Origin of the sequence: Tumidithrix elongata BACA0141, assembly GCF_036349135.1 — a bacterium.
Classification (GTDB): domain Bacteria; phylum Cyanobacteriota; class Cyanobacteriia; order Pseudanabaenales; family Pseudanabaenaceae; genus Tumidithrix; species Tumidithrix elongata.
In genome coordinates this window covers 1-41985 of the sequence record NZ_JAZBJZ010000043.1, presented here as the reverse complement: position 1 = coordinate 41985, position 41985 = coordinate 1, and the positions used below count along the sequence as shown (strand labels likewise).

The window sequence follows — 41985 nt, the reverse complement described above, 5'->3', positions numbered from 1 at the left end:
CTCTCTTTTTATTTTCGTTTTTCGTCTCTGACTGATTTTTAGAGGTGCCCTTAAGCTATCGCACGCAAGAATACCCGTATAACTACCCAAAAGCACAACGCGATCGCCGCTATACAGAGTCTTTGCAAAAAACTGCAGCGTGATTTTTTGAAAAATCGTATTTAACGTCAGTCTCCAACGGAGGCGCACCTGCGGGAAGAGTGAAAGAAACAAAAGTATTGAATTTGTTAGGTTTCAGCTTTTACGAAAAAGTTTGTTTCTTAGGAGTTCGGGATAAGAAAAGCTGAAACCCTTTATAGGAATGTAAACCTTGAATTCGCGCTTCTTCCCAAGCAATCCGAGCCGCATAGGCATTCAAGTCCTGAGAGAGTAGGGAATGAATCACCTGTTGCATCGAAGGGTATTCAACCATGAGGGCTTGAAAAGCTGCCTGTGGGAGAAACCAAATTTCGCTGGTAGTGAGGGCGATCGCACTAGTTTGATAGGTATCTGCCTTCGTTACCAATGTATAGCCAAACAAATCTCCTGCATTTCGATAGCAAATTAGCGATTTACCAATGGGCGATCGCCGAAAGATTTCTACTGTTCCAGATTTGAGTAAGTAAACCCCTGTTGGGGTTTGTCCCTCTTGGTAGATCGGCGTTTTGGGCTCTACGCAAAAGTAATGAAAAGACTGGGCGATCGCTTACAATATTTCTGCTGGTAATTTTCCCCATACTTGGTGCTCGCTCAGCCAAAGATAACACTCGGAACTCTGGCGATCGCTTAATGGCTCAGCATGAAAGCAATCTGCTTGGAGTGGCAATGGCTGCTCTAGAACTGTAGCGATCGGCTCAGACTGACGATCTTGGGTAAATCTAGTAGTAGAGTTCATATTTTGATTGTAACTGCTACTGGGGCAGGTCTAGAGGCCGTTCAAGGCAACTGTTGTTCCAATGAGGCTTAGATTACCGCTAATCGAAGTCTTATTGAGGAGAAGGAAAGCTTCGTAATTTGTGGAAATGCCTGGATTAGCATCAAAGGTAACTAGCGTGGCATTGGGAGTTGCTGCCCCGAACGTGAAAACCCCAGACGAGCTATTGTAGCTACCCGTAAACTCTGCTATTGAGTTGTTCCCGAGAGAAGACTGAATTATGCTATTTAACTGATTGGCAGAGGTTCCAAGCCCTGTATAGCCAGTGCCAGTAAATTGAATCTGTTCCATTCCAGTTAGAACATCAATATTAGCGCTTCTGATATTAATCGTTCCAGTAGCAGAAGAAATCTGTCCCGTCTTTGCAATAGAGATTCCATCAGCAGCGATCGCATATTGCGCTGTGTCTAACGTTCCACTACCGCCAACCAATAGGTCGCTGGCGTTGCCCCCAGAACCGATGAAGGTGTCATTGCCCGAAGTACCCATCACGAGCCTTTGACTGCTGGCTGTACTCAAATTGCCAGCAGCATCTTGGGAATAGAGATAGTAGGTCTTTCCATTTGTAGAGCCAGCCAAACTAGATATTGGGATTGTGAAATTACCATTAGCATCTGCGATCGCTGTGGGTGTGGCGAAACTGGTTGGGGAACTGGAACTCGTGGAGAGCTGAATTTTTGCACCAGCCTCTGTACTTCCAATTATGCTTGTTGAGGTATAACCGCTAATTTTGGGCGCGAGTGGAGCCGTTATATCACCAAGGACAAGAGAAATAGAACCAATATTGACATTGGCTCGGGCAGAGGTGGTGTCATCTCCCAGAAAGATCAAATTTGGTGTTTCATAGGGATCGATCGTGCCTACAAAAGGAGTATAGTCTCTCACCCTACCTGAAAGCGTAGCCGTTGCGTTGGTTACAGCATTTGTAGCCTTGAGAATATAGGTATTACCCTGAATGGAAAGCTGATAGTTAACTGGATTGACGCTGGTGTTAAAAGCAACCGATTCGGCTTGGGTGAAAAGGTTAGCACCATCATTCTGCGCCCAAACACTATTACTAAAAAAGCCAAGTTCAATGCCTTTTTTGTCACTACTCAGAACAATTACGCTAAAACCTGCGCGATCGTCCTTCCCATCGTTATTTTTATTGGCAGAAGCTTCGCGGGCTTCGGCTAAGACTTGAGCGGTAAAGTTGAGGGTGTAGCCAATGGTGCGATCTAGAACCTGGTCAGCCCGAGCAAAGCCTGCGTAGGAAAGTGAATTTGCAAATGTATTAAGGTTTGTCACTCCATTGGCAGCCGTGGGAGTTATGCCGCTAGGAAGGCTACTAAATAACCATCCTTGCGTTGTGGGTAAGGTGTTAAGGGAAGCATTGTAAAGAGTGATGGTTTGAGAGGCGGCGGCGATCGCGAAGGATTGAGTTAAAGACTGGGATGCTGGAACAGGGTTACTATTACTGCTGTTGACACTAGAAGTAAAGTTATTCCCTTGGATAAGCGTGCGAATTCGGATGCTGCTATGATTTTCGAGTTTCTCCTCGAATACAGCGATCGCTTTACGTTCGCCGTCATGCATTGTAGATAAACCTTTATTCATGATCGCCTGCTCCAGTTACTATAGCGGTTTGCAAACCTTCCAGCCCTTGCAGGCAAGATGCCTACGCTACAAATTAATAACAGCTCATTTAGGAATGCTATATGTCCCTGAGTTGTTTTGGATCTTTCAAGATGCTGAAAAATTAATAATTTCATTAAAGCATCTCATCCAACTCCAGTCACCCTTTTGTAACATAGTTTGCTTCTTCCGTTAGGCTGGAAATCGCGTTCTCTTAACGGAAAGGCATGGAGTAGAGTAAACCTCCCTGCTTCCAATTTTGATTAATGCCGCGTGGAAGTCCTAATGTGGTGAGATTGCGGTTGTAGATATCTTCGTAATTACCTACGGCTTTAAGAACTTGCGTTGTCCAATCGGGATCTAATCCCAATTCAATTCCTAAAGATTCAGATGTACCGAGAAACCTCGATACATCAGGATTTTTTGTATCCTTAAAAACCGTATAATTTTTCTGATTGATGCCCAACTCCTCGGCATAGAAAGTGGCATAGACGACCCAAGTGACGATATCTTGCCAACGTTTGTCTGTACTCAGCACAGCGTAACTAAGTGGTTCTTTAGAAAAACTGGCATCTAAAATTTTGTGATCGCTTGGTTTAGGAAATTTGCTGCGCCATGCCGCCAGTTGAGATTTTTCCAAGGATACTGCAACACAATTCCCTTTGACATAGCTGTTATAGATACTATCGAGATCGGCTAATGTTACGAGATCGGCTTGGACATTCGCTTCTTTGAGTGCCTCTTTAAGATTTGATTCGCTGTTGCCTGTCTCAACACAAATGGTTTTACCTGCTAAATCTTTTAAGGTCGGTAAATCCTTACTAGCAGAATCATCCGACTTATCGGTTGATTTCTCGGTCGTTTTTTCTGTGGATTGCGTATCTTCGGTGCTGGATTTTTCGCTGCTAGGTTTACTGCTTGTAGGCTTGGGCGTAGCATTATTCGGAGCAGTTCCCACTCTCAGCATAATTCCTTGTCCATCAAAAAACACAGTGGGGGCAAATGCAATGTTTTTGGTAGCATCGCGGCTCAAGGTGCGGGCAGTGTTGCGAAGCAGCACATCAATATCGCCTGCCTTTAAAGCTGTAAACCGATCTTTCGCCGCGATCGTCTTGTATTCGATCGCTTTGTCATTGCCTAAAACTGCCGCTGCGATCGCGCGACAATAGTCCACGTCTAGGCCACTCCATTCTCCTTTTTCGTTGACATAGCTAAATCCTGGGAGTTTACCGTTTACGCCACAGATGAGTTTACCTCGGGCTTTTACCCTTTCTAACGTACCTTGTGCTTCTTTGGGTGTAGCAGTGGGGCTGGCAGAGGTCGTTGGTTTATCTGAAGCGATCGGGGCGGTCTTTGGCTCAGGGGGCTTATCTTGACAGCTTGACAAAAGGCATAGGCAAGAGAGAAAAAGACCAGTTGGAATTAGTTTTGCAAGGTTCTTCCCATGTTGTTTTGGGTCAAGTTTTCGGGCTGGGTTTACATTCATACGACTCTTATACCTATGCGCTTTAGCATCTGAATTTGCCAATTCCCCACCAACCAATCGTAGGTTAATAATGGCTTAAGATTAGGACTGGTAGATCGCCAAACAAGCAAGATATTATAGGCTAATTGCCTTTTTGTGCCGCGATTTTATGCCAAACTCCAGTCCAGACCCAATCAACCTCAAACCATTAGGCAAATCATCGCAACGATTTACTTCAAAACAATATGCCAAATTAAAGGCAGAAGCTACATCCCCCTATCGTGGCTTAAGAAAATTTATCTACGCTACTTGTGGGGCATCGGGAGCGATCGGGGCATTCGTGTTTTTTGCCCAGTTACTTGCAGGCAGAGGAGAATTTGAGACTACTTTAGGCAACTTGGCATTACAGATTGGCATCGTCGCGCTTATGGTGGGATTATTTCGATTAGAACGGAAGGATTAGTGGTTCGATTTCAGTTTTCAGTTTTCATTTAAAAGAAGGTTAGCTTTTGAGTGTGGTAATGGGTAGCTGCTCCTTGGTCACTTTAGAGCAGATACAAGAGCAGATACAATCTATAAACCGATAACCGATCACCAAATAACCAATAACTTTTTTCCCATTATTTGTCTTCATTTCCCTCTTTCCTCCATGCTAACAGCAAGCTCCGATCTAGTAACGATCGCGCGATCGCAAATTGCTTTACTGACCCAGAGTTTAGGGGCAGGAGCCAGTGCTGTTTATCTTACCGAAGAGACCTCCGACGGAATGCCACCTAATCTGATTCAAGTTGTGGCATATCCTGATGATAATGTGCCAACCCTTCCCCCTGAGACCTTTCCCATGTTACCCACCAGCGAAAAGGGAGACTTGGTGAGGCAAAGGCGCATGGTATTGCCCTTGATCTACCAAGAAGCGATTTTGGGATTTTTGATGACAGGACGAGACGATCGCGACTGGACAGAACCAGAGCAAACTCAAATTCAACAGGTCGCTAATACCCTAGCTGTTGCCTGTGCTTTAGACCGCCGCTGCCAATGGCTAGAAGAAAATCAGCGTCGTGTTTACGAGCAGCAAAATCACTTTCTCTCGAGTCTGTTACACCAGTTACGAAATCCTCTCACAGCGATTAGAACTTTCTCTCAACTATTGCTCCGTCGAATCATGCCCGAAGACCCCAACCACAAATTTGTGTCGGGGATTTTACGGGAGGCACGACATATTCAAGACTTGTTGGCAGAAGCCGAACATCCTACCCCTTTGTTATTGGCTCAGTCTAAGACAGGGTTGGCATTGTTGCCAGCGGCTGAATTAGAGATTCTTCCTACCGATCTAAGAGAGATTTTAGATGCTATATCTACGGCAGCAAGTGCGATCGCCCAAGAACGCAACCTACACTTCATGGCAGTATTCCCTGAATATATTCCCTTGGTGTTGGCAAATGCCGCAGCTTTACGAGAGGTGCTGGGAAACCTCGTTGATAATGCCTTAAAATATACGCCTGAAGAGGGATGCGTGGGTTTGAGTGTTAGCGTGCTAGATGGCGGCTATGTTTCTGTGATTGTGCAGGATACAGGTGTGGGAATTCCAGCATCGGATATGACGCATTTATTTGAGCGCAGTTTTCGCGGACGGCAGGCAGACGGAAATATTTCAGGGACGGGTTTAGGGCTTGCGATCGCCAATGACTTGATTAAGAAAATGCATGGAAATATTCAAGTGAGCAGCCAGCCCGATCTGGGAAGCATTTTCACAGTTAACCTCAAAATGAACCTCGAATCTTGATTGAATTGTCAAGTAATTCTATAGAACCCATTTGGTATCTTTTCCTGTGATACTTAGCTTTGCAGCAAGCCGTCATTCAGCGATCTACGATAGAGGCAGCTAAAGAAAGCCGTTTTCTGCCAGAAAACAGAGAAACCCAGCTAGCTACAAGGCTTCTGTCTCCTAGATTAGATCTCAAATGGGTTCTATACAGCGATTAGTTGGGAATTCTCTAACTAGAAATCTAAGATAATCGTTGTTTGAGCCAAAATAGCAACATTGGTAGTGCGATCTGATAGCCATATTCAGCACCGTAAACTAATCCCTTTTGTTCTAAACTCTCTAGCGCACCTTGCAAACTTCCACCCTTGGATAGTTGATGTTTTTGAATATATTCGCGTCGATGGGGGCTAACCGTGGGGTCAAGGGCAAGGCTTTCGAGTACGCGTACTTGACTGGGCGGAAGCAGCATGATGAGGGATTCAAAGGTGGGAGACAAATCTTCAATGAGTGCCAACATGCTGCGGTGGACGTGATGGGGCTGAATCAGAAACTCGGTTTTGGATGCTTTGGTATGGAACAGAGCCTGACAATCTAACCAAATTCGCCGAATTAGGGCGATCGCATCGCCAAAATTTCCCTGAACATAGCTGGCAAATAATTCCAAAGCTGGCGTATTCGCATCAAACAACAAGCCCTCGGCTGCCATTGTCGGTTCTAGCCAAGTACTGAGTTCGCGATCGCTGAGGGGAGCCAAGACAACGGTATGTAAGCTTAAATCCTGCATCCAAGGTTCAGTCACCGTGGCAATCAGGGCATAACTCACGCGACTTTGCCGCTGGATCTCTTGGCGCAAATAGGCTTCCCATGTACCTTTGCGATCCCAAGATCGAATGTGCGTAAAGTTTTGCAGGACAATTACAACGCGGCAATCCAGCCCTTCTGCCATTTTTTGTGGCAAACTCAGTAAAGCTTGAAATATTTCCCACAATTCGGTTTGCGGTAGTATGCCTCCCGATCGCGAAGCGTTTCCAAAGGAAATAGGGAATTGATGCCACACCAGACGAAATTTGTCGTTCGTGGCTTTCTCTAAAATCAGAGGCAGGTCCTTAATCCATCCTTGGATCATGGTCACTTCCTTAGGGGCAGTAAACACAGCCATCAGGCTTTCTGCCAATAATTGCAAAAACCTTTCCCCATCTGTTGTTCTGAGACAATCGATCGTAAGCACTCTTGCGCCCACCTGATGCGCAGCCCAGCGTACAAGGGTTTGTCGTCCGCTCCCCGCCACCCCAGCAATCAGCAAATCGCCATCATCTTTTAAAATTTGACTGACTTTAGCAAGCTCTGTTTGCCGCCCAACCAAATGTTGAGGTAAGAAGGGATTATTGACCATTTTGAATTTCAATGATTTGTTGCAACAAATCGAAGTAGGACTGAAATGAATTACGATTGACTAAGATTTTAGCTTAGCTCTATGAATTAGTGTCATATAAATTTAATTGGCACTATTTTTTAGTATTTTTCTAGTAATATATTTTTAACATCCTTACCTCCTTGAATACTCATGGCTTTAGAAACCTTGCCATCCCCAGCCACCGCTTGGCATACCCTAGAAGCTGATAAGTCTGTGCTTTTACTGGAAAGCGATCGCGATTCAGGACTTACCACCAAACAGGTAGAAGAACGTCTACAAACCTATGGTGCTAACGAACTTGTCGAAAAAGCAGGTCGTACCTCTCTGGGGATTTTTATCGATCAGTTTAAAAACATCATGTTGGTGATGCTGATCGCCGTGGCATTGGTTTCAGGAGCGATAGATATTCGCAAGGGCGACTTTCCGAAAGATGCGATCGCCATCTTTGTGATCGTTTTGCTTAACGGCATTTTGGGATATGTACAGGAAAGCCGCGCCGAGCAAGCACTGGCAGCTCTCAAACGTATGGCTACGCCCAAAGTAAGGGTGATTCGTAACGGTACGGTCATGGAAGTGGCGGGGCGGCAGATCGTACCAGGGGATGTGATGCTGCTTGAAGCTGGGGTACAAGTAGCTGCCGATGGTCGATTGCTAGAGGCACAAAACCTGCAAGTGAGAGAATCAGCGCTTACAGGGGAAGCCGAAGGAGTGATCAAGCACGCAGAACTAGAATTAGAAAAAGATGCGAGTCTAGGCGATCGCTTAAATCTGGTATTTCATGGCACAGAGGTCATTCAAGGCAGAGCAAAGGTGCTAGTGACTTCGACAGGCATGCAAACTGAACTCGGTAAGATCGCCACCCTCATCCAAGGGATTGAGTCTGAAGATACGCCCCTCCAGCGACGTATGGGGCAACTGGGGAACGTTCTAGTCACAGGTTCTCTGATTTTGGTAGCGATCGTGGTTGCGTTTGGCGTGATTACCACAGGTTGGAGCAAATTTGAGGAACTGCTTGAAGTCTCTCTGAGTATGGCAGTTGCAGTCGTGCCCGAAGGTTTGCCAGCGGTCATTACTGTGACCCTTGCTCTCGGTACGCAACGCATGGTCAAGCGCAATGCCCTCATTCGCAAGTTACCTGCCGTAGAAACCCTCGGGTCGGTTACCACGATTTGCTCCGATAAAACGGGTACGCTCACCCAAAACAAAATGGTGGTGCAGGTAGTCAGCACCGCTAGCGACACCTTACAGGTGACAGGAGAGGGTTATGCTCCAAACGGAGCATTCAAACGAAATGCTAGCTCGGATTCTATGATTCAAGTGAGCGAATATGGAGAATTACAGAAGCTGCTGCTTGCCTGTACCCTATGTAATGATGCCCTATTGCAGCAAAAAAAAGGGGAATGGATTATCATCGGCGATCCTACAGAGGGCGCACTTTTATCTTTGGCTGGTAAAGGGAATTACGATCAGGCAGAATGGACGCATAAGCTCCCTCGTATTGCCGAAGTTCCCTTTTCATCGGAACGCAAACGTATGAGTGTTGTCTGTGAAGTCACTCAAAATGCGAAAGAATCCGATCTTGATGGGGTAAACCATCTCCAAGAATCTGGCTATCTGATGTTTACCAAAGGTTCCCCTGAGTTGACATTGGAATGTTGTACTAGTATCCAGATTGGTAAAGACATTCAGTCCCTAGATGACGAACAACGCGATCGCATTTTACAAGAGAATAATCGCCTTGCTGGTCAAGGTTTGCGCGTGTTGGGCTTCGCCTATCGTCCTACCCTAAGCCTACCTGAAGGCGATTTCAACGAAAGCGAAGAACAGCATTTAATTTGGATTGGTCTGGTGGGAATGCTCGATGCGCCGCGCCCAGAAGTGCGTCAAGCCGTACAACGCTGTCGTGAAGCGGGAATTCGGGCTGTAATGATTACGGGCGATCACCAACTGACTGCCAAAGCGATCGCTGAGAATTTAGGTATTTCTAAAGAAGGCGATCGGGTGTTAATTGGCAGAGAGCTAGAGGAACTGACCCAGCCTGAGTTAGAGCAGGAAGTTGACCATGTTAGTGTCTATGCCCGTGTCTCGCCCGAGCACAAACTGAGAATCGTTCAAGCGCTGCAAGCTAAAGGTCATTTTGTGGCGATGACAGGTGATGGCGTCAACGATGCCCCCGCATTAAAGCAAGCCGACATTGGCATTGCCATGGGAATCACAGGTACAGATGTCAGTAAAGAAGCCAGCGATATGATTTTGCTGGATGATAATTTTGCCACGATTGTCGCAGCCACTGAAGAGGGGCGCGTCGTTTATACAAATATTCGGCGATTTATTAAATATATTTTGGGTAGCAATATTGGAGAAGTCCTGACGATCGCAGCAGCTCCGCTACTGGGTCTAGGTGGAGTTCCCCTCACACCCTTACAGATTTTGTGGATGAACCTCGTCACCGATGGCTTGCCAGCACTGGCTTTGGCAGTGGAACCCGCCGAGCCCAATGTCATGCGCCGTCCTCCCTACGATCCGCGTGAGAGTATCTTTGCCCGTGGCTTGGGTTCCTATATGATTCGCGTGGGCATCGTCCTAGCTATTTTCACGATCGCGCTGATGGGCTGGGCCTATGGTTACACCACAAATTTCCATCCCGAAGGTCTCGATGCCGATCGATGGAAAACGATGGTATTTACGACCTTGTGTTTGGCACAGATGGGTCATGCCTTGGCAATTCGCTCAAACACGCAGTTGACGATCGAACTCAATCCCTTCTCTAACCCCTTTGTCCTTGCATCCATCTCGCTCACCACAGTTCTACAACTGATGCTGATTTATGTTCCACCTTTACAAAGATTTTTTGGTACGCATATTCTTAGTTTCACAGAAATTATGGTGTGCTTAGGCTTTAGTACATTAATGTTTGTGTGGATAGAATTGGAAAAATTATTTATTCGTTGGCGAGCATCCAAAGCTTTAGCTTTACGTTAAATCCAGAGCTATAGGAATCCTATTTGATTTGTATGCAGGGGCAATTCATGAATTGCCCCTATGCTTGCCAAATCCCTTCAGTACGGGGGTGATTTGCCTGAAGCCACAACCGCCACTCCGCCCGGGTCTTGGGATGAATTGAGTTATCTGGTGCATCCTGCATATAGAAGTATTACTGGCATCCGAAATGACTCATCAATAAGCTTAAACAAGAAGCTTAAACAAGAAGCTTAAACAAGCTGTCATACATACAGACATAGGGAAAGCTTAAGCTAGATTTGAGGAATTCAGCCGTTTAGTATGTAGATTTATGAAGCGATGGCTGATTGTAGTTACTGCCAAAAACTGGGGTGGGGTCAAGTCCTGTAATTTGGCGAAATTGGGAAGGTGTAATTTTGGGAGCGATCGCACCATATTCCCAAGATTTTAATTGTTCGTGAACCTTTTCGATAAAGGCAATGCCTTTAATTAAGGGGATTTGAAGCCAACTCTGCACCAAGATTTCAATCAGCGCTAATTCAATTAAGGGGGGAGCATAGGCGATTAACAAGTCTTCTAAATAGTCGCTAAAATCATCAAAAACATCACCATATAACTGGTAACTTTCGATAATATGCTGCACCCGTTGGCGACTAATTTGCTCCCATATTTCCATAACTTGCCTTAATTAAGGAGTAGGTTATTCTATAGCAAAGTAATGCGATATATCCTATTAGTATAATCTTTGATTAACACTTGTAATGATTCCTCAGAAATTAAGAATTAAAAATTTCCTGAGCTATCAACAACTGACCCTCGACTTTAGTGGATTGCATACTGCCTGTATATGTGGTGCTAATGGTTCTGGCAAGTCGTCGTTGTTAGAGGCGATCGCATGGGCAATTTGGGGAGAAAGTCGCGCCGAAACTGAAGACGACATTATTCACATTGGGACAAAAGAGACACAAGTTGATTTTGTATTTACCTCTAGCGGTGAAACCTATCGCGTCATTCGGACAAGAGCTAGGGGAAGTGCCAGTGTTTTAGAGTTTCAAATTAAAAGTGAAGGGCAATTTAAATCCTTAACTGAAAGGGGGCTGAGAGCAACGCAGCAGGTGGTTTTGTCCCATCTCAAAATGGACTATGACACCTTCATTAACTCCGCCTATTTACGACAGGGGCGAGCCGATGAATTTATGCTGAAACGCCCAAGCGATCGCAAGCAAATCTTGGCAGAAATGCTGTGTTTGTCGCAATATGATTACTTAGCCGAACGCGCAAAAGATATTTCTCGGACATGCAAAGGTGAGGCAACGGCTTTAGAGAGTTATCTAGCACACATCAAACAGCAAATTTTGCTAGGAGAAGCGATCGCGCCGCAGTTAGAAACCCTCAAAATCCAATTGGCAAATTGGCAATTATCTTACGAACAAGATCGCGACCAATTACAATTGCTTGAAACGCAGCAGCAACAGCAGCAAAATTTATCCCAACAATGTCATTGGAAACGGCAACAAAAGGCACAAATACAGACAGAGATCGAGCGACTACAACAACAAATTGCCACACAACAACAGCAACTTAAAACGCTCACTGCCCTATTAGATCGACAAGAAGCGATCGCCCAAGCCTATGCCAACTATCAGCAGCTCTGCCAACAAGAGACCCTGCTCAATCAAAAACTACAGCAACATCAAAAGGCACTCAGTCAGCAAACAACCCTCAATCATCAACTCACGAATCAAAAAAGCGAGCTCAAAGGGCAATTACGCCACCACCAAGCGCAATTAGAATCTCTGTTGCAACAGCAGCAGGAGTTACAGAATATTCTCAATCGAGCCGCAGATATTGAAGCTGCCCATGCGCAACTGTTAGAAGCGAGAACAAACCTACAACGCATTGAAAAATTACAGGCGGAATCATCGCCTCTGTTACAACGCCGCCAAGTCTTACAGCGCAAAATCGATCAAGATGCCGCGAAGCTGACCGCCAGAGTCGAAGAATTTAAGCGCAGCCGCCAACAGTTTCAAGCCCAACACCAGCAATCGCTTCAGATTGCCGAGACTGCCCAAAAGCTAGAGCAGCAGATTGTGGCGCTGCAAAAAAAACAGGTCTATCAGCAGAGAGTTCACGATAAGGGGCTGGAACGGCGTGATTTTTTAGAAAGACTCAAAACCCGCTTGGCGGACTGCGAACAAAAATTTGAGCGACTGCATTCTAAAATGTCACAATTGGCAGAACCCAATGCGCCTTGTCCTCTATGCGATCGCCCCCTCGATGAAGCCAACTGGACATTGGTACAGCGCCGACATAGCCAAGAGTCCAAAGAGATTCAAGCCGAAATGTGGTTGATTAAAGAACAGCAGTCAGCTTCAGATTGGGAAATTAAGGTCTTGCGCGAAGAATATCGTCAACTGAATGTTGAACTAAGTCCCCTACCACAGCTTTTGCAACAAAAGGGAACGCTACAAGCTCAATTACAAGCTGGTTTAGAGGCGCAACAAAAGGGACTACACCTCGAACAAGAAATTGCTAAACTCAAGCAAAGGCTGGAAACAAACGATTATTGCCGAGAGAGTCAAAAGGAACTAGAGATTGTCGAACACAGTTTAGTGCGGCTCAACTACGATGAAAAGAATCTTGCCCTTGCCAGAGGCGAAGCCGATCGCTGGCGATGGGCAGACGTGAAGATGGCAGAGCTAAAAAATGCCCGACGGCAAGCCGAAAACCTCGCTCAAAAAATTCCAGAATTACAAACCAGCATTCAGCAACTTCAGGATCGCTTAGATCGCAACCTGATCGATCTGGAATTGCAGCATCAAGTGGAACAATGCGATCGCACCCTCGCCCAGATTGCCTACGATCCCAACCACCATCAACAGATTCGCGCTCAAAAGGAAGAATCTACCCCCGCTTTGCTGCGGTATCAAGAACTCACCCAAGCTCAGCAGCAATATCCCACCCTACAACAGCAATTCCAACAGTTCCTCAAATTAGAAAGCGATCGCCGCCAAGAGCTACAACAGCTTCACTTAGAAATTGGCGAATTGGAGCACCAACTCAGCCAGTTTAGCGATCGCTACGACATGGAAATTCCAGAACTGAAAGCGAAACTGCAACAAGCGCGATCGCAAATGGACGATCTGATTGGGCAGATTGGTAGTCTCCAACAGGCGCAGCAGCAGGTGATTCAACTGATCGAGCAAGAGAAGGAAACGATCGCCAAACTCGAAAAAATTCGCTATCGCCAACGACTGCACCAGGAACTGCAACAGGCCTTTGGTAAAAATGGAATTCAGGCTTTGATGCTCGAAACGGTATTGCCTCAGATTGAAGCGGAAGCAAATCAGATTTTGGCACAACTAAGCGACCATCAATTGAACGTGCGGTTTATTACCCAGAAAGCAGGGAAAAAAGCGGATAAGGTGATCGAAACCCTAGAAATTGAAATTGCCGATAGTCGCGGTACACGACCCTATGAAACCTATTCGGGTGGGGAATCCTTTCGGATTAATTTCTCAATCAGGCTGGCACTGTCGCGGGTCTTGGCACAACGTAAAGGCAGTTCGCTACAAACATTAATTATCGACGAAGGGTTTGGTAGCCAAGATCAAGATGGCTGCGATCGCCTCGTGGCGGCAATTAATGCGATCGCTCCAGATTTTGAGTGCATTCTCGTAATCACCCATATGCCACAGCTAAAAGAGGCATTTAACACCCTGATCGAAGTCACCAAAACCGAATCAGGCTCAGTAATTACTTTAGTTGGGTGAGACACTATATTGAGTCAATCTCATTCCGTTTTTGAGCCTTCTCTTGCTCCTTCTCTTGTTCTCTCTCTTGACATAGTTGACGAATTCGCAAACCAACCCCCAATGTCACCTGCTTCATAATCCAATAAAGCACAGCGATCGAGATGAAGATCACAACCATAATCACCAAGGGAAGCTTTGCTGTGACTGAATTAAACGATTCAATCAATAAGGTTTTGGGTTTGGTGACTAAATCCCAACTGTTAAAGCGCAGAAATCTGCCCAAATAGACGCCGATGGTACAGATTGCATGAATGAAAAGTTCTGTCCTGATCACAAACTGCTTACTTGCACCTTGACGCCTGAGATAGTCACCCAAATTAATCAGCGAAATTACATAGGCTTCAAGCCCACTGATAATTGCAAAAAAATGGATAGGAATGAGAACGACCATCAGCACTCCGACTGGGTAGTCATCCTGAATTGCTCTGATCAGATGGACTAGATCTGTAATTAAGTAGGGAGCGTTAGGAAGGAAAGCAATAAAAACAAGACAGCCTAGCCACCATAACCAAGAACGCTCTTGAGCAGTTTTGCGACGAAAAAGCCAAAAGCTAAGTGCCAGAGGAATAAATGCCAAAAATAGATTTAACGCGATCCAGTCGGTATGTTTGTCTAACGCTTCTAGAGCTTCGCCGATCATTGATGCAATCATTATTTATTCTCATCACCATCTTCATTATTGTAATCAAAGGAAATTTCAGTCCTATTTTTTCCTTTGAGGATCATCGACCACGCCGCAGAGGGTTTGCCCCAAAGCCATTTGCGAATGGTTTCCCACCAGTCCTAGTCCCACCAAAGCGGAAGGATGAATCTACACCTTAATCAAGGCGTAGATTTTGTAAGGGTTGATTTGGTTTATACCTGAAATATTTATGACAGTTCCGTATATATCAATAAATAAATTAAAACTACGACGAGAATCTTTGACTAAAGGTTTGACGGAATGTTTCAGGATTAGCTGTGATATCTGTAAGGGCGATCGCTTGCTGCTCGCCCGTTGCCAACCACTTCAGTTGTAGCTGACCTGATGCCACCTCAGATTCCCCAAGGATCAGTGCTGCTTTTGCCCCCGCACTGCTGGCGCGTTTGAGCTGCTTGTCAAATTTTGCCCCACTCAGATCGAGTTCGGTGATAAACCCCGCACGTCGCAAGCTTTGCGCCACAAATAATGCCTTTGCCTCGGCGAGTTCGCCCCTAGATACGAGATAAAAGTCAGCCGTAGGAGCAGTCCTTTGGGATAGTTTTTGCAGTAATAGTACCAAACGTTCCAAGCCGATCGCCCAACCTACCGCAGGTGTATCTGCCCCACCTAACTCCGCCACAAGGCGATCGTAACGACCGCCGCCGCAGACAGCAGACTGCGCCCCTAACAGCGTCGATTGAATTTCAAAAGCCGTGTGGGTATAGTAGTCTAGCCCTCTGACTAGACGGGGATTGAGCCGAAAAGCAATGCCTAAATCCTGTAAGAGCGATCGCACGCGCTCGAAATGCTTTTGCGATTCAGCTCCCAAATAATCGAGAATGCTAGGAGCCGCCTGCACGATTTCTTGGGTGCGTTTGTCCTTGCTATCGAGAATTCTTAAGGGGTTACGGGTCAAGCGATCGCGAGAATCAGCATCGAGTTCTGCTTCGTAGGGAGTGAAATAGTCCACCAGAGCCCCACGATAGGCAAGCCGATCCTCAGCATTTCCCACGGAATTTAAATCCACGACCAGATCGGTAAGTCCTAACTCCGTTAAGAAATCGCTGGCGATCGCAATTACCTCAGCATCCGCACGGGGATCTTTACTCCCTAAAACCTCAACCCCCAACTGATGAAACTGGCGCTGCCTACCCGCTTGAGGGCGTTCGTAGCGAAACATTGCCCCTGTATACCAAAGTCGTTGTACGCCGCCTTGGGCAAATAATTTATGCTCGATAAAGGCGCGTACCGCGCCCGCAGTGCCTTCGGGTCGGAGCGTTAAAGAGCGATCGCCTTTATCGACAAAGGTATACATTTCTTTGCCAACAATATCTGTTGTTTCCCCAATGCCGCGGGCAAATAATTCCGTTGCCTCAAAACTTGGCGTGCGAATTTCGGTATAGGCAGCTTGGGCAAGTATGCGCCGTGCTAAGGCTTCGAGGTGCTGCCAGTCATAAATTTCTGGAGCCAAAATATCCCGCGTACCGCGTGAAGCTTGAATGGAAGACATAAAAGATAGGAACGCTATACGGAATCTTTAAAAGTTACTTTCTTGGAACTTACTGACCAATAACTCAGACAGCGCAGGATCGAAAAGTTTGGGTTCGGCAGTCCAATTACCGTAATGGCTCAAAATTTCCTGTACAAGATGATACAAACTTTGAGATAGCGCTCTTGGATAATGTAACCACATCCCTGAAATCTGACTGGCAGCATAGTCAAACGTCGGACTATCTTGCCAAATCAATTCAGCAGATACGCGATCGATCTGCGCTAGATGTGCGGCTAACTCCCGATACATCGCTAAAGAAATATCGGGATTGTAAATCACTTTACATTTCTGATCGATATCAGGCACTCTCTAATCCTTCCATGATCAAAGATGAAGTCACAGAAGGCACGGCAGCCTGTGGCTTTGCTGATTGAGATTTTATGTTTTGAGGTCTGGAAATGCTACAACAATTTACTTCATCAAGGCAAACCTTGCCCCACTGCAAAGCCCAGCGTACTAGTGCCACGCGGTTATCTGTTTGGGTTTTGTTTAAAATATTGCTGATATGGTTATCTACCGTGCGTTTGCTAATTGCCAATTCCACGGCAATATCTTGGTTTGACATCCCTGCTGCTACCAACTCAATCACCTGAAGTTCGCGCTCAGATAGGGCGATCGGGCTGTTACTTTGTGGCTGATGGAGTTCGATAGTGTTGGTCATGGTAGCGACTATTAAAAATTAGGTTTTCCGTAACTAACTGTTAAGTATTATCCATTAAATTCTGACAATTGATGAAAATAAGTTATAGGACTTGTCCTATAAAACTTGTGAGATCGGACAAAACATGTCTAACTTCAAAAGTACCTGCCCCCTTAAAGCTTGAGCCAGATTTTTCTCAAAATTGTCAGAATTGAAAACACGGTCATAACTGACCGCCGTTAATGATTTCATTGGGATCTTGTAATGAGTATAATTTCTTATCTCCAAGGATGTCAATGCGTTGGGATCGTGATATTTCTAGGCTAAAAGGCTTTCTAACCATTTGGGTGGAGATGGAATGGGATTTCCCAAGCGATCGAGCAAAACCCATGCCACAAGATGTACCAGTAATTGATACATCAGATTGCTAAAAACGATCCCACCAACCGCAAAAGCTTGAATTACAGCGAGCTCTGGTTGATCGAGCGAGCCAAAGAGTTGCATCAACCAACTAATTAAGCCCGTCATTTGGACGGTAGTATAGTTCCAAAGATTTTCGCTGACAAGTAATGACAAAAATAAGAACTGAAAGACTGTACCCAATGCCCCAAGCATAGTACCGAGCGGTAGCGAAATCGCCCAAGGCACCTTATGCCGCCACAGATATCCCAGTAAGACTCCGACTAGCCCATATTGAACTGCGTACTGAATGCTGCGAATTGGTCCCATCAGCACGGATAGTAAAAGTGTGGTCACAATCATCGACATCCAAGCGGCTCGCTTTCCCCAACGCAAATATGCCAAGGCGATCGGGATTGGAAAAAACATCCGCAAAAATGGGCCTAAAGGAAAGTAGGAATTGATCAAAAACAACATGGCAGTTGTACTGGCAAGAAATGCAGTTTCTACCATGACCAGAGAACTCGAAGGCTTGGGCTTAGGCATAGGGTTGATCTAATCGACTACGAGTCCGTGGATTCTGGGGTGGAGTGTTGTACAGGTTTTCGGATCGTATCCCAAAATTCTCGATGAGCCCCGTAGAGCCACCATAGACCAAATATGCCAAAGGCGATCGCTGCCAAACTAATCACCTGTGCAATCCGCAAAGGTCCCAACATCAAACTATCGGTACGCAGCCCCTCAATCCACAATCTACCCGCGCTATAGGCAATTAAGTAAACCATGACCATTGTGCCTGGTTTGGCTTTGGGAAAGCGGTTAAATACCACAGCCAGCAAAGAAAAAACCAGTAGATTCCATACCGATTCATACAAAAAGGTGGGGTGATAGTAGGCTTCGGTAAAAGATCCGGGCGGACGGCGATCGGGAGGGATCAGCAGTTTCCAAGGTAAATCTGTGGGCGTACCAAAGGCTTCGGAATTAAAGAAATTACCCCAACGTCCGATCGCCTGTCCCAAAATTAGAGCAGGCATCACTAAGTCAGCAAGCTTCCATACAGAGAGATGATTGCGCTTGGCAAAAATTATGGCAGCAATCACACCACCAATGATTGCACCGTGAATGGCAATACCACCTTCCCAGATCGCAAAAACCTTATACCAAGGTTGATATTGAAATCGCTCAGACCAAGCGAATAAGACATAATAGATCCTAGCGCCAGGAATTGCACCAATTACTAGCCAAATCACCAAATCTCCCATGATATTGGGGTCAATACCCCGCTTTTCTGCAAGTTTTTGGGCTAAGAGCGTACCGAGAATCACAGCAGAAGCAATGAGTACGCCATACCAGCGAATTGTCAGAGGTCCAAGGTTAAGTAGAACTGGTCCCGGTGAAGTGAACTCAAAGGCAAGAGGCAGGGTATTTAGCATATGCATGAGTCAGTCCTAAACTCGTTGGACTTATAGTCAGAGAATCTAAACATTTTAACTATGAGATCGTAACAGAGCTTGCATTGATGCTTACAAGAAAACCCAGATCTAAAAAACTAAATCAAGAGCTTGGGTGGGATCAGTAAAAATAGCAGACAATTCGCGGCGATCGCTTCTTGTTCGGGGACGGCTAGACCGATAACACCAGCTTTTTTGAGCACTAAGGTACCTTTTGCCTCGCCCCAGATCAATAACTCTGCCCAAGCGCTCAGATCGGGTTCGTGCCCTATGAGCCCCAAAGAGGAACGGGAAGAACCATGCTGCTGACACCAAGTTTGAAACCAGCTCAGCCACTGCTCAAAATCACCACTAGGTGCAAGTAGCTCTGAAGTTAAAGGATCGGTGTTAAACACATCGCCGAAAATATCAGCCGTTTGTCGCGCTCTCACTAAAGGACTCGTTTGCATCAAATCGAAATGCAATCCTAAACTATGGAGACGTTTGGCAACTTGTCGCGATTTTTTTTTGCCTTCGTCCGTTAAAGGGCGATCGTCGTCATTAGGATATGTGCCCCGTTCCTCGGCAATCCCATGACGAATTAGATAAAGACTGGTCATATGATTTGGTTATTCGATTATCAGTTATTCAGTTATTCAGTTATCGGTATTCAGTTATCAGTTATTAGTATTCAGGTATAAAAAGACGGCTGGTCATGGATTTTGGCATCAATACTCTTTAAATTCATCGCAAAATTCATCGCAGCTCATCTACTACCTGTTTTACCTATGCCTATACAGAGACGGGTAATTTGGCAAGCAGGCTATCAAAAAGTCCTTTGCCATCGGTATTGCCGAGCACGATATCCGCCGCACGTTCGGGGTGGGGCATCATACCTAAAACATTGCCTTCACGATTGCAGATGCCTGCAATATTGTTCAAGGAACCGTTAGGATTACCCGCTTCGTTGACATTGCCTTGGGCATCGCAATATCGCCAGACAATTTGATTATTGGCTTCTAAAGATTTCAGCGTGGCTGGGTCGGCATAGTAGCAACCTTCACCATGAGCGATCGGGAGGCTAATCACTTGATGGGGCTGATAGGCATTTGTCCAAGCCAGATCGTTACGTTCTACACGCAAAGGTACGCGATCGCAAATGAAATGCAAATCTCTGTTTCTCACCAATGCCCCAGGCAGCAACCCTGACTCAGTCAGAATTTGAAATCCGTTGCAGATCCCTAAAACATATTTACCCTGTGCGGCATGCTGTTTGACCGCTTGCATCACTGGGGCAAAACGAGCGATCGCACCACAGCGAAGATAATCACCATAACTAAAGCCACCCGGAACGACGATCGTATCAATGTCGCTGATATCCGTTTCTTCATGCCAGATCATGCGCGTCGGCTGCTGCATAATGCCACTTGTAACCGTGACGATATCGCGATCGCAGTTAGAGCCAGGAAACACTAAAACACCAAATTTCATGATTTGTTTTTTGCTAGTTTTGTTGTTGTTCGTTATTTTTTAAAGATACGCCCAATGAATCTTCTTGGGTTAATCTAGTAATTTAGCCAGAAAGTATGATTTCGTAGCTAAAATTTCGATCTCAGCAATCGCTTTGCTCTAATGTGTAATCTGCAAATGCATTCAATAGCCCCAAATCTTGGTATCTCATCTGTTCTTATTTTCTCATCGTGTTTACATATCGTGTTTACATAGTGCTTCTCTGACATTATGACCCTTAATTTATTCGGAAATCTTAAACAAGCGCTTCAGTGGGTACAAAAAACACCAGAACGATCTGTTGCCGAAGCCTACCAAGCCGCAGTTAACATCAAGAAAATCGAGGACGAATACTTTAATGGAAGTGAAATCTCAAATCTAGCTGGTTATAGTGAAAACACATTCAGCTTATTCCAGATTCAACTCAATAAATATCTCAGTACGATTGATGTTAGTCTGGCAGCCTATAAGGTTAGCGCAAAAATGCCCTACTGCTTACCTATTAGTGATGTCAGCCAAATATCAAAGCCGCTTGGGAATCCAAATCTTGATGACAGCCCACCTTCCCTTACCCAGCAACTAGCATTTATTGACTTCATGCTGGCACGATATCGCCTGCCATCAGAAACGAATGATATTACCAATGGAAATTCGAGTTCGATTCAACTCTTAGATATCAAGAAAGATGAGCTTGACTCAAAGTCAAAGGAAAAAGACAAATTTTCACTTTACCCTAACAATAATCCAACAAATGGAAAAGCACCTAAAAAGGTCGGTGCTGTAGTTCCAATTGAAAATAGCATTCTACCAGGATCTTTCTTTAAAGCCTTCGATCGCATTAAGCGTAATGTTAGTTCGTCCTATAGCAACTACGAGCAAAATATTGTTGATGAGCTTCGCCAGTCAAGAAGACGCATCAATGCTGCACTCAAATATTTGGCGTTTTTAGTGATCACGGTTTTAGCTGTTCAGTTTTTGTCAAAAGCACTGATTTATAGCCCGTTGCTCGACTATTGGGTAGGCACGCAAGGAACTGAAATTAAATTTAGTGCCAGCATGCAAGAAAGGGCCTTTAATAGCTTTAAAGCCGTAAAAGAAAGGCTAGAGTTTGAGCTATTAATCTCTAAAGCGGTGGCGCTCAGTGCATCTCCCAAAGAGCTTGAGAAGCCTCCTGTAAATAATTCTTCCAGTGAGAAAGAGAAACCCACTATTAATTCTGAGACTAATAACGAAAAAGAGAAGCCCTCTACTACTTCCACTGCCAAAAAGGAGCAAGGGAATGAAAAGGGTAAAGAATCGGTGAATACGGAAGAAGAATTTGAAAAACGCCTACAACAGGAATCCCTTAAAATCCTCAAGGAATTTAACCGTTCTAGCTGGGAAGGAATCAAGAATCTCTTAGCTGACTCCACTGCTGGCTTTGTGTTTTACTTTATCGTAATCTCTGGTAGAAGGCAGCTAAGGGTAATCAAAGACTTCTTTGATGAAACCATGTATAGCCTCAATGATAATGCCAAGGCTTTTCTAATTATCGTTTCAACAGATACCTTCGTGGGCTTCCACTCTAGCGAAGGGTGGGATGCCTTACTCACTGTTCTTTTCGATCACTTTGGCTTACCAGAAAATAAAATTTTAACCATGACCTTTATTTCTACCGTTCCCGTATTTCTAGATGGTTTATTTAAGTTCTGGATCTTCCAGTATTTAAATCAATCTTCACCATCTACAGCCGCCATCTACAGTGAGATGAATGAATAGTTCGTTTAAACTTCTTTAGTACTTCTCATGCTTACTCTTTGACATCGATCGCCCCGTGAAACATATTCATCCCACAGGAATATTGATAATGTCCCACAGTTTGAGGGGTAAATTCCACGGGTGTGGTTGCATTCAAGGCTAGATCTTGAGCAATGTGGAAGTCGGGAAATAAAACTTTATCCAGACAGCTACTGGGATCGCGGCGAACGAACTTTAATCGCACAGGTTGACCTCGCTTGACCGTAACCAACGAAGGGCTATAACCCCCGTCTACAGTAATGCTAACTTCCTGAATGCCATTACTCGTTTCTGCCTGTTGGGATTTTGGCTTACTGAAGAGAAACCACCATAGCTGAGCGCTAATTAGGGCTAGACCACCTACAGTTAAACCGATTTTAAGGGCAAGGGGCTGTTCGACTGTTTGAAATTGGGGCGATCGCGTAGAATGTTCTTCGGTCATTTCCGCCGATGCACTGGAAGCGATCGTGCCCAAAAGTATGAGGCTAATGGTTAGATTGATAAGTTTGATTTTTAGCATGGCTGTATGTTCTCCAGTGTTCATAGTGAATGAATTCCTCATAGCCTTTGCAAAGCTATTTAAGCCTGATGAGTTGGACGAAAACCTCTTAGGCGTAAGGCATTCGTGACAACAGAAACAGAGCTAAATGCCATGACTCCACCTGCAATAATGGGACTGAGCAACCAGCCAAAGAATGGGAATAGAATCCCTGCGGCAATGGGAATCCCTGCGATGTTATAGATAAAGGCAAAGAAGAGATTTTGCTGGATATTGCGAATCGTGGCGCGACTGAGCTGAATTGCCGTGACAATGCCTTGCAGATCGCCCGCAATGAGCGTGATATCACTGGCTGCGATCGCGATATCTGTGCCAGTCCCGATCGCTAAACCGACATTTGCCTGTGCTAAAGCAGGCGCATCATTAATGCCATCACCCACCATCGCTACGATTTTTCCTTCGGCTTGTAACTCTTGGATTTTTGCCACCTTTTGGTCGGGGCGAACTTCAGCAAAAACACGTTTGATGCCAACTTCACGGGCGATCGCTTCAGCCGTTTGGGAATTATCACCCGTGAGCATCACGACTTCTATATTCATACGCTGTAATGCACTGACCGCAGCAGGGGATGAAACCTTGACGCGATCGGCAATACCGATTAAGCCTCTTGCAACATTGTCAACTGCGATCGATACCACGGTTTTACCACCCGTCTCCCAAGACTCTTGATATGGGTTCAACTCACTTGTGTCGATTTGCAACTCATGCATCCAACGTCGCGTTCCTACCTGCACGAGAGCATTCCCAACTTTCCCTTGCACGCCACTACCAGCGATCGCGTTGAATTCAGTTACCTCAGGAATCTCAATTCCCTGCTGCTTCACATATTCCACAACTGCCTCTGCTAGGGGATGTTCGGAATTACGCTCGATCGCAGCCACCAGTTTCAATAATTCAGCATTCTCTCGATCGAGGGCAAGGAAGTCAGTTACAGTGGGTTTACCTTCTGTAATAGTTCCCGTCTTATCCAACACAATCGTTTGAATTTTGTGAGCGAGTTCTAAGCTACTTGCATCTTTGATCAGAATTCCATTCTCAGCACCTTTACCCGTACCCACCATAATCGAAGTCGGAGCTGCCAAACCTAAAGCGCAAGGACAGGCAATAATTAGCACGCCCACAGCAGAAATTGTTGCTAGGGTGAGATTGCCCATGATGTTAAACCAGATCAGAAATGTCGCGATCGCAATGGAAATCACCACAGGCACAAACCAACCCGTAACCCGATCTGCCAATCGTTGAATCGGCGCTTTTGAACCTTGCGCTTGTTGAACGAGATCGACGATCTGCGATAGCACCGTATCTTTGCCAACATGGCTTGCTTTAATCTGCAAGCTGCCCGTCTTATTCATAGTCGCACCAATAACGCGATCGCCGATGTTCTTCTCAATCGGAATACTTTCGCCTGTAACCATGGATTCGTCTACGGTGGAATTCCCTGCGATCGCTTCGCCATCCACAGGAATTTTCTCGCCCGGCCTCACAAGTATCACATCACCAACCTGTACATCCTCAATCGGAAGATCGAATTCCTTGCCATCTCGGAGGACTCGCGCTGTCTTAGCTTGTAATCCCATTAATTTGCGAATGGCATCGGAGGTCTCTCCCTTTGCCCGATTTTCAAATAGTTTGCCTAAAAGAATCAGGGTCATCACCACCACCGAGACCTCGTAGTAAACTTCGGGCTGTAACCCCTGTGCAGTAAAGAAGCTAGGGTTGAAGGTGACAGTGAGTGAATAGGAGAAAGCTGCGAGTGTCCCCAGTGCAATCAAGGTATCCATCGTGGCAGTATGATTTTTGAAGGCTTTCCACGCTCCTATATAAAAGGAACTACCGCACCAAACCTGTACGGGTAACGCTAGACAGAGTTGAAACCAAGCGCTACTAACCCAAGCGGGAATCAAGGCAATATTCAATCCCGTCATCATGGGCAGCGAACCGATGACCAATATTGTCCCAATGACGCCACCTAACCAAACTTTACGAGTCAAGCGCTGTGATTCTGCCAATCTTAGCTTTTTGTCTATGTCTTGAGAATCTTTCGATGCATTGGGTAAGATAGCTTCAAAGCCAATATTGGCGATCGCAGTTTGAATTGCATTCGGGCTAGTCTTTCCAACATCATATTCTACTGTCACCTGTTCGATCGCAAAATTGACATTGCTACTCGCAACACCTGGCAGGGAGCGTGTGACTGATTCAATGCTACTGGCACAGGAGGCGCAGTGCATTCCTCGTAACTTCAAGGTAATCTTATCCATTTTTCTCCTTTCCCATTAACTTGGTTATATGCCGCATTCGGATTCACAGCTCCGTTTCGTGTTTCTGTAAAATCGGACAAATTTCTGCTGTAGAAGCTTTTTCGGTTGGCGTCCAATCTCGGAGCAAGCAATCGATCTCACCTCGCAACGTCATCAATTCGGCAATGCGGCGATCGATTTCGTGAAGCTGATGTTCTAATTGCTGCTTGATTTCAGTACATGGCGCTAGCCCGCGATCGTAGACTCCCAAGATCTCGGCAATCTCTTGCAAGCTCAAACCCAACTTCTGTAATCTCTTGATAAAGGCAACTCGCGCGATCGCATCGGGAGCAAACAAACGAAATCTCCCCTCGGTGCGTCCAGAAGACTTTAATAAACCAATTTCCTCGTAATAGCGAATAGTTTTAATTGGAACGTTGCTTTGCTCTGCGACTTGACCAATTTGAAGCAAAACCCGATCTTGAGAAAATGTAGCTACCATCGTTAGCACTTAGCCTCCTAAAACTTAAGTGATTTCTAGGCTATTTATACACTCTCTACTTAACTGGAGAGTCAAGATCTATTTTTTCAGGCAATGATGAAATGAGCGTGAAACTTAATTCCCATAAAGTTTGAATTGGCTTAAGTTTTTTGTTACGAGGAAAAAATTCAGCCTAATTTTATTTTCTCGATCTTACGGGGGAAATTAGCAACAAGAAAAAAAGCTCTGCCAACTTAAAGAATTTAAAGTGCATCAGAGAGAATAAAAAACTGTCTTTAGAAACGTAAATCATAGTTCTAAAGTGTTACTGGGGGGCAAATTTATGTTGTGGTAGGAAGCATTTGTTGTTACAAAACCCCTACAACCAAGGGGCTCTGTGGGGTAAAATCCTAACTAGATAGTTAAGTAAATATAAATTTTATTTAGAATGGAACAAAATCGGAAACCCACAGCGATCGTCACAGGAGCCTCCTCAGGCGTTGGTCTATATGGTGCTAAATCTCTTGTAGATCGGGGATGGCATGTGGTGATGGCATGTCGCAACTTAGAAAAAGCCGATAGTGCTGCTCAAGCCCTCGGAATGCCTAAAGATAGCTACTCTCTCATCCATATTGACTTGGGTTCGTTAGAAAGCGTACGGCGATTTGTCTCGAACTTCAGAGCACTGGGGCTGTCACTAGATGCTTTGGTCTGTAATGCCGCAATTTATATGCCTTTGCTCAAGGAGCCTTTACGCAGTCCTGAAGGATATGAACTCAGCGTTGCTACGAATCATCTCGGACATTTTCTTTTGTGCAATCTTTTGCTTGAGGATCTCAAAAAAGCTCCTTATGGCGATCCGAGATTGGTGATTTTGGGAACGGTGACGCACAATCCAGACGAACTGGGTGGCAAAATTCCGCCAAGACCAGATCTGGGCAATTTTGAAGGCTTTGCCACAGGATTTAAAGAGCCGATCGCTATGATCGATGGAAAAGCGTTTGAATCTGTCAAGGCCTATAAAGATAGTAAGGTCTGTAACGTACTGACCATGCGAGAACTGCATCGCCGCTATCACGAATCGACAGGAATTACCTTCACCTCGCTCTATCCCGGGTGTGTAGCAGAAACTCCTCTATTCCGCAACCACTATCCGCTATTTCAAAAGATCTTCCCCTTGTTCCAGAAATATATTACTGGTGGGTATGTATCTCAAGAGCTTTCGGGCGAAAGAGTGGCAGCAGTCGTTGCCGATCCTGAGTACAAACAATCCGGAGCCTACTGGAGTTGGGGAAATCGCCAGAAAAAAGACCGTAAGTCTTTTGTCCAGACTGTCTCCCCTCAAGCGCGAGACGATGAAAACGCCAAGCGCATGTGGGATCTGAGTGCCAAATTGGTTGGACTTTATTAAGGAATTTGCCATAAATTAAAATCCCAACGTTGGCTGAGTGGAGTCTAAGCCAACGTTGAGCTTATTGGTAAAATATTTCCGAGCAAATCCCTAAGTCCCTGTCTAACTGATAAAGGATCCTTCTGCTTTGCACGGAAGTCCTTTATCAGTTAGGATGCAGAAAGGAATACTTAAAAGCTTTCTAAGCGATCGCGAAAATATTGTCGATATAGACTGCACCTCGGAATTGCCCGATCGCCTTGAAGAGAGATTAGCCCCATGCTTTCTAGCTTAAATGCCTGTAGAGATTGCAGTTGCACGGGCTCAGACGCGATCGCTACTTCTTTAAAAGCCTTAGCGAGATTGGGGCGATCTTGTAGATGTGCCAGATGTCTGCGGAGATGATCGCCATAGATACCTGCCTCTGTGGGAGCGGTTTGGATCAGGCGATCGAGGCTTAGGGATTGGTGGGCGATCTGGTGCAGAGCCTGTTTGATCAAAGCAGGATGACCTCCCACCATTGCCATCAATTGCCCCACTTGAGTTTCATCCCAATTGAGTTGATACTTGCGAGCCAGTTCGCAAACCTGACCTGCACTAAATTCTGACAACTTGACGACTGTGCCAATTCCCCCTAAGGGAGAATGATTAATATCTAGAGCGCCATAGACTTCCGTGGAGTGAACGACGATCAGCCGTAGGTTTTTCCAGATTTTGCCCACGCGATCGCCTTGGGCAGCTCTTTGATTCCATCCCCGCAACAGACCACAAAAATCATGGGCGATTTCAGGATGTTCGAACACTAGATCGACTTTATCTAATGCCAATACTAAAGGACTATTCAGTTGGGCTAAAACATAATTCTCAAAATAAATCGTACTATTGTAATTACAGGCAAAGATATCTTGCCAATAGTCATCTAATTTATTAGGAAGTCTTAAAGCCTGTCCCACTGAGGCGCAAAACCATTTGGAAAATCGAGTCAAATCTGCAAACACCATGCGATCGGAGAGATCGAAGCTAAAGATTTGGGTTTGATAGCCTTGTAGTCTTGCGTGGTCGAGAATGCGCTCTGTCAGCCATGTTTTCCCCATTTCCTGTGGGGCTTTGATCCGAATCAGCGAACCAGCTTTGAGAATCTCACGGTAGCACTCAGACTCGTAGGGATTGCGGCTGACATAATGGGGTGAACTCGATGATTCCGTTACAGATATTTTCTCTGGGAAAGAGGCAATTTGAGCGTCTGCAAAGAAACGCTCTACTGGCCCCTGCAAATTATTTTTTGTCACCTTCGTTCCCAAAACATCAGATAGCAACTGCCACAGTTCAGGGCCAACATTACGCATGAGATGGTCAAGTCCACAGCGATCGCTACAAGCTTGATGAATCTCGGTAAAACTCTTACCTTGCCATGCCCCACGAAACACAGTGCGCTGGAGATCGTTTAAGGCTTTCCCAGTTTTAGCGATCAGCAAGCGATCTACCAAACCTAATGCTTCTTCAACATTCATGGTATGTCATCTAATCACCGTTCTAAATTAACAGTTGATACTTCTCTTGGGCGAGTCGATAGAGAGGTCGCCAAATCAGTCGATTGGTGGTTACCACTAACAAAGACATGACTACGGTTGCGGCTAAAAGCAAGGAATAATTCCCTGCATCCGATGCTTGGGTAATCGTTTCACCTAACCCCGTGGCAGTAAGAACCTTACCTTGAAACTTGATATATTCGCCTGCAATACTGGCGTTCCATGCGCCACCAACAGCAGTGATAATCCCCGTAACCAGATAGGGAAAGATTCCAGGCAAAATTAAGGTTTTCCATCGTTGCACGAGAGAAAGCTTGTACACCTCTGCCGCTTCAAACAGTTCCGAGGGAATTGATTGAGCCCCGGCAATCACGTTAAATAAAATGTACCACATGCTTCCTAAGGTCATGAGCAAGACTGCACCAATATCTAAGCCTCCACCCAAATTAGCAAGGAAGAGCAGAAATACAGGGAACAGGGCAGTAGCAGGAACGGAAGCCGCAATTTGTACTAAGGGCTGGAGAAATTGCGCTAAGCGAGGATTGCGACCAATGGTAACGCCAACAGGTACGGTAATAAGTAGGGAAATCACAAGGACAGCCATGACGCGGAAGGCGGTATACATGGCGCCAACCATTACCGTTTTCCAATCGTCAAAACCCAGTTTGCTTAGTAGGAGCAAGGCTTCCCATGTTCCCCAAACCACGATCAGTCCAAACCCACTTAAAAAGATCCAATTGAGCCACTTTACCCAAATGGCAGGATTTGTATTGGCAGTTAGAGCCGTTCGAGATCTGCGATTAAAGCCGCGATCGATCGATTCTTGCAAAGGCGCAAATACGCGATCGCTGACAATTCTCACCGTAGGCGATCGGCGCATAAAGTCTAGGACTCTAGATTCTGGAGCATTGGTAGCTTCCACTGTTTCTAGCTTAAACTTCTCTGCCCAAGCAATTAAAGGTCGCCAAACAAAAAAATCAATGGCAACAATTACACCGACTAACACAAACAGCCCCGCTCCGATCGCGCCAAAATCCCCGCGATCGGCTGCTGTTTTTAAATAGGAACCTAATCCCGGTAACGTAAAGTCTCGATTTGACAGGGTAAAGGATTCTGTCTGCATCAAAAAGAACCATCCCCCTGCGACAGACATCACGCTATTCCAAACTAACCCCACTGCACCCGATGGAAGTTCCATCGTCCAGAATCTTTGCCATGCACCGAGTCGATAGACTTGACTGGCTTCTTTGAGTTCTTTAGGAATGCTGACCAAGGACTGATAGAAGCTAAAAGTCATATTCCAAGTCATACCTGTAAAAATCAAAAGCACTGAGGAAAGTTCCACACCAATGCGTTGACTGGGAAATACTGCCACCAAAGCTAAAACTACCGCAGGTAAAAAAGAGAGCACTGGAATCGACTGCAAGATATCTAATAAGGGAATTAAAATTACTGACATCGTGGCAGAGCGGTAGGCAGTGTAAGCATACCCAAGCGTAAACAGTAGAGAGAGAAAATAAGCCACGACCATTCTTGCCAAGGTTTGCAAGGTATACCAAGGCAGAGAAGATAGGGAAAGAGAAATTACCAGCTTCTCATTATAAGCACCAGTAAACTCTGATGCAGTTTGCACGATCGCAAAGATGAGCGATACGATCGCCAGAGGTAAGAGTAAGTCTCCGATTCCCCATTTACTGCGAAACTTGGCTTTGGGGTCAATTGTGGGCTGAAACATAAACACCTTTGAGAGCTAGCGACTGATTGAGATGCGATCATTTTTTTAGTTGACAGTTGGCAGTTGGCGGTTCAAATGTTAATTCAAATAAATGCCGCTAACCTATTGCTCTTTAACTGATAACCAATCACCGATGACGGATAACCCTATCGAAGATTTAAACAGAAATCGTCTCTTCTATTTCTTCGCTGATTTCCTGCTCAAAAAAGATTTCTCCAGATGGTTCATCATAACTATAGAGTTCGGCATAGCGCCCCCAATGGATCACGGTTTCTAATTGTGCTCTGGCTTCGCCAGTGGTAAAGTACTTTTCTAAAATATCGAGAACCATCTCTTCAGGAATGCGATGGTTGCGCTTTGATTGGATCAGTTGATTAATTTGTTGCGCGAGTCGGATATGGGATAGAATTTGCAGTCTGATCAACTGCTTGCGCTCGTCAATATTGCCCTGCACAAACTTTTGTCCTAATGTAGTAATCGAAATATCCCCCTCAGATAGAACGATGAGTTCTAATAACTTGGCAGCATCAAGAATTGGCAGAATGTCATCAACTTCCAATAATAATTCCTGAGCCAAACGATAGAGGTCGTAGCCCTGACGATCTTCGAGGATTTCGATCAGACCCGCGATCGAGCCAATTCTGACAGATGGCAGGAATTGATACCTTTGAGGAGTTTCTGATTTGGCTTGAGAAGTCAGGGTAGAAGTGTTAATTGTATCCACATCTAAATCTGGCTGCGTGATGATCTTATAGACCTGATCGACGATCGCTTGAAACTCAGGACTTTTGCGATCGCGATAGTGTGGCAAGGTCACAGGTAAATCCGCACGAATGCGGCCTGGGTTGCGTCCTAGTACGATAATGCGATCGGCAAGGGTGACAGCCTCTTCGATCCCATGGGTGACAATTAAAATCGATTTTGTAGGAATGCGGCGCTCTAGCCATAAATCGAGCAACTCATACCTGAGGTTCTCAGCCGTCAGCACATCCAAGGCAGAGAAAGGTTCATCCATACACAAAAGTTCTGGTTCCACTGCCAAGGCTCTGGCAAAACCGACCCTTTGGCGCATCCCTCCTGACAATTCTTTAGGATAGGCATTCTCAAAGCCATCCAAACCAATCACGTCAATCATTTTCAGGGCTTTTTTTTCTCTCGATTCCTTAGCCTCTCCTTTTGCTTTTAGCCCCAATTCCACATTCTCTAACACAGTTAGCCAAGGGTAAAGCGCGAAATTTTGAAATACAATTGCCACACCAGGGTTCAGCCCAGTAAGGGGGCGATCGTAATAGAGAACATTCCCACTCGTGGGAGGAATTAACCCTGCAATCATACGCATCAAGGTAGATTTGCCCGAACCCGATGGCCCGAGTATGGCAATGATTTGCTCAGTTCGCAACTCTAAATTAATATTCTCAATGATCGTAATCGTTTGACCATTAGGCTGTAAGTAGGACTTACCAATCCCTTGCAAAGCTATAAAGCTTGGGTTATTTGTTTTATCTAGCACAACTACCCCTGAAATCACTAACGGCAATTATAGACTTGTAGTTGCATCCCTGTCTCAACAGGTTGTTTGATTGAGAATCAGGTTAGACTAGTAGCATGATTTAGACACATTGTCTGTTGTACTAATAACCTGTAAGCTTCACAATGATTCCAGCCCAGGAACCTGCTAACGAAATACTCAGGCTTGAGGCTCTGCAGCAGTGCAGAATTTTGGATACGCCCCCCGAACAAGCGTTTGATGATATTACCAGTTTAGCTGCGCATCTGTGTCAAACTCCGATCGCACTCATCAGTTTATTAGATGCAAATCGACAATGGTTTAAATCTAGGGTGGGGTTGGATGTCACTGAAACGCCAAAGTGTTTAGGATTTTGCGCTCATGCAATTTTGCAGCAAGACGTAATGATCGTCCCTAATGCTTTGCTAGACAAACGCTTTGCTGATAATCCTCTCGTTACGGGTTCTCCTTACATCAGATTTTATGCAGGTGCACCCTTGATTACGAGTGAGGGATATGCTTTAGGTTCCCTTTGTGTGATCGATCGCGTGCCGAGGCAACTGAGTTCAGATCAAATCGCTGCATTAAAAATGCTAGCCCGTCAAGTTGTGCATTTGCTCGAGTTGCGTCATAACCTCGCTGACTTAGATCGGGTGGTATTGCAACGTCAAGCGCCCAGCAAAAAAAGCTGGTTTCTTAGCAAGGTTGGGATTGGCATGGCGATCGCGGCATCCATTTTTATGGGTATGGGCTTTATCTCCTACCAGAGTCTGACGAATTTAGTCAAAACTTCTGAGGTATTTCTTGAAAAGCGTCAAAACTCAGGAAGATTCGATCGGATTTCCGATCGCTTACACGAACTAGATGTACAACAATATCGCTATTTCTTATCTGGACAAGAAAAAGATTTAGAGAACTACTACCTAAGGGTGGATGAAATTCGTCACAATATCCAAGATCTGCAAAAGCTGCCGATTAGCGAGCGTCAGCAAGAGGTCTTAAGCCAACTTAGTCAGATTGTGGAAAAACAAGCCATCGAAATCCAATCTCTGATCTCATTGGTTCAAAATCGACAGCTTGAAACGGCACGACAAAGGTTTCTCACCTTTAGAAATTCGGCATTGTTAAATGAAGTACGCCAAAACCTCGATCAATTGGCCAATGAAGAAAGCATTGTAATCGATAATTGGAGCAAGGAAATTGAATTAGCCTCTGTGCGATCGAGTGAGAAGTTTTTTAGTGGGGCGTTAATCAACTTAGTTATTTTTGGAATTATTTTTTATATCACCTATCAAGAAATTTCTAAGCGCAGAAAGCTGGAAGATAGCCTTGAACAAGAACGTGATTTTATTATGACGATTCTCGATACAACAGATGCTTTAGTCGTTGTACTCAATCCAAAGGGCAGAATCGTTCGTTTTAATCGCAAATGTGAGCAAATATCAGGATTTACCTTTGAGGAGGTAAGAGACAAATATTTTTGGAGTATTTTCTTGATTCCCGAGGAAACAAAAGCTGTAAAAGAGGTTTTTGCGGATTTAGTTAAAAATGAACTTCCTAGCACCTCTGAAAATTATTGGCTCAATCGAGAGGGGGAGCGTCGCTTAATTGCCTGGTCAAATACCCAGCTTCGCAATCGAGAATCTGTGGTGGAATATGTGATTGTCACTGGGATAGATATTACAGAGCGCAAGCAAGCTGAAGAAAATGTCAGACAGCAAAATTGGCGATCGCTTTTATTATCGACAATCACCCTTCGCATTCGGCAATCCCTAAATATTTCTGAAATTCTCAATACAACGGTAACAGAAGTACGTCAGTTCTTTAAAACCGATCGCGCCCTAATCTTTCAGTTTGACCACAATTGGGAGGGTAAGGTTGTCGTCGAATCTCTAGACCCGAAATGGCGATCGTGCGTCGGTCGTTACATTTCTGATAGTTGCTTCCGCGAAGGGCTATGGCGCGAGTACGCACGGGGCAGAAAACAGATGATAGATGATATCACGACAGCAAACCTTTCGCCCTGCTATCAAGCGGTGCTCGAGCAACTTCAAGTTAAAGCAAATCTTGTTGTGCCGATCTTAGAGAATAATCATCTCTGGGGATTGTTGATTATGCATCATTGCTCCGAACCTAGACATTGGAAGTCTTTTGAAATTGATTTTCTCAGCGAACTTGCCAATCAGGTAGGAATCGCACTCTATCAAGCCAGACTACTCGAACAAGAAACCCTACAGAAAAAGCTGTTAACGGAGCAGAATATTGAACTTGAAGAAGCACGCAACGAAGCCGAAAAAGCGACGAAGCTTAAGAGTGCTTTCCTAGCCACGATGAGCCATGAGATTCGCACACCGATGAATGCAGTGCTGGGAATGACAAGTCTTTTAATGAATACCAAATTGACAGCAGAACAACAGGAATTTGCTGAGACAATTCAACTTAGTGGGGAGAATCTACTTACCCTAATCAATGAAATCCTCGATATCTCTAAGTTAGAAGCCAAAGAAATGAATTTAGAATCCATAGATTTCAATCTTTCTAACTGTGTCGAAGAAGTGATAGGACTTTTGGCGTTCTCTGCTCAGGCAAAAGGATTAGAGATCGCTTCTCTTATCTATGCTGAAGTACCCTTACAACTTAAGGGCGACGAGGGTCGGATACGGCAGATTCTCACAAATCTCGTCAGTAATGCGATTAAATTTACATCTGAGGGCTATGTTTCGGTAACTGTCGCTCTTCAGTCTGAAACCGCTGATTCGGCAATTATCGAATTTTCAGTTACAGATACGGGTATTGGTATTCCAACTTCGGCGCAACATCGTCTCTTTACACCCTTTACACAGGTTGACACCTCTACCACCCGAAAATTTGGTGGCACAGGCTTAGGACTTGCGATCTGCAAACAATTTGTCGAATTAATGGGCGGAACAATCGCTGTGGACAGTTGTGAAGCCGAAGGAGCGAACTTCAAGTTCGCAATTCCATTGGCAAAACAATCTAACGTTCAAGAACGGGCAATTTCCCCGCAGGAGGTCTCTCCAAATAGCCTCAAAAACAAGAGAACCTTAATTGTAGAGAATCGTCAAATTACCTATAGGGTTTTACATTACCAACTCTCGGAATGGCAGATGCATGTCGATCGCGTTGAAGCCTCTGATGCCGTGATTCCTGCCATGTATGAAGCGATCGCTGAAGGACAACCCTATGATATTGCGATCTTGGATCGGCAAATGCTTGGAAGCAATGCTGAAATCTTGGGTCAGAAAATTAAGAGCGATCCGAATCTAAAATATGTTAAGTTGTTGTTGATGACCTCTTTACAGGACAGGGACAATAGACAGCAAGTACAGGAAGCTGGTTTCTCTAACTACCTGATTGCTCCCATAAAACAGTCAAAGCTTTACGATCGTCTCTTAGAAACCATGTCTAGCGCAAAGGATATATCTGAAATAGAACCCCAGAAATCTGCTGCTTCTGCTTCTACAGTGAGGCGATCGCCCTTAAAAATTCTGTTGGCTGAGGATAATCCGATCAACCAAAAGGTAGCCGTGAATCTTTTAAAGATCTCTGGCTATCATGCTGATGTTGCAGTAAATGGGATGGAAGTTTTAAAGGCACTCGCTCAGACAAAGTATGACCTTGTGCTCATGGACTGCCAAATGCCGGAATTAGATGGCTTTGCCACGACCCGAAAAATTCGAGCGCTCGACTCACCCGACTGTGATATTGTGATCGTTGCTATGACTGCAAACGCTAGGCAAGAAGATCGAGAAAGCTGCTTAGAATGTGGAATGAATGACTATCTCAGTAAACCGATTCATAAAGCTGTGCTGGCAGAAAAGATGCAGTATTGGGAACAAATTATTCTCGGCGATTCTCTACTTCCTTCTTTGGAGTAGATATGGTAAATCCCATAGAAGTTCCACCGTAGGGGCAGTTCATGAATTACTACATCTTGACTTTTCAACGATCTTGGCTCCTATGATGAAGTTTACTAAGTAGCAATAGTTTTTATGCTGGACTTCTTTCGCAATCTAGACATTCCCACAACTTGGTTTATTGCCGTTGGGTTAAATACGGTGCTGGCAGCGATCGCCTTGGCATTACCCCGCAAAGTTCTCACTACCGAGGGCATTCTCCATGCTTGGTGGTTGGGAATTTTAGTCTGGGGTTGTTTAGATTGGCAGGGCTATACAATTATTCTGGCTTACTTAATTGTGGGATCGGGCGTAACCCGCATCGGTAAGGATATTAAAGAAGCCAAAGGAATTGCCGAAAAACGGGATGGGGCAAGAGGCCCTGAGAATCTCTGGGGCTCGGCATTTACAGGAGCAGTTTGTGCCGTTGGGTACGCGGTCATGCCTCATTCTCTCTGGCTCTTGGCCTATACTGCCAGCCTCAGTACTAAACTCGCCGATACCTCCGCCAGTGAAATTGGTAAAGCCTATGGCAAAAGTACATTTTTAATTACAACCTTTAAACCCGTTCCCGCAGGTACAGAGGGAGCCGTTAGCCTCGAAGGAACGGCGGCTGGGGTTCTAGGTGGTATCCTGATTGCCGCGATCGCTTGGGCAGTAGGATTTATCTCACCACTGGGCATTGCTTGGTGCGCGATCGCTGCCCTGATTGCCACGAATATTGAAAGCCTCATCGGTGCGACCTTACAGTCTCGTTATGCTTGGCTTACTAATGAGGTCGTGAATGGAATTAATACGGCGATCGGGGCTGTGGTTGCCGTCGCGATCGCCTTACTGTGGCAAACTGCCATCTAGCGATCGAGCCAGTCATGAAATTACAACTCATACCTATGGCGAAAGCCTCGTGACACGCACTCAGCATCAAAACGCCTGAAAGCCAGTAAAATCGTCACATCATCAGAATTGCTATCCACAATCCCCAAAAATCCAAAGATCCAGTTACACGATCCCTGTTTAAACCTGTTTAAATTAGATCTGGCGATTGCAAGGGGCAGTTTTAAAATACAAAGCCGCTCGTTGAGTCATACTAGCTCCCTAAAAACAATGCAGAAAATTCTTGCAGATGCATACGTTTGTTCGTTCGTACATGAATTCACAGCCGAGTTTTGGAGAGTTAGTATGAGGTCGATATTTTTATGAAGTAGGAGGAGTGTAGTATGGTTGAGCCGATCGTTCGACCCAAAAGATACCGCAGAAAGTTTGTACGCTGGTTGTTGACAGAGGATCGACCTGAAAAGGGCGGCGAGCATCCCAAGCATCCTTGGTGGCAGGTCATGTGCTTAACAGGGGTCGATTATTTTTCCACATTAGGCTACCAACCTGGGATTGCCGCTTTAGCAGCAGGCTCGCTCTCTCCGATCGCCACCTTAATCTTGGTTCTATTAACACTCTTTGGCGCTCTACCTATCTATCGACGGGTAGCGACGATCAGCCCTCACGGGGAAGGATCGATTGCCATGCTCGAGCATCTCCTCTCTTGGTGGCAGGGCAAACTATTTGTGCTTTGCCTGCTGGGCTTTTTAGCCACTGATTTCATCATTACGATTACCCTTTCGGCGGCTGACGCCACAGCTCACATCGTTGAGAACCCCTTGGTTCCAGAGTTTCTGCACCATCAAGCTGTCGGCATCACGCTGTTTCTGATCGCATTACTGGGAGGCGTTTTTCTCAAGGGATTCCGCGAAGCGATCGGGATTGCCGTTTTTCTGGTTATTGCTTATCTCTTTTTGAACTTCATCACGATTAGCGTCGGCATCCAACGTATTCTGCAAAATCCATCAGTAATTGCAGACTGGCAAAAGCTTTTGGTTGTCGAGCACAGCAATCCATTGCTCATGTTGGGGATTGCTGCTCTACTCTTTCCCAAATTGGCATTGGGATTGTCTGGGTTTGAGACTGGCGTATCTGTAATGCCGCTCGTTAAGGGTAACCGCAACGATACGGAAGAGCATCCTCGGGGGAGAATTCTCAATACCTACAAACTGTTGACCACGGCGGCGGTTATCATGAGCGTCTTTCTACTGACCAGCAGTTTGGTAACAACATTGCTGATCCCCCAAGCAGAATTTCAGCCAGGCGGTGCTGCTAGCGGACGTGCCCTTGCCTATCTAGCCCACCAGTTCTTAGGAAATGGCTTTGGAACGATTTATGATTTAAGTACGATTTTTATTCTGTGGTTTGCTGGTGCATCGGCGATGGCGGGATTGCTGAATATTGTCCCGCGCTATCTCCCCCGCTATGGCATGGCTCCAAATTGGGCGAGGGCTACGAGACCTCTCGTGCTAATTTGCACGGCGATCGCCTTTGTGGTTACGATTCTTTTCAATGCGAATGTAGACGCTCAAGGTGGAGCCTATGCGACGGGCGTGCTGGTATTGATGAGTTCTGCCGCATTTGCGGTTACTTTGGCTGCCTACCATCGGCGATCGCGTACTGGCACAGCCCTATTTGGTCTGATTACCTTGATTTTCATGTATACCACCGTGGTCAATATCATCGAGCGGCCAGACGGGGTCAAAATTGCCGCTTTCTTCATCGGTACGATGGTGATTACTTCTCTGATCTCGCGCGTCTGGCGTTCGACAGAGATCCGAGCAGAACAGGTTCAACTGGATGAAATTGCGAGCGGTTTCATTGCTAAAGAGAACGAACATACCATACGGCTGATAGCCCATCGCCGCAGAACGGGGAGTGTTGAAGAGTATTTTTCGAAGGAGCAAGAAATACGCTCTGATAATCACATTCCTCCAAGCGATCCAGTGCTATTCCTTGAAGTTCAAATATCCGATGCTTCGGAATTCGTCGAGACGATTCGCGTAGAAGGCGAGCAAATCGGCGATTATCGCATTCTACGAACCCGTAGTGCTGCAGTCCCAAATGCGATCGCGGCGATTCTCCTAGAAGTGCGGAACCGAACTGGTAATTTGCCCCATGCCTATTTTGGTTGGGCGGAGGGCAATCCCATTCAATATTTACTTCGTTTTCTCTTGTTTGGGGAAGGAGATACGGCTGTAGTAACCCGCGAAGTGCTGCGTAGAGCGGAAAAAGATCCTGACAAGCGTCCATCTATCCATGTAGGTGGCTAAGAAAAAATAAGATGATATATCCCTCTGAGCCTAGAGTTCAGAGGGAAAGAAGAATGAAATTTGTAGGTCGATTCTTGCAAAAAAGCTCTAGACAAAATTAGAGCTTATGTACGTTTTCTTCCCAGTGTTTGCCATCAAAAGGGGTAATCTCAAATAGTGCGATCGCGTCATCATCTAAACAGCGCACATTAACATCAAAATCCTTGGGATGGGAACGGGGGCGATAGAACGCATGAATGCCACAATTCCGACAAAATAAATGCTTGGCAATGCCAGTATTGAAAGTATAGGTTGTGAGGTCATTCTCTCCCTGCAAGAGCTGAAAATGCTCGGGTGGAACGATGAGATGTAAAAATCCTTTCTTTTGACAGATAGAGCAATTACAATCGACCGCTTCGTATTTCTCTACGGTGACTTGAAAGCGCACGGCTCCACAGTGGCAGCTGCCATAATGGACTGGGAACCTTGAAGATTCGGAAGAAGTTGCTGTTTGTGTCATGAGCAAATTTTATCTTGTTAGTCGATCTAAAAATATCAAGCCATGCATACTTACGAACAGATTTATGCGATCGCGCGGCAAATTCCTCTAGGGAAAGTAGCGACCTATGGACAGGTAGCCGAATTGGCAAACCTAGCAGGAAAAGCGAGACTGGTTGGATATGCCCTATTTCGCGTTGATGTATCGACTTCAGATGTCCCTTGGCATCGGGTGATTAATGCCAAAGGCGAAGTGTCCTATTCACCCTTGCGGCGGGGGGCTGACTATTTGCAGCGATCGCTTTTGGAGCAAGAGGGCATAAAATTTAATGAAAAGGGCAAAATCAATTTACGAGAATATCTGTGGCAACCGCAACCTTACTAATTTCCTGTCTCGATCGAAAAGGGCTCGTGGCAAAAATCGCCGACTGGCTGTTTTCCCATGGGGGCAATATTCTGCATGCCGATCAGCATACCGATGCGATCGCTGGCTTGTTTCTGATGCGAGTGGAATGGGAACTTGATGGATTTAACTTAACGCGATCGGAAATTATCCCTGCTTTTGCCCCGTTAGCAGAGACGTTTGACGCGCAGTGGGAAATTCATTTCTCCGATCACGTGCGCCGAATTGCGATTTTTGTCACCAAGCAAGATCACTGTCTCTATGACCTGATTTTGCGACAGCGATCGGGTGAGATTCCTGCCACGATTCCCTTAGTGATTGGCAATCACGCAGAACTAGAGTCCGTAGCTCATAACTTTGGCATCAACTATCACCACCTGCCCATTACCCCTGAAACCAAGGAAGTTCAAGAAGCCGCACAGCTAGCCCTATTACAACAATATAAAATCGATTTGGTGGTGCTGGCTAAATATATGCAGGTCTTGAGTCCAGCGTTTTTGGCTAAATTCCCACAGGTGATTAACATTCACCACTCGTTTTTACCTGCTTTCCCAGGGGCAAATCCCTATCAAAGGGCTTACAAACGCGGCGTCAAGATTATCGGGGCAACGGCACACTATGTCACCCAAGATCTCGATGAAGGCCCAATCGTCGAACAGGACGTGATCCGCGTATCCCATCGCGATTCCGTCGCCGATTTAATCCGCAAGGGCAAAGACTTAGAGCGAATTGTGTTAGCAAGAGCCGTAAGACTGCATTTAGAAAATCGGGTACTGGTTTACGGTAGCTCGGCAAATTCTGGATTAAATTTACGCACTGTTGTCTTTGATTAACGCCAATCACGATCGACAACATCTGTAAATTTTTAGCGGAAAGCTTTTCTACCGACTTTGCCAGTTGGATTTTAGGCGAAGCCATAACCTTCACCAAACTCGAACCCTCCGAACTCTCAGTTGAACCCATCCGCATTTCCATTTGCCTCGTACTCAGCATGAAATATGCTAAATTATAGACAACTCTGACCTGACTTGGAGTACCGCTATGACAATTTCGGGTAATCGCAAGCTAACTTCAAAAATAGAACTCCCTGATGAGGACTTTGAGCCGATGCCCGAAGGTGATAAACAGCGGCGAAATTTAAGCTATACAACCGAGGCATTAAGGCTGTGGTTTGAGAAACAACAGAATATCTACGTTTCTGGAAATCTATTTATCCGTTATGAAGAAGATCTGGCGGAAAAAAGAGTCTCACCAGATCTTTTTGTGGTCTTTGGCATGAGCAACGAAGATAGAGTTAGTTATACAATTGGGAAAGATGGCGGAAAAGCACCTGATTTTGTTTTGGAAGTTACTTCTAAGGGAACGGTAACGAAAGACCGTAAGGAAAATCCATTAATTTATCGAGATTTAGGCGTAAAGGAATATTTTCAGTACGATCCTTCGGGCGAATATTTAAAGCCTACTTCTTTACAAGGAGTGCGTTTGGAGAATGCGAAGTATGTTGCGATCGCTGTTTCAACTTTACCTGATGGTACTTTGTCTTTACATAGTGAAGTTCTAGGTTTGGAGTTGCATATGTATCCAGACCTAAGTTTCCGCTTTTATGACCCAATCTCTAATCAAGTTTTGCGTTCTTATGCTGAGGCGGAACATGCGAGGTTTCAGGCGGAATTGGAGCGTTCGTTTGAGCAACAGGCTAGAATTGAGGCTGAGGCGATCGCTGAGCAAGAACGTAATGAAAAGCTTCAAGAACGTCTGGCTAAAGAACAGGCAGAGGCGATCGCTGAGCAAGCCAATCTAGAAAAACAACAAGCAGAAGCGATCGCCGATCGGGCTAACCTAGAGAAACAGCAAGCAGAAATAGCACAACAACTAGCTGAACAAAAAGCCCAACGGCTTGCCGAAATGCTCAAAGCGCTGGGAATTAACACAGATGAAATTCTATAGCCGATCGCTTAAAAACCTAAAATATACCTAAAAAACCGATCGCATTCTGAGGTGGAACACGATCGCTGTCAGGCGGAGTTGAAGCGTTCTCAATCTGAATTGGAAAGGTCGTATGAGCAGCAGGCTAGGCGTGAGGCTGAGGCGATCGCTGAGCAAGAACGTAATGAAAAGCTTCAAGAACGTCTGGCTAAAGAACAGGCTGAGGCGATCGCTGAGCAAGCCAATCTAGAAAAACAACAAGCAGAAGCGATCGCTAAGCAAGAGCGTAAAATCGCTGAGCAAGAACGGCAAAAAAATGAAACATTGAGAGCTTATCTCAGATCTATCGGAGTTAACCCTGACGATCTCTGAGTTTGGCTATGGGCGGCGGGACAACTTCTGAAAGGAATCGCTTGCAAATTTGTGGATTTTTGCTAAAAACGTTGGATCGCTATGTGTGCAAATCTAGCCAAACAAATAGCTGAGCAGGGGCAACAGCGATCGGTCGCGGATATCTCAATTCTTTGATCGCGTTGGTGGATTTGGTTCTGTTGTCTATGCGATCGGACTGTATTGTTATGGGTGAAACTAGAACTACTATCCCCATTCGTCACACCCGTAATGGAGACAATGACCGTTTATTCCGATTCTGGAATTTTGAATCGTTCTTTCCATGGTTTATCTGGAGGGCATCTCTAAAAATACAAACAAGAGTAGGAAGGGATTTGAGGAAAATGAGG

35 protein-coding genes and 1 pseudogene are annotated in these 41985 nt (G+C 45.3%); 14 read left to right on the top strand and 22 right to left on the bottom strand.

Annotation, left to right across the window (positions count from 1 at the left end):
• Nucleotides 1-241 precede the first annotated feature (241 nt).
• From V2H45_RS12230 to V2H45_RS12215, 4 genes are all read right to left on the bottom strand, one after another.
• Entirely contained in the window at nucleotides 242-682 is a 441-nt protein-coding gene (locus tag V2H45_RS12230; protein WP_330483938.1) for a Crp/Fnr family transcriptional regulator, read from the bottom strand.
• A 3-nt stretch (nucleotides 683-685) separates the two neighbouring features.
• Nucleotides 686-874 carry a hypothetical protein gene (locus V2H45_RS12225; protein WP_330483937.1) on the bottom strand — a complete coding sequence of 63 codons (189 nt, stop codon included), beginning with the start codon at nucleotides 872-874 and terminating at the stop codon, nucleotides 686-688.
• A 30-nt stretch (nucleotides 875-904) separates the two neighbouring features.
• On the bottom strand, nucleotides 905-2509 hold the full coding sequence (locus V2H45_RS12220; RefSeq protein ID WP_330483936.1) for a choice-of-anchor Y domain-containing protein: 1605 nt from the start codon (nucleotides 2507-2509) through the stop codon (nucleotides 905-907).
• Nucleotides 2510-2741: 232 nt separating this feature from the next.
• A complete protein-coding gene (locus V2H45_RS12215; RefSeq protein WP_330483935.1) occupies nucleotides 2742-4013 on the bottom strand; it encodes an amino acid ABC transporter substrate-binding protein in 1272 nt (423 codons plus the stop codon).
• 148 nt (nucleotides 4014-4161) lie between these two features.
• On the opposite strand from V2H45_RS12215, the gene V2H45_RS12210 reads away from it, so the two are divergent.
• Together V2H45_RS12210 and V2H45_RS12205 are read left to right on the top strand one after the other, a co-directional pair.
• A complete protein-coding gene (locus tag V2H45_RS12210; protein WP_330483934.1) occupies nucleotides 4162-4455 on the top strand; it encodes a DUF3493 domain-containing protein in 294 nt (97 codons plus the stop codon).
• A 186-nt stretch (nucleotides 4456-4641) separates the two neighbouring features.
• Nucleotides 4642-5775, top strand: coding sequence for a GAF domain-containing sensor histidine kinase (locus V2H45_RS12205; RefSeq protein ID WP_330483933.1), 1134 nt, complete (start codon nucleotides 4642-4644; stop codon nucleotides 5773-5775).
• Nucleotides 5776-5998: 223 nt separating this feature from the next.
• Here V2H45_RS12205 and V2H45_RS12200 read toward each other — a convergent pair whose 3' ends face one another.
• On the bottom strand, nucleotides 5999-7150 hold the full coding sequence (locus tag V2H45_RS12200; protein ID WP_330483932.1) for an ATP-binding protein: 1152 nt from the start codon (nucleotides 7148-7150) through the stop codon (nucleotides 5999-6001).
• 171 nt (nucleotides 7151-7321) lie between these two features.
• On the opposite strand from V2H45_RS12200, the gene V2H45_RS12195 reads away from it, so the two are divergent.
• Nucleotides 7322-10153, top strand: a complete 2832-nt coding sequence (locus V2H45_RS12195; RefSeq protein ID WP_330483931.1) for a cation-translocating P-type ATPase — start codon at nucleotides 7322-7324, stop codon at nucleotides 10151-10153.
• Nucleotides 10154-10448: 295 nt separating this feature from the next.
• On the opposite strand, the gene V2H45_RS12190 is transcribed toward V2H45_RS12195, so the two are convergent.
• The gene (locus tag V2H45_RS12190; RefSeq protein ID WP_330483930.1) at nucleotides 10449-10808 is read right to left on the bottom strand and encodes a hypothetical protein; all 360 of its coding nucleotides are present in this window, start codon (nucleotides 10806-10808) and stop codon (nucleotides 10449-10451) included.
• Between the two features lie 85 nt (nucleotides 10809-10893).
• Between V2H45_RS12190 and V2H45_RS12185 the strand changes: the two genes are divergently transcribed.
• The gene (locus tag V2H45_RS12185; RefSeq protein ID WP_330483929.1) at nucleotides 10894-13905 is read left to right on the top strand and encodes an SMC family ATPase; all 3012 of its coding nucleotides are present in this window, start codon (nucleotides 10894-10896) and stop codon (nucleotides 13903-13905) included.
• 4 nt (nucleotides 13906-13909) lie between these two features.
• On the opposite strand, the gene V2H45_RS12180 is transcribed toward V2H45_RS12185, so the two are convergent.
• The 8 genes from V2H45_RS12180 to purQ form a co-directional block, all read right to left on the bottom strand.
• Nucleotides 13910-14599, bottom strand: coding sequence for a DUF1361 domain-containing protein (locus V2H45_RS12180; RefSeq protein ID WP_330483928.1), 690 nt, complete (start codon nucleotides 14597-14599; stop codon nucleotides 13910-13912).
• Between the two features lie 256 nt (nucleotides 14600-14855).
• Nucleotides 14856-16139, bottom strand: coding sequence for a histidine--tRNA ligase (hisS, locus tag V2H45_RS12175; RefSeq protein WP_330483927.1), 1284 nt, complete (start codon nucleotides 16137-16139; stop codon nucleotides 14856-14858).
• 27 nt (nucleotides 16140-16166) lie between these two features.
• A complete protein-coding gene (locus V2H45_RS12170; protein WP_330483926.1) occupies nucleotides 16167-16487 on the bottom strand; it encodes a hypothetical protein in 321 nt (106 codons plus the stop codon).
• Nucleotides 16480-16842, bottom strand: a complete 363-nt coding sequence (gene pedR / locus V2H45_RS12165) for a photosynthetic electron transport-dependent transcriptional regulator PedR (RefSeq protein ID WP_330483925.1) — start codon at nucleotides 16840-16842, stop codon at nucleotides 16480-16482. The genes V2H45_RS12170 and pedR overlap by 8 nt, the downstream gene beginning before the upstream one ends.
• A gap of 297 nt (nucleotides 16843-17139) precedes the next feature.
• Nucleotides 17140-17766 carry a DUF2232 domain-containing protein gene (locus V2H45_RS12160; RefSeq protein ID WP_330483924.1) on the bottom strand — a complete coding sequence of 209 codons (627 nt, stop codon included), beginning with the start codon at nucleotides 17764-17766 and terminating at the stop codon, nucleotides 17140-17142.
• 17 nt (nucleotides 17767-17783) lie between these two features.
• Nucleotides 17784-18653, bottom strand: a complete 870-nt coding sequence (gene lgt / locus V2H45_RS12155; protein WP_408648774.1) for a prolipoprotein diacylglyceryl transferase — start codon at nucleotides 18651-18653, stop codon at nucleotides 17784-17786.
• 116 nt (nucleotides 18654-18769) lie between these two features.
• Nucleotides 18770-19270, bottom strand: coding sequence for a phosphohistidine phosphatase SixA (gene sixA / locus V2H45_RS12150; protein WP_330483922.1), 501 nt, complete (start codon nucleotides 19268-19270; stop codon nucleotides 18770-18772).
• Between the two features lie 172 nt (nucleotides 19271-19442).
• On the bottom strand, nucleotides 19443-20141 hold the full coding sequence (purQ, locus tag V2H45_RS12145; RefSeq protein ID WP_330483921.1) for a phosphoribosylformylglycinamidine synthase subunit PurQ: 699 nt from the start codon (nucleotides 20139-20141) through the stop codon (nucleotides 19443-19445).
• 249 nt (nucleotides 20142-20390) lie between these two features.
• On the opposite strand from purQ, the gene V2H45_RS12140 reads away from it, so the two are divergent.
• Nucleotides 20391-21917 carry a hypothetical protein gene (locus tag V2H45_RS12140; RefSeq protein WP_330483920.1) on the top strand — a complete coding sequence of 509 codons (1527 nt, stop codon included), beginning with the start codon at nucleotides 20391-20393 and terminating at the stop codon, nucleotides 21915-21917.
• 31 nt (nucleotides 21918-21948) lie between these two features.
• Here V2H45_RS12140 and V2H45_RS12135 read toward each other — a convergent pair whose 3' ends face one another.
• From V2H45_RS12135 to V2H45_RS12125, 3 genes are read right to left on the bottom strand one after another with little or no spacing between them, the layout of a single operon-like run.
• The gene (locus V2H45_RS12135) at nucleotides 21949-22479 is read right to left on the bottom strand and encodes a cupredoxin domain-containing protein (RefSeq protein ID WP_330483919.1); all 531 of its coding nucleotides are present in this window, start codon (nucleotides 22477-22479) and stop codon (nucleotides 21949-21951) included.
• A gap of 35 nt (nucleotides 22480-22514) precedes the next feature.
• Entirely contained in the window at nucleotides 22515-24755 is a 2241-nt protein-coding gene (locus V2H45_RS12130; RefSeq protein ID WP_330483918.1) for a heavy metal translocating P-type ATPase, read from the bottom strand.
• 43 nt (nucleotides 24756-24798) lie between these two features.
• A complete protein-coding gene (locus tag V2H45_RS12125) occupies nucleotides 24799-25236 on the bottom strand; it encodes a heavy metal-responsive transcriptional regulator (protein ID WP_330483917.1) in 438 nt (145 codons plus the stop codon).
• A 427-nt stretch (nucleotides 25237-25663) separates the two neighbouring features.
• On the opposite strand from V2H45_RS12125, the gene V2H45_RS12120 reads away from it, so the two are divergent.
• A complete protein-coding gene (locus V2H45_RS12120) occupies nucleotides 25664-26626 on the top strand; it encodes a protochlorophyllide reductase (protein WP_330483916.1) in 963 nt (320 codons plus the stop codon).
• Nucleotides 26627-26796: 170 nt separating this feature from the next.
• On the opposite strand, the gene V2H45_RS12115 is transcribed toward V2H45_RS12120, so the two are convergent.
• The 3 genes from V2H45_RS12115 to V2H45_RS12105 all read right to left on the bottom strand — a co-directional run bounded on the left by V2H45_RS12115 (nucleotide 26797) and on the right by V2H45_RS12105 (nucleotide 31379).
• Nucleotides 26797-28116, bottom strand: a complete 1320-nt coding sequence (locus V2H45_RS12115) for an AAA-like domain-containing protein (protein WP_330483915.1) — start codon at nucleotides 28114-28116, stop codon at nucleotides 26797-26799.
• Nucleotides 28117-28138: 22 nt separating this feature from the next.
• On the bottom strand, nucleotides 28139-29869 hold the full coding sequence (locus V2H45_RS12110; RefSeq protein ID WP_330483914.1) for an ABC transporter permease: 1731 nt from the start codon (nucleotides 29867-29869) through the stop codon (nucleotides 28139-28141).
• A gap of 157 nt (nucleotides 29870-30026) precedes the next feature.
• Nucleotides 30027-31379 carry an ABC transporter ATP-binding protein gene (locus V2H45_RS12105; RefSeq protein WP_330483913.1) on the bottom strand — a complete coding sequence of 451 codons (1353 nt, stop codon included), beginning with the start codon at nucleotides 31377-31379 and terminating at the stop codon, nucleotides 30027-30029.
• Between the two features lie 143 nt (nucleotides 31380-31522).
• Between V2H45_RS12105 and V2H45_RS12100 the strand changes: the two genes are divergently transcribed.
• The 3 genes from V2H45_RS12100 (at nucleotide 31523) to V2H45_RS12090 (ending at nucleotide 38439) form a co-directional block, all read left to right on the top strand.
• On the top strand, nucleotides 31523-35275 hold the full coding sequence (locus V2H45_RS12100; protein ID WP_330483912.1) for a GAF domain-containing protein: 3753 nt from the start codon (nucleotides 31523-31525) through the stop codon (nucleotides 35273-35275).
• Between the two features lie 114 nt (nucleotides 35276-35389).
• A complete protein-coding gene (locus V2H45_RS12095) occupies nucleotides 35390-36148 on the top strand; it encodes a TIGR00297 family protein (RefSeq protein ID WP_330483911.1) in 759 nt (252 codons plus the stop codon).
• A 362-nt stretch (nucleotides 36149-36510) separates the two neighbouring features.
• Nucleotides 36511-38439 carry an APC family permease gene (locus V2H45_RS12090; protein WP_330483910.1) on the top strand — a complete coding sequence of 643 codons (1929 nt, stop codon included), beginning with the start codon at nucleotides 36511-36513 and terminating at the stop codon, nucleotides 38437-38439.
• A 97-nt stretch (nucleotides 38440-38536) separates the two neighbouring features.
• On the opposite strand, the gene V2H45_RS12085 is transcribed toward V2H45_RS12090, so the two are convergent.
• On the bottom strand, nucleotides 38537-38938 hold the full coding sequence (locus tag V2H45_RS12085; protein WP_330483909.1) for a GFA family protein: 402 nt from the start codon (nucleotides 38936-38938) through the stop codon (nucleotides 38537-38539).
• Nucleotides 38939-38980: 42 nt separating this feature from the next.
• Here V2H45_RS12085 and V2H45_RS12080 point away from each other — a divergent pair, with 42 nt between their 5' ends.
• From V2H45_RS12080 to V2H45_RS12065, 5 genes and pseudogenes are all read left to right on the top strand, one after another.
• Nucleotides 38981-39301, top strand: coding sequence for an MGMT family protein (locus tag V2H45_RS12080; RefSeq protein WP_330483908.1), 321 nt, complete (start codon nucleotides 38981-38983; stop codon nucleotides 39299-39301).
• On the top strand, nucleotides 39274-40152 hold the full coding sequence (gene purU, locus V2H45_RS12075) for a formyltetrahydrofolate deformylase (RefSeq protein ID WP_408648773.1): 879 nt from the start codon (nucleotides 39274-39276) through the stop codon (nucleotides 40150-40152). Before V2H45_RS12080 ends, purU begins: the two co-directional genes overlap by 28 nt.
• 11 nt (nucleotides 40153-40163) lie before the next feature.
• Nucleotides 40164-40307, top strand: a pseudogene (locus tag V2H45_RS25615) (Rpn family recombination-promoting nuclease/putative transposase); the annotation flags it as partial.
• Nucleotides 40308-40360: 53 nt separating this feature from the next.
• Nucleotides 40361-41266, top strand: a complete 906-nt coding sequence (locus tag V2H45_RS12070) for a Uma2 family endonuclease (RefSeq protein ID WP_330483906.1) — start codon at nucleotides 40361-40363, stop codon at nucleotides 41264-41266.
• 51 nt (nucleotides 41267-41317) lie between these two features.
• Nucleotides 41318-41617, top strand: coding sequence for a hypothetical protein (locus V2H45_RS12065; protein WP_330483905.1), 300 nt, complete (start codon nucleotides 41318-41320; stop codon nucleotides 41615-41617).
• 79 nt (nucleotides 41618-41696) lie between these two features.
• On the opposite strand, the gene V2H45_RS12060 is transcribed toward V2H45_RS12065, so the two are convergent.
• Nucleotides 41697-41852 carry a hypothetical protein gene (locus V2H45_RS12060; RefSeq protein WP_330483904.1) on the bottom strand — a complete coding sequence of 52 codons (156 nt, stop codon included), beginning with the start codon at nucleotides 41850-41852 and terminating at the stop codon, nucleotides 41697-41699.
• Between the last annotated feature and the right edge of the window lie 133 nt (nucleotides 41853-41985).

Bases quoted from the DNA above. Each gene is read 5' to 3' on its own strand.
- V2H45_RS12115 (WP_330483915.1), bottom strand. From the start codon at position 28,116: ATGAATGTTGAAGAAGCATTAGGTTTGGTAGATCGCTTGCTGATCGCT.
- lgt (WP_408648774.1), bottom strand. From the start codon at position 18,653: ATGCTAAATACCCTGCCTCTTGCCTTTGAGTTCACTTCACCGGGACCA.
- V2H45_RS12130 (WP_330483918.1), bottom strand. From the start codon at position 24,755: ATGGATAAGATTACCTTGAAGTTACGAGGAATGCACTGCGCCTCCTGT.
- hisS (WP_330483927.1), bottom strand. From the start codon at position 16,139: ATGTCTTCCATTCAAGCTTCACGCGGTACGCGGGATATTTTGGCTCCA.
- pedR (WP_330483925.1), bottom strand. From the start codon at position 16,842: ATGACCAACACTATCGAACTCCATCAGCCACAAAGTAACAGCCCGATC.
- V2H45_RS12215 (WP_330483935.1), bottom strand. From the start codon at position 4,013: ATGAATGTAAACCCAGCCCGAAAACTTGACCCAAAACAACATGGGAAG.
- V2H45_RS12095 (WP_330483911.1), top strand. From the start codon at position 35,390: ATGCTGGACTTCTTTCGCAATCTAGACATTCCCACAACTTGGTTTATT.
- V2H45_RS12190 (WP_330483930.1), bottom strand. From the start codon at position 10,808: ATGGAAATATGGGAGCAAATTAGTCGCCAACGGGTGCAGCATATTATC.
- sixA (WP_330483922.1), bottom strand. From the start codon at position 19,270: ATGACCAGTCTTTATCTAATTCGTCATGGGATTGCCGAGGAACGGGGC.
- V2H45_RS12080 (WP_330483908.1), top strand. From the start codon at position 38,981: ATGCATACTTACGAACAGATTTATGCGATCGCGCGGCAAATTCCTCTA.
- V2H45_RS12205 (WP_330483933.1), top strand. From the start codon at position 4,642: ATGCTAACAGCAAGCTCCGATCTAGTAACGATCGCGCGATCGCAAATT.
- V2H45_RS12195 (WP_330483931.1), top strand. From the start codon at position 7,322: ATGGCTTTAGAAACCTTGCCATCCCCAGCCACCGCTTGGCATACCCTA.
- purQ (WP_330483921.1), bottom strand. From the start codon at position 20,141: ATGAAATTTGGTGTTTTAGTGTTTCCTGGCTCTAACTGCGATCGCGAT.
- V2H45_RS12085 (WP_330483909.1), bottom strand. From the start codon at position 38,938: ATGACACAAACAGCAACTTCTTCCGAATCTTCAAGGTTCCCAGTCCAT.
- V2H45_RS12210 (WP_330483934.1), top strand. From the start codon at position 4,162: ATGCCAAACTCCAGTCCAGACCCAATCAACCTCAAACCATTAGGCAAA.
- V2H45_RS12185 (WP_330483929.1), top strand. From the start codon at position 10,894: ATGATTCCTCAGAAATTAAGAATTAAAAATTTCCTGAGCTATCAACAA.
- V2H45_RS12225 (WP_330483937.1), bottom strand. From the start codon at position 874: ATGAACTCTACTACTAGATTTACCCAAGATCGTCAGTCTGAGCCGATC.
- V2H45_RS12110 (WP_330483914.1), bottom strand. From the start codon at position 29,869: ATGTTTCAGCCCACAATTGACCCCAAAGCCAAGTTTCGCAGTAAATGG.
- V2H45_RS12180 (WP_330483928.1), bottom strand. From the start codon at position 14,599: ATGATTGCATCAATGATCGGCGAAGCTCTAGAAGCGTTAGACAAACAT.
- V2H45_RS12135 (WP_330483919.1), bottom strand. From the start codon at position 22,479: ATGAACACTGGAGAACATACAGCCATGCTAAAAATCAAACTTATCAAT.
- V2H45_RS12220 (WP_330483936.1), bottom strand. From the start codon at position 2,509: ATGAATAAAGGTTTATCTACAATGCATGACGGCGAACGTAAAGCGATC.
- V2H45_RS12070 (WP_330483906.1), top strand. From the start codon at position 40,361: ATGACAATTTCGGGTAATCGCAAGCTAACTTCAAAAATAGAACTCCCT.
- V2H45_RS12100 (WP_330483912.1), top strand. From the start codon at position 31,523: ATGATTCCAGCCCAGGAACCTGCTAACGAAATACTCAGGCTTGAGGCT.
- V2H45_RS12120 (WP_330483916.1), top strand. From the start codon at position 25,664: ATGGAACAAAATCGGAAACCCACAGCGATCGTCACAGGAGCCTCCTCA.
- V2H45_RS12125 (WP_330483917.1), bottom strand. From the start codon at position 25,236: ATGGTAGCTACATTTTCTCAAGATCGGGTTTTGCTTCAAATTGGTCAA.
- V2H45_RS12200 (WP_330483932.1), bottom strand. From the start codon at position 7,150: ATGGTCAATAATCCCTTCTTACCTCAACATTTGGTTGGGCGGCAAACA.
- V2H45_RS12160 (WP_330483924.1), bottom strand. From the start codon at position 17,766: ATGCCTAAGCCCAAGCCTTCGAGTTCTCTGGTCATGGTAGAAACTGCA.
- V2H45_RS12140 (WP_330483920.1), top strand. From the start codon at position 20,391: ATGACCCTTAATTTATTCGGAAATCTTAAACAAGCGCTTCAGTGGGTA.
- V2H45_RS12090 (WP_330483910.1), top strand. From the start codon at position 36,511: ATGGTTGAGCCGATCGTTCGACCCAAAAGATACCGCAGAAAGTTTGTA.
- V2H45_RS12060 (WP_330483904.1), bottom strand. From the start codon at position 41,852: ATGGGGATAGTAGTTCTAGTTTCACCCATAACAATACAGTCCGATCGC.